This is a genomic window from Pseudomonas sp. FG1 (assembly GCF_034313875.1).
Lineage (GTDB): Bacteria > Pseudomonadota > Gammaproteobacteria > Pseudomonadales > Pseudomonadaceae > Aquipseudomonas > Aquipseudomonas veronii.
In genome coordinates, this window is sequence record NZ_JAVIWP010000001.1 from 6,286,340 (window position 1) to 6,343,436 (window position 57,097).

At 61.7% G+C, this 57,097-nt stretch carries 56 protein-coding genes (2 of these 56 cut by a window edge); 11 read left to right on the forward strand and 45 right to left on the reverse strand.

All coding sequences use genetic code 11. From position 1 onward, the window contains the following. From RGV59_RS28895 to RGV59_RS28905, 3 genes are all read right to left on the reverse strand, one after another. Window positions 1-95: the beginning of a substrate-binding domain-containing protein gene (locus RGV59_RS28895; RefSeq protein WP_104902625.1), read on the reverse strand. The gene continues 892 nt to the left of window position 1, outside the view; only the first 95 of its 987 coding nucleotides appear in the window; its start codon is at window positions 93-95; its stop codon lies off the left edge, out of view. A gap of 38 nt (window positions 96-133) precedes the next feature. Continuing rightward, entirely contained in the window at window positions 134-955 is an 822-nt protein-coding gene (locus tag RGV59_RS28900) for an SDR family oxidoreductase (protein ID WP_104902624.1), read from the reverse strand. Window positions 956-1,109: 154 nt separating this feature from the next. Further along, window positions 1,110-1,589 carry a GNAT family N-acetyltransferase gene (locus RGV59_RS28905; protein ID WP_057005494.1) on the reverse strand — a complete coding sequence of 160 codons (480 nt, stop codon included), beginning with the start codon at window positions 1,587-1,589 and terminating at the stop codon, window positions 1,110-1,112. 190 nt (window positions 1,590-1,779) lie between these two features. Between RGV59_RS28905 and RGV59_RS28910 the strand changes: the two genes are divergently transcribed. After that, on the forward strand, window positions 1,780-2,976 hold the full coding sequence (locus tag RGV59_RS28910) for an MFS transporter (RefSeq protein WP_126587145.1): 1,197 nt from the start codon (window positions 1,780-1,782) through the stop codon (window positions 2,974-2,976). An 86-nt stretch (window positions 2,977-3,062) separates the two neighbouring features. Next, complete coding sequence (locus RGV59_RS28915) at window positions 3,063-3,407, forward strand: hypothetical protein (RefSeq protein WP_126587147.1); 345 nt, start codon at window positions 3,063-3,065, stop codon at window positions 3,405-3,407. A gap of 69 nt (window positions 3,408-3,476) precedes the next feature. Here RGV59_RS28915 and RGV59_RS28920 read toward each other — a convergent pair whose 3' ends face one another. The 20 genes from RGV59_RS28920 to RGV59_RS29015 all read right to left on the reverse strand — a co-directional run bounded on the left by RGV59_RS28920 (window position 3,477) and on the right by RGV59_RS29015 (window position 21,101). Next, on the reverse strand, window positions 3,477-4,394 hold the full coding sequence (locus RGV59_RS28920; protein WP_126587149.1) for a PfkB family carbohydrate kinase: 918 nt from the start codon (window positions 4,392-4,394) through the stop codon (window positions 3,477-3,479). Then, on the reverse strand, window positions 4,387-5,853 hold the full coding sequence (locus RGV59_RS28925) for a purine-cytosine permease family protein (protein WP_126587151.1): 1,467 nt from the start codon (window positions 5,851-5,853) through the stop codon (window positions 4,387-4,389). Before RGV59_RS28925 ends, RGV59_RS28920 begins: the two co-directional genes overlap by 8 nt. Before the next feature lie 68 nt (window positions 5,854-5,921). After that, complete coding sequence (locus tag RGV59_RS28930) at window positions 5,922-6,953, reverse strand: ADP-ribosylglycohydrolase family protein (protein WP_104902621.1); 1,032 nt, start codon at window positions 6,951-6,953, stop codon at window positions 5,922-5,924. Continuing rightward, window positions 6,950-7,663 carry a GntR family transcriptional regulator gene (locus tag RGV59_RS28935; RefSeq protein WP_046382376.1) on the reverse strand — a complete coding sequence of 238 codons (714 nt, stop codon included), beginning with the start codon at window positions 7,661-7,663 and terminating at the stop codon, window positions 6,950-6,952. The genes RGV59_RS28930 and RGV59_RS28935 overlap by 4 nt, the downstream gene beginning before the upstream one ends. 69 nt (window positions 7,664-7,732) lie before the next feature. Beyond that, entirely contained in the window at window positions 7,733-8,293 is a 561-nt protein-coding gene (locus RGV59_RS28940; protein WP_126587153.1) for a DUF1285 domain-containing protein, read from the reverse strand. Between the two features lie 16 nt (window positions 8,294-8,309). After that, entirely contained in the window at window positions 8,310-8,915 is a 606-nt protein-coding gene (locus RGV59_RS28945) for a DUF4823 domain-containing protein (RefSeq protein WP_126587155.1), read from the reverse strand. Window positions 8,916-9,099: 184 nt separating this feature from the next. Beyond that, on the reverse strand, window positions 9,100-10,068 hold the full coding sequence (locus RGV59_RS28950; protein ID WP_102618412.1) for a GTP 3',8-cyclase MoaA: 969 nt from the start codon (window positions 10,066-10,068) through the stop codon (window positions 9,100-9,102). Window positions 10,069-10,182: 114 nt separating this feature from the next. Further along, a complete protein-coding gene (locus tag RGV59_RS28955) occupies window positions 10,183-10,851 on the reverse strand; it encodes a TetR/AcrR family transcriptional regulator (RefSeq protein WP_046382372.1) in 669 nt (222 codons plus the stop codon). A 445-nt stretch (window positions 10,852-11,296) separates the two neighbouring features. Further along, window positions 11,297-12,082: a TatD family hydrolase gene (locus RGV59_RS28960; protein WP_126587157.1), complete on the reverse strand. Its 786-nt coding sequence runs from the start codon at window positions 12,080-12,082 to the stop codon at window positions 11,297-11,299. 63 nt (window positions 12,083-12,145) lie between these two features. After that, complete coding sequence (locus RGV59_RS28965) at window positions 12,146-13,135, reverse strand: DNA polymerase III subunit delta' (protein WP_046489299.1); 990 nt, start codon at window positions 13,133-13,135, stop codon at window positions 12,146-12,148. Continuing rightward, on the reverse strand, window positions 13,128-13,760 hold the full coding sequence (gene tmk, locus RGV59_RS28970) for a dTMP kinase (RefSeq protein ID WP_126587158.1): 633 nt from the start codon (window positions 13,758-13,760) through the stop codon (window positions 13,128-13,130). Before tmk ends, RGV59_RS28965 begins: the two co-directional genes overlap by 8 nt. 19 nt (window positions 13,761-13,779) lie before the next feature. After that, window positions 13,780-14,910, reverse strand: coding sequence for an endolytic transglycosylase MltG (mltG, locus tag RGV59_RS28975; RefSeq protein WP_046382368.1), 1,131 nt, complete (start codon window positions 14,908-14,910; stop codon window positions 13,780-13,782). Between the two features lies 1 nt (window position 14,911). Then, window positions 14,912-15,727 carry an aminodeoxychorismate lyase gene (gene pabC / locus RGV59_RS28980; protein ID WP_126587159.1) on the reverse strand — a complete coding sequence of 272 codons (816 nt, stop codon included), beginning with the start codon at window positions 15,725-15,727 and terminating at the stop codon, window positions 14,912-14,914. Then, the gene (fabF, locus tag RGV59_RS28985) at window positions 15,727-16,971 is read right to left on the reverse strand and encodes a beta-ketoacyl-ACP synthase II (protein WP_046382366.1); all 1,245 of its coding nucleotides are present in this window, start codon (window positions 16,969-16,971) and stop codon (window positions 15,727-15,729) included. Before fabF ends, pabC begins: the two co-directional genes overlap by 1 nt. A gap of 126 nt (window positions 16,972-17,097) precedes the next feature. Beyond that, the gene (gene acpP, locus RGV59_RS28990; RefSeq protein ID WP_003175607.1) at window positions 17,098-17,334 is read right to left on the reverse strand and encodes an acyl carrier protein; all 237 of its coding nucleotides are present in this window, start codon (window positions 17,332-17,334) and stop codon (window positions 17,098-17,100) included. Window positions 17,335-17,526: 192 nt separating this feature from the next. After that, window positions 17,527-18,270 carry a 3-oxoacyl-ACP reductase FabG gene (gene fabG, locus RGV59_RS28995; protein ID WP_046382365.1) on the reverse strand — a complete coding sequence of 248 codons (744 nt, stop codon included), beginning with the start codon at window positions 18,268-18,270 and terminating at the stop codon, window positions 17,527-17,529. Window positions 18,271-18,294: 24 nt separating this feature from the next. Continuing rightward, window positions 18,295-19,233, reverse strand: a complete 939-nt coding sequence (fabD, locus tag RGV59_RS29000; protein WP_126587160.1) for an ACP S-malonyltransferase — start codon at window positions 19,231-19,233, stop codon at window positions 18,295-18,297. Window positions 19,234-19,359: 126 nt separating this feature from the next. Beyond that, complete coding sequence (gene plsX, locus RGV59_RS29005) at window positions 19,360-20,370, reverse strand: phosphate acyltransferase PlsX (protein WP_082118866.1); 1,011 nt, start codon at window positions 20,368-20,370, stop codon at window positions 19,360-19,362. Window positions 20,371-20,374: 4 nt separating this feature from the next. Then, the gene (gene rpmF / locus RGV59_RS29010) at window positions 20,375-20,557 is read right to left on the reverse strand and encodes a 50S ribosomal protein L32 (RefSeq protein ID WP_008152339.1); all 183 of its coding nucleotides are present in this window, start codon (window positions 20,555-20,557) and stop codon (window positions 20,375-20,377) included. A gap of 13 nt (window positions 20,558-20,570) precedes the next feature. Further along, window positions 20,571-21,101: a YceD family protein gene (locus tag RGV59_RS29015; RefSeq protein ID WP_027607804.1), complete on the reverse strand. Its 531-nt coding sequence runs from the start codon at window positions 21,099-21,101 to the stop codon at window positions 20,571-20,573. Window positions 21,102-21,206: 105 nt separating this feature from the next. Between RGV59_RS29015 and RGV59_RS29020 the strand changes: the two genes are divergently transcribed. Next, the gene (locus RGV59_RS29020; RefSeq protein ID WP_104902616.1) at window positions 21,207-21,785 is read left to right on the forward strand and encodes a Maf family protein; all 579 of its coding nucleotides are present in this window, start codon (window positions 21,207-21,209) and stop codon (window positions 21,783-21,785) included. 131 nt (window positions 21,786-21,916) lie between these two features. Here RGV59_RS29020 and sppA read toward each other — a convergent pair whose 3' ends face one another. From sppA to rluC, 3 genes are read right to left on the reverse strand one after another with little or no spacing between them, the layout of a single operon-like run. Further along, complete coding sequence (sppA, locus tag RGV59_RS29025; RefSeq protein WP_102618407.1) at window positions 21,917-22,900, reverse strand: signal peptide peptidase SppA; 984 nt, start codon at window positions 22,898-22,900, stop codon at window positions 21,917-21,919. Window positions 22,901-22,921: 21 nt separating this feature from the next. After that, entirely contained in the window at window positions 22,922-23,584 is a 663-nt protein-coding gene (locus tag RGV59_RS29030; protein ID WP_046382360.1) for an HAD-IA family hydrolase, read from the reverse strand. After that, the gene (gene rluC, locus RGV59_RS29035) at window positions 23,571-24,530 is read right to left on the reverse strand and encodes a 23S rRNA pseudouridine(955/2504/2580) synthase RluC (RefSeq protein ID WP_046382359.1); all 960 of its coding nucleotides are present in this window, start codon (window positions 24,528-24,530) and stop codon (window positions 23,571-23,573) included. Before rluC ends, RGV59_RS29030 begins: the two co-directional genes overlap by 14 nt. Before the next feature lie 768 nt (window positions 24,531-25,298). Here rluC and rne point away from each other — a divergent pair. Next, window positions 25,299-28,508, forward strand: coding sequence for a ribonuclease E (rne, locus tag RGV59_RS29040; RefSeq protein ID WP_126587161.1), 3,210 nt, complete (start codon window positions 25,299-25,301; stop codon window positions 28,506-28,508). 177 nt (window positions 28,509-28,685) lie between these two features. On the opposite strand, the gene RGV59_RS29045 is transcribed toward rne, so the two are convergent. From RGV59_RS29045 to RGV59_RS29065, 5 genes are all read right to left on the reverse strand, one after another. Next, a complete protein-coding gene (locus RGV59_RS29045; RefSeq protein WP_126587162.1) occupies window positions 28,686-29,270 on the reverse strand; it encodes a nucleotidyltransferase family protein in 585 nt (194 codons plus the stop codon). After that, entirely contained in the window at window positions 29,267-30,253 is a 987-nt protein-coding gene (locus RGV59_RS29050) for an XdhC family protein (RefSeq protein WP_057005502.1), read from the reverse strand. Before RGV59_RS29050 ends, RGV59_RS29045 begins: the two co-directional genes overlap by 4 nt. Continuing rightward, window positions 30,253-32,574 carry a xanthine dehydrogenase family protein molybdopterin-binding subunit gene (locus RGV59_RS29055; RefSeq protein ID WP_108526643.1) on the reverse strand — a complete coding sequence of 774 codons (2,322 nt, stop codon included), beginning with the start codon at window positions 32,572-32,574 and terminating at the stop codon, window positions 30,253-30,255. Before RGV59_RS29055 ends, RGV59_RS29050 begins: the two co-directional genes overlap by 1 nt. Beyond that, window positions 32,571-33,041 (reverse strand): (2Fe-2S)-binding protein, encoded by a 471-nt coding sequence (locus RGV59_RS29060; protein WP_046382354.1) that lies wholly within the window; start codon window positions 33,039-33,041, stop codon window positions 32,571-32,573. The genes RGV59_RS29055 and RGV59_RS29060 overlap by 4 nt, the downstream gene beginning before the upstream one ends. Window positions 33,042-33,295: 254 nt before the next feature. Next, window positions 33,296-34,627 carry a dicarboxylate/amino acid:cation symporter gene (locus RGV59_RS29065; protein WP_126587163.1) on the reverse strand — a complete coding sequence of 444 codons (1,332 nt, stop codon included), beginning with the start codon at window positions 34,625-34,627 and terminating at the stop codon, window positions 33,296-33,298. A gap of 339 nt (window positions 34,628-34,966) precedes the next feature. Between RGV59_RS29065 and RGV59_RS29070 the strand changes: the two genes are divergently transcribed. After that, on the forward strand, window positions 34,967-35,965 hold the full coding sequence (locus RGV59_RS29070) for an AraC family transcriptional regulator (protein WP_046382352.1): 999 nt from the start codon (window positions 34,967-34,969) through the stop codon (window positions 35,963-35,965). A gap of 21 nt (window positions 35,966-35,986) precedes the next feature. On the opposite strand, the gene RGV59_RS29075 is transcribed toward RGV59_RS29070, so the two are convergent. From RGV59_RS29075 to RGV59_RS29085, 3 genes are read right to left on the reverse strand one after another with little or no spacing between them, the layout of a single operon-like run. After that, window positions 35,987-37,333, reverse strand: coding sequence for an ATP-binding protein (locus RGV59_RS29075; protein WP_126587164.1), 1,347 nt, complete (start codon window positions 37,331-37,333; stop codon window positions 35,987-35,989). After that, entirely contained in the window at window positions 37,330-38,007 is a 678-nt protein-coding gene (locus RGV59_RS29080) for a response regulator (RefSeq protein WP_046382350.1), read from the reverse strand. The genes RGV59_RS29075 and RGV59_RS29080 overlap by 4 nt, the downstream gene beginning before the upstream one ends. Before the next feature lie 18 nt (window positions 38,008-38,025). Next, window positions 38,026-38,334, reverse strand: coding sequence for a hypothetical protein (locus RGV59_RS29085; protein WP_102618402.1), 309 nt, complete (start codon window positions 38,332-38,334; stop codon window positions 38,026-38,028). A 132-nt stretch (window positions 38,335-38,466) separates the two neighbouring features. Here RGV59_RS29085 and RGV59_RS29090 point away from each other — a divergent pair, with 132 nt between their 5' ends. Then, window positions 38,467-39,183, forward strand: a complete 717-nt coding sequence (locus RGV59_RS29090) for a 4'-phosphopantetheinyl transferase family protein (protein ID WP_126587165.1) — start codon at window positions 38,467-38,469, stop codon at window positions 39,181-39,183. A 90-nt stretch (window positions 39,184-39,273) separates the two neighbouring features. Here the strand turns inward: RGV59_RS29090 and RGV59_RS29095 are convergent, their stop codons facing one another. Both RGV59_RS29095 and RGV59_RS29100 read right to left on the reverse strand, forming a co-directional pair. Then, window positions 39,274-40,884 (reverse strand): ATP-binding protein, encoded by a 1,611-nt coding sequence (locus tag RGV59_RS29095; protein ID WP_046489255.1) that lies wholly within the window; start codon window positions 40,882-40,884, stop codon window positions 39,274-39,276. Then, window positions 40,881-41,606 carry a response regulator gene (locus RGV59_RS29100; RefSeq protein ID WP_102618400.1) on the reverse strand — a complete coding sequence of 242 codons (726 nt, stop codon included), beginning with the start codon at window positions 41,604-41,606 and terminating at the stop codon, window positions 40,881-40,883. The genes RGV59_RS29095 and RGV59_RS29100 overlap by 4 nt, the downstream gene beginning before the upstream one ends. Window positions 41,607-42,343: 737 nt before the next feature. Between RGV59_RS29100 and RGV59_RS29105 the strand changes: the two genes are divergently transcribed. Continuing rightward, on the forward strand, window positions 42,344-45,238 hold the full coding sequence (locus RGV59_RS29105) for a ribonucleoside-diphosphate reductase subunit alpha (RefSeq protein ID WP_046489252.1): 2,895 nt from the start codon (window positions 42,344-42,346) through the stop codon (window positions 45,236-45,238). A 104-nt stretch (window positions 45,239-45,342) separates the two neighbouring features. On the opposite strand, the gene RGV59_RS29110 is transcribed toward RGV59_RS29105, so the two are convergent. The 8 genes from RGV59_RS29110 to RGV59_RS29145 all read right to left on the reverse strand — a co-directional run bounded on the left by RGV59_RS29110 (window position 45,343) and on the right by RGV59_RS29145 (window position 52,996). Continuing rightward, window positions 45,343-46,440 (reverse strand): hypothetical protein, encoded by a 1,098-nt coding sequence (locus RGV59_RS29110; RefSeq protein WP_322247133.1) that lies wholly within the window; start codon window positions 46,438-46,440, stop codon window positions 45,343-45,345. Between the two features lie 157 nt (window positions 46,441-46,597). Beyond that, a complete protein-coding gene (locus RGV59_RS29115) occupies window positions 46,598-47,803 on the reverse strand; it encodes an ISL3 family transposase (RefSeq protein WP_126587417.1) in 1,206 nt (401 codons plus the stop codon). Window positions 47,804-47,946: 143 nt separating this feature from the next. Next, window positions 47,947-49,263, reverse strand: a complete 1,317-nt coding sequence (flgE, locus tag RGV59_RS29120; RefSeq protein WP_046482149.1) for a flagellar hook protein FlgE — start codon at window positions 49,261-49,263, stop codon at window positions 47,947-47,949. Window positions 49,264-49,294: 31 nt separating this feature from the next. After that, the gene (gene flgD, locus RGV59_RS29125; RefSeq protein ID WP_046482146.1) at window positions 49,295-50,020 is read right to left on the reverse strand and encodes a flagellar hook assembly protein FlgD; all 726 of its coding nucleotides are present in this window, start codon (window positions 50,018-50,020) and stop codon (window positions 49,295-49,297) included. 16 nt (window positions 50,021-50,036) lie between these two features. Further along, window positions 50,037-50,480, reverse strand: a complete 444-nt coding sequence (flgC, locus tag RGV59_RS29130; protein ID WP_046382341.1) for a flagellar basal body rod protein FlgC — start codon at window positions 50,478-50,480, stop codon at window positions 50,037-50,039. Between the two features lie 3 nt (window positions 50,481-50,483). Beyond that, window positions 50,484-50,891 (reverse strand): flagellar basal body rod protein FlgB, encoded by a 408-nt coding sequence (gene flgB / locus RGV59_RS29135; RefSeq protein WP_126587256.1) that lies wholly within the window; start codon window positions 50,889-50,891, stop codon window positions 50,484-50,486. 302 nt (window positions 50,892-51,193) lie between these two features. Continuing rightward, window positions 51,194-52,021: a protein-glutamate O-methyltransferase CheR gene (gene cheR, locus RGV59_RS29140; protein WP_026140309.1), complete on the reverse strand. Its 828-nt coding sequence runs from the start codon at window positions 52,019-52,021 to the stop codon at window positions 51,194-51,196. A 42-nt stretch (window positions 52,022-52,063) separates the two neighbouring features. Continuing rightward, window positions 52,064-52,996: a chemotaxis protein CheV gene (locus RGV59_RS29145; protein ID WP_026140310.1), complete on the reverse strand. Its 933-nt coding sequence runs from the start codon at window positions 52,994-52,996 to the stop codon at window positions 52,064-52,066. A gap of 81 nt (window positions 52,997-53,077) precedes the next feature. Here RGV59_RS29145 and flgA point away from each other — a divergent pair, with 81 nt between their 5' ends. From flgA to RGV59_RS29165, 4 genes are all read left to right on the forward strand, one after another. Then, window positions 53,078-53,842: a flagellar basal body P-ring formation chaperone FlgA gene (gene flgA, locus RGV59_RS29150; protein WP_032804943.1), complete on the forward strand. Its 765-nt coding sequence runs from the start codon at window positions 53,078-53,080 to the stop codon at window positions 53,840-53,842. Window positions 53,843-53,984: 142 nt separating this feature from the next. Then, window positions 53,985-54,308 carry a flagellar biosynthesis anti-sigma factor FlgM gene (gene flgM / locus RGV59_RS29155; protein WP_017849175.1) on the forward strand — a complete coding sequence of 108 codons (324 nt, stop codon included), beginning with the start codon at window positions 53,985-53,987 and terminating at the stop codon, window positions 54,306-54,308. Window positions 54,309-54,356: 48 nt separating this feature from the next. Next, window positions 54,357-54,827, forward strand: a complete 471-nt coding sequence (locus RGV59_RS29160; RefSeq protein ID WP_017849176.1) for a flagella synthesis protein FlgN — start codon at window positions 54,357-54,359, stop codon at window positions 54,825-54,827. Window positions 54,828-54,923: 96 nt separating this feature from the next. Further along, on the forward strand, window positions 54,924-55,673 hold the full coding sequence (locus RGV59_RS29165; RefSeq protein WP_017849177.1) for a flagellar brake protein: 750 nt from the start codon (window positions 54,924-54,926) through the stop codon (window positions 55,671-55,673). Window positions 55,674-55,731: 58 nt separating this feature from the next. On the opposite strand, the gene RGV59_RS29170 is transcribed toward RGV59_RS29165, so the two are convergent. After that, a protein-coding gene (locus tag RGV59_RS29170) for an MFS transporter (protein WP_126587257.1) crosses the window boundary here: on the reverse strand, window positions 55,732-57,097 show its 3' portion. Its footprint extends 20 nt past the window's final position; the window shows 1,366 of its 1,386 coding nt (coding positions 21-1,386); the start codon falls outside the window, past its right edge; its stop codon occupies window positions 55,732-55,734.

Sequence of the window (57,097 nt, forward strand, 5' to 3'; positions counted from 1 at the left end):
ACCAAAAAGCCGATCTTCACTTCTTCGGCAACGGCCAGGCTGCTGAAGCCGCTTAACGCAATGGCGGCGGCGAGTACGCGGAGTGTTTTTTTCATGAACGGCACCTCTTGTTGTTATTGGAGAGTGACAAGTTCTAGTCGTGGTACATCACCGACCGTCCGCCATCGATCATCAGGCAGGTGGCGTTGATAAAGGGCGCCTCATCGGTGGCCAGAAACAGCGCGCTCATCGCCACCTCCACAGGCTGGCCGATGCGCTTGGGCGGGTGCAGGTCGAGCGCGCGCTGGCGCTCGGCGTGGGGGTCGGGGAAAGTGTTCCAGTAGTCGACGTTGAGTTGGGTTTCGATATAACCCGGGGCGATGGCATTTACGCGGATGCCCTTGGGCGCGTATTCGATGCCGAGGGCGCGGGTCAGGCCGAGCAGGCCGTGTTTGGCGACGGGGTAGGGAAAACAGCCGGGAATGATGTGGCTGGAATGGGTCGAGGCGATGTTGATGATGTTGCCGATGCCCTGCTCGATCATGTGCGGCAACACCGTGCGGCAGCCATACCAGGCGCCGTCGAGGTCGATGGCGAAGCAGCGCCGCCAGTCTTCGTCGGTCATCTGCAACGGGTCGCGGAACACGTTGACCCCGGCGCAGTTGACCAGCACATCGACACGGCCGAAGCGCTCGATGGCCAGGTTGACCAGCGCCTGCCATTGCGCCTGGGACGTGATGTCGACCGGTTGCGCGTAGATCTCGGCGCCGCGTTCGCGCCAATGGGCGGCGACTTGCTCGACCTTTTCGCCCTGGATATCGGCGATCACCAAACGTGCCTGCTGCGCCTGGAAGCAGGCCACGATCGCCTCGCCAATGCCTTGGGCCGCGCCGGTGACGATCACCACCTTGTGCTTGAGCCGCTCGCCATAAGTCGGTTCGGGCACGGCGGGGAGTGACAGAGGTTGTGCCTGCATCGCTTCACCTGTTTTATTTTTGGTAGTGAGTGCTGATGCAGCCGACTATAAACCCAGACCTTGAAATATCTCAATATATAAATTTACATCCCATATAGTGAGAAAACATATAAAAAAACCGGCGTCGGGACGCCGGTTTTCACCGGGTACTTGATCAGCCCTGGGCGAAATCCCGCAGCGCATCGCCCTCCATGCGGTAGCGCACCCACTCTTCCTGGGGCTGGGCGCCGATGGATTTGTAGAAGGCAATCGCCGGTTCGTTCCAATCCAGCACGCTCCATTCGAACCGCCCGCAACCGTTGTCGCAGGCGATCTTCGCCAGGTGGCGCAGCAACTTCTTGCCGGCCCCGCCGCCGCGTTGCTCGGGGTTGATGTAGAGGTCTTCGAGGTACAGGCAGTTGCTGCCCAGCCAGGTGGAATAGCTGAAAAAGAACACCGCGAAGCCGATGGGCAAACCGTCGCGCAGGCAGATCAGCCCATGGGCGGTGGCGCCCTCGCTGAACAGGCTGCGCTCGATATCCGCCACACTGGCGATCACTTCATGACGGGCTTTTTCAAACTCGGCAAGCTCGGTGATGAAAGTCAGGATCTGCGCAGCATCGCTGGGCACGGCGGGGCGAATCTCGATGGTCATGGGCGCGCCTTGGGCAAATTCAAAGGCCACATACTAAGACGGTTTGATGACAGATTGCAGTGCAATTTCGGGATCGCCAGGCCACCTTACTCCGTTGCGGGCTAAAGCAAGCACCAGCAACCACAGAACAATCCGCCCTGACACGCATGGTAGAACGTGGCCATAACTCCAATGATTCCAAGGCGTGCTCATGAACTCCACATCTCCGGTGGGCGGAAAACTATTCGTCCTGTTTTGCCTTGCCAGCTTCCTGTTGTCCTTGTCCTACGGCTCGACGTTTCTGCTGTCGTTGCTGATTCACTCGCGCGGTGGGAATGAGCATGACGCCGGCAGTGTGATTTCCACGGCGATGCTCAGTACTTTCGTCGCGGTAGTGCTCTCCGGGCATTTGGCCGATGCATTGGGCGCGGCACGGGCGATTGCGGGAATGGGCGTGTTGCTGGTGGTGGCCTGCCTCGGTTTTGCCCTGACACCGGGGTTTGGCCAAGGCTTGATGCTGTTCGGGCTGGCCCTCGGCTTGGGTTGGGGCGTGTTCTACACGCTGGGCCCGATCATCGTGACCTTACTGGTCGAGCCCAGGCAGCGGGCCAAGTATTTTGCGCTGCTGTCGGGCAGCATGTTGAGCGGGATCGGTTCCGGGCCCTTGCTCGGACGAGCCACCAGTGCGCTGGACCTGCCCCTGACGACCGCCTTCTATATCGCTGGGACGGCCAGCCTCGTTGGGGTGCTGATGTTCTGGCGACTGGGCGCACAACTCAAGCACCATGCGAATGCACCGACGTCGAGGATTTCCCTGGCTGCCAGCCGCCGGGTGCTGTCGTCCAGGGCGGCGTTCGCCATCCTCATGGTCGGCCTGGGCGGTTGCGTGTTTGGCGGGCTTTCATCGTTCCAGACCAGCTACGCGGCCGCGCATGGGTTGGATTATTCGCTGTTCTTCGCGGGGTTCCTGAGCGCCGCGATCACCAGCCGTCTGTTGATCGCCGGCTTCGTGGTCAAGCGCGATGCCTACCGGGCCGCCTGTGTGTTGTCCGGGATCATGCTCGGCTCGATTGCACTGTTTGCTTTTGGTGTGAGCGGTAACCTCAGCTACCTGCTGGCGGCTGCCACGCTGGGGGTGGGTTACGGCCTGACGTACTCGGTGATCAATGGGCTGGTCGCCCACGAAGCGCCGTCCGGCACGACGTCCCAGGCGTTGCTGCTGTTCAGCCTGGCGTATTTTGTCGGCGTCTTCGGGTTTCCCTGGCTGGCGGGCAGGATCATCGTCGACTACGGCCTGTCGACATTGATGATGGGCGTACTGGCCATCGCTGCACTGAACTGGATGATCACCGTGGCACGCCTGCTAGCACGCCAGCTCTCGGCGCACAAAACCTTACAGGTGTCCTGATACCGCTCGTCGGCATCCAGGCACGAACCCCACATGTGGGCTGACCAATAAAGGGTAAGGACATTAACCCTAATGGAGACACCCTCATGAAGCAATCCAAGTGTGCTGTCCTCGCCTTCACGGCGCTGCTGTCCGCTGCGTCGCTGAGCGCTTTGGCCGCGTCCTCGTCCACCGGCAAGACCGATCCGGTCGGCACCCCCCCGAGCCCGGCGACCCAGGAATCCCAGGACTCGATGGGCACTGGCCTCGACACCAATGGTGGCGCGATCATCGACAACGGCGCCGACCCGCGCACCCGAGGCAACGACACCCAGCGCCAGACACCCGCCGCCGTCGGTAACGGCAAGATGGGCCCGGGGGTCAATCAGCCCGGTATCAACAAGGGCGACGACTCGAACATCCCTGGCGCACCGAAACAGCCTGCGCCGTGAAGCATCGAAATAGCGGGTTAGTCGGCGCCAGCCTATGAGTCAGGGCAAGCCCGAGCGCCTATGCGGGGCTTATCCAGCGAGGAATGCGTCGACTTCCGCGGCGCCGGGAGCAGTCGCCGGCCCCCAGCGCGTCACCGCCAGGGCTGCCGCCGCATTGGCACGGCGCGCCGCGTCGAGCGGTTTCAAACCGTTGGCCAAACCGGCGATGAACACGCCGGCGTGGGCGTCTCCGGCGCCATTGCTGTCGACCGCCTGCACCTTGAAGCCGGGCACAGGCTCAAGCACATTCGCCCGCCCGATCCAGCAACCGTTCGGCCCATCGCGCACCACCCGCAGTGTGTCGGCGGGCAGATACCGGTTGAGCTTGATCAGCGCCTCGGCCATATCCGCCGCGCCGGTGAACGCCAGGGCTTCCGGGCCGTTGCTGGTCCAGATATCGATACGCGGCAGCAGCGCGCGCATCAACGCCGAGTCGGGCGCCTTGACCAGCGGGCCCGGGTCGAACACCACCGTAATCGCCCGTGGCAGCGCCAGTAGCCAGTCGATCAGCGCCTGGGCCTTGCCGTCGAGAAGCAGGCTGTAGCCACTCACGTACACGTAGTCATCGGCACGTGGCGCAACGTTGGCCAAGTCCTCGGCGCTCAGCTCGCCCTCGGCGCCCAGATGGGAGATGAAGGTGCGCTCGCTGCTGGCTTCGGTCAGCGCCACGCACAGGCCGGTGTCCTTGCCGGCGCTGGCGGGCAGCGCGATGTCGATGCCTTCGGCGTGCATCGCCGCACGGGCCAGGTCGCCGAAACGGCCGTTGCCGTGGCGCCCCAGATAGACCACCGGCAAGCCGTTGCGCCGCGCCGCCGCCATCACATTAAAACCGCCGCCGGCTTCGAAACGGGCCGATTGCGCCAGCACGTCGCCGCCGCTCGCCGGCAATTGATCGAGGGCCATGACCAGGTCGACGATGACCTGGCCGGTGTGCAGCAACCTAGGCATTGGCACGCTCGACCAATGCCGGACGCCGGTCAGCCGCGCCGCCGAGCAATGCATATATCCCGCCGGCCACCACGAAAGTCACGATCCAGCCCAGGCCGTTGTGGCCCAACCAGGAATCGGACAACGGCCCGGCGAACCAGATGTTGTCGGCGGTGGTGCCGATGGTAGTGAAACTGAACCCCAGCCCGATCGCCACGACCCACGCCCCCAACGCGCGCCATTCCACGCCGCCGCGATACCAGTAGGCGCTGCTTGGACTGACGTTCAGCAGGTCGTCGGGGCTGTAGTAATGACGGTGAATCAGGTCAACCACGAAGATCCCCACCCACGCGGTGATCGGCACCGCCAGCAACGAGATGAAGGTGATGAACGGGCCGTAGAAACTGTCGGCGATCAGCATGAAGTAGATCGAACCGGCGAAGATCGCCACGATATCGACGATCACCGCGTACACGCGCTTGACCTTCAAACCGAGGGTCAAGGTAGTGAGGCCGGCCGAATACACCGACAGGTTATTCGACAGCAATAGCCCGCCAAACGCGGTGATCAGGTACGGCACGGCCATCCAGGTGGGCAGCATGTCGCGGATCGCGACGATCGGGTCGGTCGCCGCCGCCAGGTCGTTGTTGCCCACCGACAGCAGGCCGCCGAGGGTGATCAGCAGCACCAGTGGAATGCCCGCGCCAAACGCGGCAGACGCCACCAGGCGCACGGCCGTGACGCTGCGGTGTTGGTAGCGCGACATGTCGGCGCCGGCGTTGGCCCAGCCGATCCCGGTGCCGGCGGCCATGGTGCCGATGCCGATGAGCATCGCGCTCAAGGGCGCCGGGGTGGCGTTGAACACTGCGCTCCAGTCGATGGTGGCGCAGAGGAAGCCGCCGACCAGGAGATTCAAGGCGCCGAACACGTAGGTCGCCCACTTCTGGATCACCAGCAAAGTCGCATGGCCCAGGCCGGAAACGGCCAGGGTCAGCAGTACGAAAATGGCGATGAACAGCAGCGTCAGCAGCGGCGCACTTTTCGCCGCGACCGGGGTGTGGAACAGCAGCGTACACAACGACAGCAGCACGAACGCAGCGGTGGTGGTGTTGACGGTCTCCCAACCGAGCCGCGACATCAGCGACACCAACGTCGGCCCGATATTGCCGCGCACGCCGAAGATGGCGCGGGACAGCGTCAGGCTCGGCGCCCGCCCGCGCCGCCCGGCGATCGAGATAATGCCCACCACCGCGAAGGAGCCGGCGGCACCGAGGATGGCGACGATGACCGCCTGCCAGATGGCCAGGCCGCGAAACGCAACCAGGGTGGCACCCAGCGGCAACCCCAGGATGCTGATGTTCGCGGCGAACCACACCCAGAACAGTTGCAGCGGATGGCCGTGGCACTCGCCTTCGGGGACCGGTTCGATGCCGCGCGTTTCCAAGCGCCCGGCGCTTGGGCCGGAAGTGGACGTACTCATGTGCGGGTGCTCCTGGTGCCAGTATTGTTAGGGTTGTGGCAAATTCGCAAATCGCAATGTTGACTCGGTCAGTGCGCGAGCGCGCTGGCCGGTGGCGCCTGGCGCAAGCTGAGCAGGCCTTCAACCAACGGCTGCAGCGCCAGCCCGTTGACCCGCTGGACCTGTTCGATCATCGCCGCCGGCCAGCATTGCATCCCCAGGCACGCGCCCAGCATCGCGCCGAGGATCGCGGCGATGGTGTCGGTGTCGCCGCCAAGGCTGGCGGCCACGCACAAGGCCTCGAAGGCGTTCATCTCGCCCACCGCCACTTGCTGCGCGAGGGCGAACGAGACCACCACCGATTCCTGGGAAGCGACCGAGGTACCAATCAATTCATAGAGCAGGTCGGCGAACAGCGCCTTGTCGCCACTGGCGACGCTCAAGGTCCGCGCCCAACCGATGCGCGTGGCAATACGGCCGCCGGCCACCCAGTGTCCATGGCGTTCGGCCTGCTGGGCGATCTGGCTGCCGATGTTCAGCGCTGCGCCCAGGTCCGCGCCGTTGATCCCGGCCGAGACCACTGCCGCCACTGCCGCGGCGCTGGAGATGCCCAGGCTGGTGTTGTGGGTCACCTGGCACGCCTGGATCACCGCACGGATGAACGGCGCGGGGTCGCTGACATCGGCGGCAATCCCCACCGGCGCGATACGCATCGCCGCGCCGTTGGTGGTGCCGTAGCGCCCGGACTCTTCAGGCGTATGCCCGGCGAGGATCATGTCGATGGCGCGCTTGGTCGACGGGCCCAGCAGGTCCTGGGAGCCTTTGGCGCGCATTCGCGCTTCCCAGTCGATCAGGCGTCGCGCAAGTACGCTCGGCTCGATCGTGCCCTGGCCTTCCACCAGCAACTCGCCGACGAGGATCGCCTGCTCGGTGTCATCGGTGATGGAGCCGGCGGGCATGTTCGGTGCGATGGGTTGGTCGGCGTCGGCATCTTCCAGGCCGGTGATGGCACCGAAGCGCGCCCGGACCTGCTCGCGGCTCAAAGACTGGGTGGGCATGCCCAGGGCATCGCCCAACGCCAGACCGTAGAAGGCGCCGAGGGCACGATTGTGCGCGCTCATTTCGTCGCGCCAAACTGCAAGTGCAGACGAAAATGCAGCGGGTCGAGCAGACTTTCCACGTATTCCATGAAGCGTTCGCGCCGGTCGTAAGTGGTGCGCGACGCCTTGAGAAACACCGTGCCCACCGGGCGCTCGAGCAGCTCGGCGTCTTCATCGGTCAGAGGCTCGGCGCCGATCCATTGATCGCCTTCGGCGCCGACGTAACCGTAGGCGGCCAGGGTGATGGTCAGGGAGTTGTCGATCAGCCCGACCCGGGGCAAGCCTTCCAGGCCTCCGGAGGCCGGCATCAGCGAGCGCTCCAAAGACACGGCGCGGCCATCGGCGGCGCGGCGGCGACGGTCGAGGGCGATGAATTGGTCGCTGCCGAAGCGGCTGAACAGGTCCGGGCGGGTCACGGCTTCGAAGCGCAGGATGTCGGTGCTGACCAGGGCGCCGGTGTCGGCCAGGGCCTGGGCCCAGCCATTGCGTTGGTCGAGCACCATGCCGTCATAGGTGACGATGGAGCCGACGCCGCCCTGGGTGGCGATGTAGTTGCGGCGCTTGAGCTCGGCCAGGGCTTCGCGCAGCGTGCCGCGACTGACCGCAAACTCTTCGGCCAGTTGATGCTCACCCGGCAGCAGGAAACCGTCGGCCATCACCCCACCTTCGATACGGCGGATGAGTTCGTCGACGACGCGTTTTTTCTTATCGAATCGGACATGTCTAATCATGTACAAATTGATAACCGAAAGCAGCCGTTTGCAGCAAGCAAATTATTTCAGGGAGAGGAAAAAACCTCCTCAGGGCTCCAGGCCAATCGGGAAGAACGTCCCGCCGCTCCACACGCCGAGCCAGCTCTGACCGTCGATCGGACGGCTCACCGCCAGCTCGACCAATTGGTAGAACACATTGCGATGCACCAGGGCTTCGAGGTTGGCGCGCACGCGCAGATAGGGCGAAGGCTCCTCGGTGTCGGGGTCGATCACCACCCGCAGCGGGTGTTCAAGATCGGCCTCGACCTGCTCGTCGACTTGCGTGGTGAAGCGCAACCGCTGGCTTTCGCCCTGCCCTTCGACTTCCAGGGTGACCGCGACAAACGGCGCATCCTCGACGGTGATGCCGACCTTTTCCACGGGGGTGACCAGAAAGTACTCATCGCCATCGCGGCGGATGATGTTGGAGAACAACTTGACCATCGGCTTGCGCCCGATCGGCGTGCCCTGGTAATACCAGGTGCCGTCGCGGGCAATGTGCATGTCGATGTTGCCGCAGAAGTCCGGGTTCCACAGATGCACCGGCGCCGGCCCCTTGCCCTTGGGCAGTTGGGCCAATAGATCATTGGCCTTGGCGGAATCGGTCATGGGCTTCTCCTCTGGCTTACTGATCGCTCATGCCCAGCAGGCCTCGGGCGTACTGCGCCAGCGGGCGGGCGATCAGATCTTGGGGCGTATTGTCGTGGAACGTCAGTAAACCGCCACGACTGCGAATCCGTGCAGTATCAATCAAATACTGGGTGCTGGTCTCGATCAACATGATCTGGATAACGCCGCTGTCCAGGCCAACACGGTCGAGGGCCTGTTGATCGGTCCACTCATCGGCGTTGCCGATGAGGTCATCCGCCTTGGCGAAGCGGCAGTACAGCAAGTAGTGAGCGCCGGCCGCACGGGCTTCGGCCATGGCTTGTTCGAGGCTTTCGGGCTGGCGGGCGCGGCGCACCATGGGGAAGTATTCGACGAAGCCATTGAAAGCTTCTTCGGCGACCACGTTCGGGCGCGGATAGGCGCTGCCGGGCGGCACGAAGGCGCCCTGGGCGATGAAGACAAAGGAGTCCGGCTGCACGCGAATCGACGCGGAGCGCCGGGTGTCGCTGTGGTCCAGCAACCCGGCGTCGCTCATCTGATAACGGGTGCCTTCGGCCATATCGCTGACGGTCATGCAACCACTCAGCGCCAACGACGCCAGCAACAAAACCAGACTACGCATCCTAATCCTCCAGAAGCCGGTGACGGAAAACCGGCGAATGGGCATGAGATGCAGAATCCGCGCCATTTGGGGAGGGGGCTTGCTCCCGATTGCGGCGAGTCGGTCAGATTATCTGGGACTGACACATTGCAATCGGGGGCTAGCCCCCTCCCACACTGGATTGTGCGCAATCTTGAAAACCGGGTTAGCCGCCGATGATTTTCATGATGGTCGCACCACCGGAGAACGCCACTTCCTGTTTGTCGCCCAGGGCCTTGATCAGCAAGCCTTGCAAGGCCGGCAGCGCCTGGTGGCGCGGTTTATCCAGCAGGTCGCCGACATAGTGACGATTGCTCGACGACAGGCAGCCATGCAACCAACCGGTGGACGACAGCCGCAACCGTGAACAGGTGCGGCAGAACGGCACGCTTTCGTTGGCGATCACCCCAAAGAAACCCTTGCCCGGCACTTCGTAGCGCACCGCCGTGGCGTCCACGGGAGCGTTGGCTTGCAGGTATTCGTGGTGTTCGCCGATCAGGCTCAGCAGTTGCTGAAGGCTGACGAATTGCTGCAGGAAGGCATTGGAGTCCTTGGCCAGGTGGCCCATTCGCATCAGTTCGATAAAGCGCAGCTCGTAGCCCCGTTCCAGGCAATAGTCGAGCAGCGGCATCACCTGATCGAGGTTCTGGCCGCGCAACGGCACCATATTCACCTTGATCTTGATCCCGGCCGCGCGCGCCTGGTCCATGCCATCGAGCACCGTGGCCAGGTCGCCGCCACGGGCGATGCTGCGGAAGGCCTCGGCGTTCAGCGTGTCGAGGGATACGTTGATGCGCCGAATGCCGGCGTCCACCAGCAGCGGCAGTTTGCGCGCCAGCAGTTGGCCGTTGGTGGTCAGGCTGATCTCACTGAGGCCCATCCCGCCCACGGCGCCCATGAAGGCTTCCAGCTTGGGGCTGACCAACGGCTCACCACCGGTGATGCGCAGGCGCTCGATACCGGCGGCTTCGATCAGGTAAGCCACGCCACGGGCCATGGCCTCGGCCGAGAGTTCGTCCTGGGCAGCCACCAGCCGCTTGCCGTTAGGCACGCAATAGGTACACGCGTAATTGCAGGCTGAGGTCAGGCTGATCCGCAAATTGCGAAAACGCCTGCCTTGACGATCAACGATCATGGATCACTCCGGCAGAGGATAATTCAGACGCAGCAAAAGCTGACTCATAAATCAGCTTTTGGCAATAGCCTTACCTGAGTATATTCCTGGGTTACTGCACCTGGCAGCAAATCATTACGCGGCAGGTGTGCCAGCAGGTGCAGCGTCAACGGGTGGCAGCTCGCTGCTGTGCTTGCGCTTGTTGCCCATACGCACACCGATGTCCATCAGGAACTGGAAGAAACCTTCCTGATCTTCCAATACATTGCTCCAGAACGGCGAGTGGTACAGCGCCACCGCGCCATGCACCAACGCCCAGGCGGCGCAGTAGTGGAAATACGGCGGCACGTCTTCCAACTTGCCTTCGCTGATGCGGCCCTTGATCAGCAGGGTCAGGCGTTCGAAGTTCGAGGCGCGGATCTTGTGCAACTCCTCGACCATTTCCGGCACCTGATGGCCCTTGACCACCTTCTCTTCCAGGCGGTCGAACAGGCGGTAGCGCTGCGGGTCACGCATGCGGAACTCGAAGTAGGCCCGCGACAGGGCTTCCTTGTCCTTGTCCACATCGGCCGAATGCAGCAGCTCGTTCAGGTCGCGCTCGTAGTCGAGCATCAGGCGCAGGTAGATCTCGGCCTTGGACTTGAAGTGCTTGTAGATGGTGCCTTTGCCGATACCTACGGCATCCGCGATCATCTCGACGGTAACGCTGTCTTCACCTTGTTCGAGGAACAACTTGAGGGCGGTGTCGAGAATTTCCTGCTCGCGGCGGCGAAACTCACGGACCTTACGGGGTTCTTTTTGCATGAGGAAAAGGTCTGCAGAGGTCGGTATAGGGAGGGTTGCGCAGGGCCAAGGAGACGTGGCAATACGATTTACCCGGTACGAGGGATTATCCCGACTGAACGGTCGTTGGGCAACGCTTATGTGAACCGTTCACACACATTACTTTCAGCATGCCGACGAATTCATGGTGTTCAGTCAGAAATAATACGTGACGTCTACGCCTGTACATCCGCTCAATGAGAACTCAAGCGAAGCGCGCGTATTCCAAATCTGTTTAAAAAACGACCAGACGCGACTGGACTGAATCGGATACTGATCAATACTTCAACTGTCGGCGCGACATCTCCCCCAAGTGAAGCGTCGACCTGGGTACCGACGGACTGCGTGCCCTTGTTTTACTCCTAATGGTCTTAACCCGGATTCCCCCCCCAGAACCCGGGTTTTTTTTGCCTCGGATTTGGTCGCGTCAACCCGCGACGTGCGCCAGCGGGAACAGGCGCTTGAAGTTCTCGGTGGTCTGTTCGGCAAAGCGTTCGTAGGATTCACCGCGTAGCATCGCCAGGTAATCCGCCACGTCACGCACATACTCCGGCAGGTTCGGCTTGCCGCGATGGGGAATCGGCGCCAGGTACGGCGAGTCGGTTTCCACCAGCAGCCGGTCGGCCGGCACTTGTCGCGCCACGTCACGCAGGGCGTCGGCATTGCGAAAGGTGACGATGCCCGACAGGGAAATATAGAACCCCAGGTCGAGGGCCGCCTTGGCCATGTCCCAGTCTTCGGTGAAGCAATGCAGCACGCCGGCCTGGGGCAATGCGGCTTCGCGCAGCAGGCTCAGGGTGTCGGCGCGGGCGCCGCGGGTGTGGACGATGACCGGTTTGCCGGTCTGCTCGGCGGCGTGCAGGTGCAGGCGGAACGACGCTTGCTGCAATAGCGCGGCTTCGGGCTCGTAGTGATAGTCCAGGCCGGTTTCACCAATCGCCACCACCCGTGGGTGGTTGAGTTCGCCGAGCAACCAGTCGAGGGCCGGGGCTTCGTCGGGCTTGAGGTCCAGCGGGTGGATACCCACCGAGCAATCCACGTCCGCGTAGCGATCCGCGAGGGCTTTGACGTCGGCCGCATTGTCGGCGCTGACGCCGATGCACAGGAAGTGCCCGACCCCACGCTGGCGGGCCGCTTCCAGGGCGGCGTCGAGGGAACCGCCGTGTTGGGCGAGGTCGAGGCGATCAAGGTGGCAATGGGAATCTACGAGCATAGGAAATGACAACTTCAATCACGGGAAGGGTCTGGCCGACGATACACCCGTCGGCCACGGAAATTAACGCCGGCCGAGCAAACCGACCCACTGCACCAGCAGCGCTTCGAGCAACAGCACGCGGTTGAGGTTGGCCTTGCCGAGGACCTTCTGGCGCTGGGCGAGAATCCAGTCCTGGATATTCAGCACCTTGTCCTGTGCGCTTTTCTGCGCGAGGTATTGCACGACCTTGCGCATGTCCGGCAGGCCCAGGCCATTTTCATCCTGGGTCAACTGGTAGCGCAGGATCAGGCTCGACCAGTCGCAGAACCAGTCGAACAGCAGCAGCAAGGGGATGTCCTTCCAGGCGGTTTCCGCCAACTGGGTGGCGGACAACTCCTGCTTGAGCAGCTTTTTCACCCCGTCCACCACCAGCGCGCGTTGCTCACGCACGCCCTGGGCCTGCAGCTTCACGGCGGCCAGGGGGGAGCCGGCGGCCAGGGTCAGCAACTCGACGCGTTCGGCTTCGGAACAGTCCGGCAAAGCCTGTTCCAGCCATTGCAGGCTCATCGCCTCGCTGGGCAATGGGCACGCCTGCTGCACGCAACGGCTGCGAATGGTCGGCAACAAGCGGCTGGACTGATGGCTGACCAACAACAGCACGGTATCGCCGGAAGGTTCTTCGAGGCTTTTGAGCAAGGCGTTGGCCGCGTTGATGTTCATCGCCTCCACCGGCTCGATCAGTACGACCTTGCGCCCGCCCATCTGCGCGGTTTGCACCACGAAGCTGACGAGGTCACGCACCTGGTCGACCTTGATCGCCTTGTCCGCTTCCTCGGGTTCCAGCAGGTAGTTGTCCGGGTGGCTGCCGGCCTTGAGCAGCAGGCAGGACTTGCACACGCCGCAGGCTTCCAGGTTGACCGGACGTTGGCACAGCAGGCTGGCCATCAGGCGTTCGGCGAGTGCGCGCTTACCGATACCCGCCGGGCCGTGCAACAAGTAGGCATGAGCGTGCTGGGCACGCCCCGCCAATTGCTGCCAGAGACTGTCCTGCCAAGGGTAGGCTTCAGCCACGGGCGCGCTCCAGCAATGTGGGTAGCAGCGCATCGATGGCCTGCTGCACCTGGGCCAGCGGCTGGGCGGCGTCCAACAGGTAGTAACGCGCCGGCTCGGCCTTGGCCCGGGCGAGGAATGCGCTGCGCACGCCGTTGAAAAACGCCTGGCCTTCCAGTTCGAAGCGGTCCAGGCGGCCACGCGCACTGGCACGAGCCAGGCCGACTTCCACCGGCAGGTCGAACACCAGGGTCAGGTCGGGACGCAAATCGCCCTGGACGAAGGTCTCCAGGGTGGCGATGCGCGCCTGGGACAGGCCGCGGCCACCGCCTTGGTAGGCATAGGTGGAATCGGTGAAACGGTCACAAATCACCACGGCGCCGCGGGCCAGCGCCGGGCGAATCACTTCGGCCAGGTGCTGGGCGCGTGCGGCGAACACCAGCAGCAGCTCGGTGTCCGGGTTCATCTGTTCTTCACCTGGGGCCAGCAGCACTTCACGGATGCGCTCGGCCAATGGCGTACCGCCGGGCTCGCGGGTCAGCACCACCTCGACGCCCGCAGCGCGCAAACGCTCGGCCAGGTAATCGCGGTTGGTGCTTTTGCCGGCGCCTTCCGGGCCTTCCAGGGTAATAAACAAGCCAGTCACAGGCAGTCCTTAGTCAGAGTCATTGCGGGCTTTGCGGTGCGGCGGCGTCCGGCGCAGGCTCGGCGGGTGCGTCGGGGGCATCGTTCGTCGGCGCGGGGTCTTCCAACGGCTTCACCTGCGGCGCCGGGCTGGAACGGTAATCGGCGCGACGCTTGAGCTGGAACTCACGCACCGCGGCATTATGTGCATCCAGGTCGTCCGAGAAAATATGACTGCCATCACCCCGGGCAACGAAATACAGGCTGCTGCCCGGCACCGGGTTCAGCGCCGCATGAATCGCCTCGCGGCCGACCATCGCGATGGGTGTCGGCGGGAGCCCGGCAACCATGTAGGTGTTGTAGGGGTTGGCTTCCTTGAGATGGGCACGCGTCAGCTTACCGTTGTAGCGCTCGCCCAGGCCGTAGATCACCGTCGGATCGGTCTGCAGCAGCATGCCGATCTTCATGCGACGCACAAATACCCCGGCGATCTGCCCGCGCTCCTCCGGCACACCGGTCTCTTTCTCCACCAGGGAGGCCATGATCAGCGCTTGGTAGGGGTCGGTGTACGGCGCGTCGGCGGCGCGTTTGCTCCACTCCTGGGCGAGCACGTCGTCCAGGCGGTTGTAGGCTTTCTTGAGGAACTCGACATCCGTCATGCCGCGCACAAAGCGATAGGTATCGGGGAAGAACCGCCCCTCGGGGAAAACCCCTGGGTGGCCGAGCTTGTCCATCACTTCGCTGTCACTCAGGCCGGCAAGGCTCTGCACGATCTTTTCATGCTTGGCCAGCGCCGAGCGCACTTGGCGGAAATTCCAGCCCTCCACCAGGGTCAGGCTGTATTGCACCACTTCGCCACGCTGCCACAGGCCGATCAGGCCTTGGGCGGTGAGGCCGGGAGTGAGGCGGTATTCGCCGCTGTGCAATGGCTGGCCTTCGAGGTTGAAGCGCCAGTACAGACGCAACCAGAAGGCGCCGTCGAGCACACCGTCGGCTTCCAGGCGATTGAAAGTGCCGGTCGGCGTGGCTCCGGCGGGGACGTCGAGCAGTTGCTCCTCGGTCAGGTGCAAGGGCTGCTTGAGGGCTGAGTCGAGCTTCCAGGCCGAAAACCCCAACAGCAACGCCGCCGCGAACAGACCGATCAGCAGCAGTAACAACAGTTTTCGTATCAACTCAAATATCCAATAGCGCGCGAACAATGCCCTGCAGTTTACGGGTGAGCGGCCCAACCGACCAGCTCATCGCAGCACAGCCGCGCACCGGCCAAATGCCATAAACGCTGTTGCAGACAAAAACCTCGTCGGCCGACTGCAACTGCTCAAGGCTGATATCGGCCACGACCACCGGGGTGCCGAGCGCCTGCGCCTGGGCCAGTAGCTCGGCACGCATGACGCCGGCCACGCCGCAACGATTCAGATCAGCGGTCAACAACACGCCGTGACGCACCAGGAACAGGTTGCTGAACACGCCTTCGATGACGCGCCCGGACATATCCAGCATCAAACCTTCGGCATGCTCGATATCTTGCCACTCGGCGCGCGCGATCACTTGTTCGAGGCGATTGAGGTGCTTGAGACCAGCCAGCAGCGGCTGTTCGGACAAACGGGTGGCGCACGGAAACAGGCGGATACCGTCGTTGCCATGGGCCTGGGGATAAGCAGCAGGCGCACTGCCCTGCAGGATACGGCGCACCGGGGCGCCGGGGTTGATGCCATAACCGCGCAGGCTGTCGCCTCGGGTGAGGATCAATTTGAGTACGCCGTCGCCGAGGGCGCTGGCGTAAGCGAGCACTTCGCTGCGGACCAATGCCGGGTCCACAACCAATGCCAACCGCCTGCAACCCTCGGCCAGGCGTTGCAGGTGGCGGTCGAGCAACACGGGTTGCCCGGCCTTGACGGCGATGGTTTCGAACAGGCCATCGCCATACGCCAGGCCACGATCTTTCAGGGGCACGCTGTCCGCTGGCTGACCGTCGACCCAGCTGTGCATTACTCGGCGAACCGGCGGAACACCAGGGAGCCGTTGGTGCCACCGAAACCGAACGAGTTGGACAACACCACGTCGATCGGCATTTTCTGCGCTTCATGAGGCACGAAGTTCAGGTCGCAGCCTTCATCCGGCTCATCGAGGTTGATGGTCGGCGGAGCGACCTGATCCCTGATGGCCAGCACGCTGAAGATCGCTTCGACCGCGCCCGCCGCACCCAACAGGTGGCCGGTCATGGACTTGGTGGAGCTGACCGCCAGCTTGTAGGCGTGCTCGCCGAACACCGACTTGATCGCTTCGGCTTCCGCCAGGTCGCCGGTCGCTGTCGAAGTACCGTGGGCGTTGATGTACTGCACCAGGTCCGGGCTGATCTTCGCATCGCGCAGGGCGTTGGTGATGCAACGCGCAGCACCGGCGCCGTTGGCCGGTGGCGAAGTCATGTGGTAGGCGTCGCCACTCATACCAAAGCCGATCAGCTCGGCGTAGATCGTCGCGCCACGCGCCTTGGCGTGTTCCAGCTCTTCCAGCACCAGCGCACCGGCGCCGTCGGCCAGGACGAAACCGTCACGGCCCTTGTCCCACGGACGGCTGGCACGAGCCGGCTCGTCGTTGCGGGTCGACAGCGCACGCGACGCGCCGAAGCCGCCCATGCCCAGGCCGCAGGCCGCCATTTCAGCGCCGCCGGCAATCATCACGTCCGCTTCGTCATAGGCGATATTGCGCGCGGCCATGCCGATGCAATGCGTGCCTGTGGTGCAAGCCGTGGCAATGGCATAGTTAGGTCCCTGTGCTCCCAGATGGATGGACAGGAAACCGGAAATCATATTGATGATCGAACCCGGCACGAAGAACGGTGAAATTCGACGCGGACCGGACTCGTGCAACGTGCGACTGGTTTCTTCGATATTGGTCAAACCGCCAATACCCGAACCCATGGCCACACCGATGCGTTCACGGTTGGCGTCGGTGACTTCCAGACCAGCGTCACGCACTGCCTGAAAACCGGCTGCCAGGCCGTATTGAATGAACAGGTCGAGTTTGCGGGACTCTTTGATCGAGAGGTATTGCTCGACATTGAACCCCTTTACCGAGCCGCCAAAACGGGTGGAATAGGCAGAAAGGTCCGTGTGTTCGATCAGACCAATACCACTGCGGCCAGCCAGAATGCCCTGCCAACTGCTCGGCACATCCGTGCCCAGTGGCGACAACATACCCATACCGGTGACTACGACGCGTCTACGCGACACAGCACTCTCCTTTTTCTAATGACGACACTTTGCTTCAGAATCACTTTTCATCAGAGCTAAAGAAAAAACCGCACGCCGTTACAGCAGTGCGGTTTTTCCCTGACAGCAAGCGACGACTACAAACTATTACGCCTGGTGGCTGGTAACGTAGTCGATTGCAGCTTGAACGGTAGTGATTTTTTCAGCTTCTTCGTCCGGGATTTCGGTCTCGAATTCCTCTTCCAGAGCCATCACCAGCTCAACGGTGTCAAGGGAGTCGGCACCCAGGTCTTCAACGAAGGAAGCGGTGTTGACCACTTCTTCTTCTTTAACGCCCAGTTGCTCGGCAACGATTTTCTTGACGCGCTCTTCGATGGTGCTCATACCTTGTTTTCACTCCTAATGGACAAATTCAGGCAGCTGGCCAGTGGGTAAGTGTATAGAAAGCCATTTCAGCTTTTCAACTGAAAGGTTCACCCCGTACCCGGTCGGCCACCCGCGTATAAATTAAGTTGCAGCTTTATAACGGATTTTAGACAGCTCGTATGACATTTTTTTGAAGCGATCCGTCACAATTTAACTCATGTACATCCCGCCGTTAACCGGGATTGTAGCCCCAGTCACGTATGCCGCACCGTCGGATGCCAGGAAAGAGACCACATTCGCGATCTCTTGAGCCTGGCCCAGACGGCCCAGCGGAATCTGCGTCAGCAAGGCTTCACGCTGTGCTTCCGGCAGTTCGCGGGTCATATCGGTGTCGATGAACCCAGGGGCCACCGAGTTGACCGTAATCGACCGCGAGCCGACTTCACGCGCCAGTGCGCGGCTGAAACCTTCCAGACCGGCTTTCGCCGCGGCATAGTTTACTTGGCCTGCGTTGCCCATGGCACCCACTACGGAGCCAATATTGATAATTCGCCCCCAACGCGCCTTGGTCATGCCGCGCAAAACGCCCTTGGACAGGCGAAACAGACTGTTCAAGTTGGTGTCGACGACGTCATGCCACTCGTCGTCTTTCATCCGCATCATCAGATTATCGCGGGTGATACCGGCATTATTCACCAGAATCGCCGGCGCGCCGAACTGTGCGGTGATCTCGGCCAGTACGGCAGCCACGGACTCATCGCTGGTCACATTCAGCTCAAGGCCGGTGCCCTGCACGCCGTTTTCCTTCAAGGTCGCGGCGATACGCTCGGCGCCCGCGGCGGAAGTGGCGGTGCCGATCACGACGGCGCCCTGACGGCCCAGTTCCAGGGCGATCGCCTGGCCAATGCCACGGCTTGCGCCGGTAACCAGTGCAACTTTACCTTGCAGACTCATGCAGGCTTCTCCTAAGTTCGGGGTTCAGGCCAGTGCCGCGCGAGCGGCCGCAAAGGCATCCGGGGTATTGAGGTTGGAGGTCGACACGCCGTCGGCGCAGCGCTTGTTCAGGCCGGCCAGAACTTTGCCCGGGCCGCACTCGACCAACTCGGTGGCGCCGTTGGCGGCCAGGGTCTGTACCGATTCAACCCAACGCACCGGCTTGTAGAGTTGTTCCAGCAGGTCGCGCTTGAGGGTGTCGAGATCCGCGGCAACCGCCGCGCTGACGTTCTGCACCAGCGGGATCTGCGGCGCCTGCCAGTTGATGGCGGCGATGGACTCGGCAAAACGCTCGGCCGCCGGGCGCATCAGCTCGCAGTGCGACGGCACGCTCACCGGCAACGGCAAGGCACGCTTGGCGCCACGGGCCTTGCAGCCTTCGATGGCGCGCTCAACGGCGGTCTTGGCACCAGCAATCACCACCTGGCCCGGCGAGTTGAAGTTCACCGCGCTGACCACTTCGCCCTGGGCCGCCTCGGCACAGGCTGCGATCACCACCGCATCATCCAGGCCGAGAATGGCGGCCATGCCACCCTGCCCGGCCGGAACCGCTTCCTGCATCAACTGGCCACGACGCTCGACCAGCTTGACCGCTTCAGCGAGGGTCAGGCTGCCCGCGGCGACCAGGGCACTGTATTCGCCCAGGCTGTGACCGGCAACGAACGCCGGACGCGCGCCGCCTTCCGCCAGCCACAAGCGCCACAGGGCGATCGAAGCGGTGAGGATGGCCGGCTGGGTTTTATCGGTTTGATTGAGTTGCTCTTCCGGCCCCTGCTGGGTCAGCGCCCACAGGTCGTAACCCAGGGCATCGGAAGCTTCCTTGAAGGTTTCCAGGATCAGCGGATATTGCGCGCCCAGCTCGGCCAACATGCCGAGGGACTGCGAACCCTGCCCTGGAAAGACGAATGCGAGGGATGTAGACATGTAACAAGCCCCTAATGATCTGGTCGTCGGATATAGGCGCTCCTACGATGGGAGCGCACGAAACTGACAGATTGGATGGTCAATTGAACCGGCCGGTCACATTTAAGCATTCCCGGGCCGATTCGCCTAAGGCAACAGATCTTCCAGGCGGCCGTGCAAGCGTCGCGGCAGGTTTTCCTGGATCTCGATCAACGCCCGTGCAATCGCACTCTGAAAGCCTTCCACCCCCGCCGAGCCATGGCTTTTCACCACGATGCCCTGCAAGCCGAGAAAGCTTGCGCCATTATGCCGCGCCGGGGCCAGGTCCTCCTGCAGGCGGCGCATCAGCGGCAACGCCAGGGCGCCGACCAGGCGTGTGGCCAGGTTGCGCTTGAACAAGGCCTCGATCCGCGTGGCAATCATGGTCGCCAGACCTTCGCTGGATTTAAGCAGGATATTGCCGACAAACCCGTCGCACACCACCACATCCGCCTCGCCGCGATACAAACCGTCGCCTTCGACAAAGCCGATGTAGTTCAACCCCAGCGCACCTTGCAGCAAAGCGGCGGCGAGCTTGACCTGCTGGTTGCCCTTGATGTCTTCGATGCCGATATTCAGCAAGGCCACGCGCGGACGGGCCACACCCAGCGCCTCGGCAGCCACCGAGCCCATCACGGCGAACTGGAACAGATGCTCGGCACTGCAATCGACATTCGCGCCCAGGTCGAGCAACTGGCAATAGCCTGTCTGCGTCGGTATCGCCGCGACTATCGCCGGCCGGTCGATCCCCGGCAAGGTCTTGAGCACATGCCGCGACAACGCCATCAGCGCGCCCGTATTGCCGGCACTGACACAGGCTTGCACCTTGCCATCACGCAACAACTCAAGGGCGACCCGCATTGAAGAGTCGGGCTTGCCACGCAGGGCGACCGCCGGTTTTTCATCCATGCCGATGGCTTCGCTGGCGGGCGTAATCGTCAGGCGCGCGCGATCCACCGCCGGATGGCTGGCAATCAATTCTTCAAGAAGGGAAGGTTGACCGACGAGGGTCAGGTGCAGCGAGGGCGTAGCAGACAGACTGGCAATACAAGCCTGAACAATGCTGCGGGGACCGAAGTCCCCGCCCATTGCGTCAATCGCGATGACTTGAGCAGACAAGTGATTACTCGTCAGCGCCCTTGTCGATCACTTTACGGCCACGGTATACGCCTTCTGGCGATACGTGGTGACGCAGGTGAATTTCACCGGTGGTTTTTTCTACAGACAGAGTGCTTGCCGTCAGGGCGTCGTGCGAACGACGCATGTCACGGGCAGAGCGGGATTTTTTGTTCTGCTGAACAGCCATAATTGATTAACTCCTAAACGTTTGGGTCACGCTTTAACTGCGCCAATACACTGAACGGGTTGGACCGCGTTACCTCGTCCTCGCTCGGTTCGGACTCGTCATCGAGGCCCGCCGGCTGCTGGCATTCTTCCGGATGATGAGCAGGCACAATGGGCAAGGCGAGCAAAAGCTCCTCCTCGATCAGTGCATGCAGATCCAAAGGATCTTCGCCCAGTTCCAGCACGTCATAACCTTTCGGCAACGACTGGGTATTCGCACCCTCCTTTACCACAGCGTAACTGCATTCGCTGTGAATCGGCAGGGTGACCAGCTCAAGACAACGCTGGCAAACCATTTTGACCTCGGTGTCGATAAAGCTGTGAATAACCACAGATTTACGTTCATCTCGTTCAAAAACGAATTTGGCCTGCACCGTACCGACAGTGTCGGAAAGCGGGTCGCAGAGTCTCTCCAAATCGGCCAGCAGCAATTCACCTTGAAGGGAAGTGCCACGATCAGCCAATTTGCGCGGGTCAACGTGAGGTGGAATCGGGTCATTCAACATAGGCGCAGCATTATAGGGATGCCCCCAGCCATGTCAAAGGAAATTCAGCCCTGTGCGTCAGCCGGTCGTCCCGCTAGAATCCCCGGTCGCCCTGAGGAGACGCCCATGCTGCCTTTATTACTCGCATCCAGCTCGGTCTATCGCCGGGAATTGCTGAGCCGCCTGCACTTACCGTTCATCTGCAGCTCACCGGATATCGATGAAAGCCACCGCGCAAATGAGTCAGCCGTCGAACTGGTCAAGCGCCTGGCCGAAGAGAAAGCCCGCGCCCTCGCCGCCCGCCATCCAGGGCACCTGATCATCGGCTCCGATCAGGTCGCCACACTCGAAGGCCGAATCATCGGCAAGCCCCACACCTTCGAGAACGCCCGCGAGCAACTGCTGGCGGCCAGCGGCAAGCGTGTCAGCTTCCTCACCGGGCTGGCGCTGCTGAACAGCGAGACCGGGCATTGCCAGGTCGACTGCGTGCCGTTCACCGTACACATGCGCGTGCTGGACGCGGAGCGGGTCGAGCGCTACCTGCGGATCGAGCAACCCTATGACTGCGCGGGCAGCTTCAAGGCCGAAGGGCTGGGCGTGAGCCTGTTCCAAAGCACCGAAGGCCCGGATGCGACCAGCCTTGTCGGCTTACCGCTGATTCGCCTGGTGGATATGCTGCTGGCCGAGGGCGTGCAAATCCCTTAAAACCAGCGCAAAACCAAATGTGGGAGGGAGCTTGCTCCCGATTGCGGTGGGTCAGCTACAGATAAGCTGGCTGATCCACTGCTATCGGGAGCAAGCTCCCTCCCACATTTATCTACGCAGACCTTGGGATCTCAGCGCAGGGTCGGGCCCTGGAAGCCCATATACAAGGCCAACTTCTCCGCCACGCTGGCGCCGAGCTTCTTGGAGAAACGGTCAAACGGCGACTCCTGAACGGTGAAGTCCACCAGTTCCTTTTCACCAATCACGTCCCGCGCCACCGAACTGGCACTGCCCAGGCCATCGATCAAGCCCAGCGGCAAGGCCTGCTCGCCAGACCAGACCAGCCCGGAGAACAGCTCCGGATGGTCCTTGTCCTTCAGACGATCACCGCGCCCTTGCTTGACGCTGGCAATGAACTGGCGATGAGTGGTGTCGAGCACGCTCTGCCAGAACTGGGTTTCATCGGCCTTTTGCGGCTGGAACGGGTCGAGGAACGCCTTATGCTCGCCCGAGGTGTAGGTGCGACGCTCCACACCGAGCTTCTCCATGGTGCCGACAAAGCCGTAACCGGCCGCCGTGACGCCAATGGACCCCACCAGGCTGGCCTTGTCGGCGTAGATCTGGTCAGCGGCACTGGCGATGTAATACGCACCCGAGGCGCCCAGGTCGGAGATCACCGCGTACAGCTTGATCTGCGGATGCAGTGCGCGCAGGCGGCGAATCTCGTCATACACGTAGCCCGACTGCACCGGGCTGCCGCCCGGGCTGTTGATGCGCAGGATCACGCCCTTGACCTTGGGGTCTTCGAACGCGGTGCGCAGACTGGTGACGATATTGTCGGCGCTGGCGGACTCCTTGTCGGCAATCACCCCGCGCACTTCGATCAAGGCGGTATAGCTGGAGCCACGGGTCGCGGTTTTTTCCATGTCCACCAGCGGGCTGAACAGCACCAGCATGCCGACCAGGTAAACAAAGGTCAGCAGCTTGAAGAAAATCCCCCAGCGCCGCGAACGACGCTGCTCTTGCACGCTGGCCAGAAGGGTCTTCTCCAGCAGCTTCCAACTCTTGTCGTCACTGCTGTCGGCCTTTTCGGGCGCTTTCCACTCATCACTCATGCCATCTACCCCAGCAAAGACTCAGTGGGCCCGGCTGAGCCAGGCCTGCAATTCAGAAAAATGATCGATCGTCAGCCTGGGCTCGTATGCCTGCAGCGCCTCGGCAGCCTGCGCACCGTAGCTGACCGCCACGCTGTCCATGCCGGCGTTGCGCGCCATCATCAGGTCGAAAGACGCGTCGCCGACCATCAACGCCTGGCGTGGCGACACGCCGCAATGGGCGAGGATCTGCTCAAGCATCAGCGGATGGGGCTTGCTGGCGGTTTCGTCCGCGGCGCGGGTAACGTCGAAATAGTCTTCCCAGCCGTGGGCCTTGAGCACCCGGTCCAGGCCGCGGCGGGCCTTGCCAGTGGCGACCGCCAGCTGATAACCCTCGGCGCGGAACGCTTCCAGGGACTGCACCACGCCATCAAACAGCGGCGAAGGCTCGGCCTCCAGCGCAATGTAGTGATCGGCATAATGCTCGCGGAACGCGACCAATTCAGCGTCAGCGATGTGCGGGTACAAAGTGCGAATCGCCTCAGGCAACCCCAGGCCGATAATGCCCTTGACCGCCAGATCGCTGCACAGCTCGAAGCCAGAACGCGTCGAGGCCATGTGCATGGCCTCGACGATACGGCCAATGGAGTTGGCCAGCGTGCCGTCCCAATCGAAAATCAGCAGTTTGTAGTCAAGGTGCGGCACTCAAACGCTCCACGGTCTTGGCCCACATCTCATCGACCGGCGCCTGCAATTTCAATTCGCCACCATCGGGCAGCGGTACGGTGAGCATGTAGGCGTGCAGGAACAGGCGTTTGCCGCCCAGGTCGCGAATCTCCTTGGAGAACGCCTCGTCGCCGTACTTGGTATCACCGGCAATGCAGTGGCCCGCATGCAGGGTGTGCACGCGAATCTGGTGAGTGCGCCCGGTGACCGGCTTGGCCTCGACCAGGGTGGCGAAGTCGCCGAAGCGGCGCAGCACCTTGAACAGGGTCAGGGCTTCTTTGCCCTCCTCGTCCACTTCGACCATGCGCTCGCCGGAGCGCAGGTTGCTCTTCTGCAACGGCGCGCGCACGCTCTTGATCGAGCTGGCCCAGTTGCCGCGCACCAGCGCCATGTAGCGCTTGTCCACGCCATCGCCGCGCAGGGCGGTGTGCAGGTGGCGCAACATGCTGCGCTTCTTGGCGATCATGAGCAGGCCGGAGGTGTCGCGGTCGAGGCGATGGACCAGCTCCAGCTCCTTGGCATCCGGACGCAACTGACGAAAGGCTTCGATCACGCCGAAACTCAGGCCGCTGCCGCCGTGAACCGCAATGCCGCAGGGTTTGTTGATCACGATCAGCTTGCTGTCTTCGTAGACAATCGACGCTTCAAGGCGCTGCAACAGGCCCTGAGCCAGCGGCACAGGTTCGTCGCGCTCAGGCACGCGCACCGGCGGCACCCGGACGATATCGCCCGCCTGCAGCTTGTACTCGGGCTTGATGCGCCCCTTGTTCACGCGCACTTCGCCTTTACGCAAAATGCGGTAGATCAAGGTCTTGGGCACGCCTTTGAGCCTGGCCAGGAGAAAATTGTCGATGCGTTGGCCGGCATATTCCGGCGAGACCTCGAGCAGCTGGACGCTGGGGGTCTGGGGGGCGGTAGTCGTCATGTCGGCGATGATAACAATTTTTTATGGAATTGAAGCACTTAATCATTACTGCTATAGTCGCGAACGCCGCCAAAAGCGGCCTGGACAGAGGACTTGCGGCAAATTGCCGGCCCTGACCTTCGCAATTCATCAGGACGCGAGGCCGTCCTACGGGGCTTTCGTTACCTTGGAAAGCCCGAGATTGTAACAAGCGCAGGTGACATGAGGCCTGAAGCGAGTGCAGAAAGCAGAGTGAATACTCGCATTTTGCGCCGATATTTACGGCCAGTTCACAAAGTGCAGTCAGTCTTGGGACACACCATGGCGAATGCTTCGGAAACAACGCCTGTTAAGAGCCGAGTGAGAGCGCAATCGCCCACACTTGGTCTTGTTTAGCCATGAGCGTGGACTCCCCATTGGAGAACACGGTAAATGCCAACCCGCTGCGGATTCTGCGCGCGGCAGCACCCGAATTATCAGGGATACGTGTAGGGTGGAGATGCACAACCGTCGGACCGTGTAGCACTAGGCTTATATATAGACGCTTCATCTCGTCCACAGTCGCCGGTTGATTCCTCCTCCTGACCTTAGCTTTTGTTGAAGTGGTGCCTTTGTCACCACCGCTAACAAGCAGGACGCGTCCGTCGCGATACCAGCCCAATTCGCCGGTTATTGCTGGACACTGGAGTGGCCAACCACTCTTGACGCACCTGACACCGACCGTGAGAAGTCGTGTGTGCCGAACGCCGTTTCCGGCAGCCCGGAAACCGACGGTACAACATGAAAAGAATGCTGATTAACGCAACTCAACCCGAAGAGTTGCGTGTTGCGCTGGTAGATGGCCAACGCCTTTACGACCTGGACATCGAGTCCGGCGCACGCGAGCAGAAGAAGGCCAACATCTATAAAGGCCGTATTACTCGCATCGAACCAAGCCTTGAGGCTGCCTTTGTCGATTTCGGCTCCGAGCGCCACGGCTTCCTGCCCCTCAAAGAAATCTCCCGCGAATACTTCAAGAAAGCCCCCGAAGGCCGCGTGAACATCAAGGACGTCCTGAGCGAAGGCCAGGAAGTCATCGTCCAGGTCGAAAAAGAAGAACGTGGCAACAAGGGCGCCGCCCTGACCACCTTCATCAGCCTGGCCGGTCGTTACCTCGTACTGATGCCGAACAACCCGCGTGCCGGCGGCATTTCCCGTCGCATCGAAGGCGAAGAACGCAACGAACTGCGTGAAGCGCTGAACGGCCTGGTCGCTCCAGCCGACATGGGCCTGATCGTCCGCACTGCCGGCCTGGGCCGCAGCAGCGAAGAAATGCAGTGGGACCTCGACTACCTGCTGCAACTGTGGACCGCCATCAAAGAAGCGTCCCTGGATCGTTCCGCGCCGTTCCTGATCTACCAGGAAAGTAACGTGATCATCCGCGCCATCCGCGATTACCTGCGCCAGGACATCGGCGAAGTGCTGATCGACAGCGTCGAAGCCCAGGACGAAGCCCTGACCTTCATCCGCCAGGTGATGCCGCAGTACGCCAGCAAGATCAAGCTGTACGAAGACAGCGTTCCGCTGTTCAACCGTTTCCAGATCGAAAGCCAGATCGAGACCGCCTTCCAGCGCGTGGTCGAACTGCCTTCCGGCGGCTCCATCGTGATCGACCCGACCGAAGCCCTGGTGTCCATCGACATCAACTCGGCGCGCGCCACGAAAGGTAGCGACATCGAAGAAACCGCCCTGCAGACCAACCTGGAAGCGGCTGAAGAAATCGCCCGCCAGCTGCGCCTGCGTGATATCGGCGGCCTGATCGTGATCGACTTCATCGACATGACCCCCGCCAAGAACCAGCGCGCCGTGGAAGAGAAAGTCCGCGAATGCCTGGAAGCTGACCGTGCCCGCGTGCAAGTCGGCCGCATCTCGCGCTTCGGCCTGCTGGAAATGTCCCGTCAGCGCCTGCGTCCGTCCCTGGGCGAGAGCAGCGGCATTGTCTGCCCACGTTGCAACGGCACCGGCATCATCCGTGACGTTGAATCGCTGTCCCTGGCGATCCTGCGCCTGATCGAAGAAGAAGCCCTGAAAGACCGCACCGCCGAAGTCCGCGCACAAGTGCCGATCCCGGTTGCCGCGTTCCTGCTCAACGAAAAACGCAACTCGATCACCAAGATCGAACTGCGCACCCGTGCCCGTATCGTCATCCTGCCGAACGATCACCTCGAAACGCCGCACTTCGAAGTGCAGCGCCTGCGTGATGACAGCCCGGAAGCCCACAGCGGCCAGTCCAGCTACGAAATCGCCGCTGCCGCTGCCGAAGTGGAAGAAGTCCAGCCAGCCGCCGCGACCCGCACCCTGGTTCGCCAGGAAGCCGCCGTGAAGACCGCTCCGGCGCGTGCCAACGCACCGGTTCCGGTTGAAGTGGCTGCCCCGGTCGCAGCCCCGGCCGCCTTGCCTGAGCCAAGCCTGTTCAAGGGCCTGGTGAAATCGCTGGTCAGCCTGTTCGCCAGCAAGGAAGAGCCTGCGGCACCGGTGGTGGTCGAAAAACCTGCCACCGAGCGTCCGGCGCGTAACGAAGAGCGTCGCAACGGTCGCCAGCAGAGCCGTAACCGCAACGGTCGCCGTGACGAAGAGCGCAAGCCGCGCGAAGAACGGGCCCCGCGTGAAGAGCGCGCGCCTCGTGAAGAGCGTGCGCCTCGCGAAGCCCGTGAAGCCCGTGAAGAGACCCCGGTCGTAGCCCGCGAAGAACGCGCACCGCGCGAAGAGCGCGCACCACGTCCACCACGCGCACCGCGTGAAGATCGCAAGCCGCGTGGCGAGCGTGAAGAACGTGTGCGTGAACTGCGCGAGCCGCTGGACGCTGCGCCAGCTGTTGCCGTTGCCGCCGCTGCTGTTGCCGCCACTACCGAGGAAGAACGCCCGGCTCGCCCGCCGCGTGAAGAGCGTGCGCCACGTGAAGAGCGTCAACCGCGCCCACCGCGTGAAGAACGTCAACCACGCACCGAGCAGGCGGCTGCCGCCAGCGAAGAAGAAGTGCTGACCGGCGAAGAGCAACTGCAGGAAGACGGCCAGGACAACGCCGAAGGCGATCGTCCGCGCCGCCGCTCCCGTGGCCAGCGTCGTCGCAGCAACCGTCGCGAGCGTCAACGTGACGCCAACGGCAATGTGATCGAAGGTTCGGAAGAAGCCGGCGAGAACGCAGAAGCCGCTACCAGCGAACCGACCAGCACCGAACTGGCTGCCGGCCTGGCCGTTACCGCCGCTGTTGCCAGCTCGGTCATCAGCGCACCTGCCGAAGCCCAGGCTCACGAGCAGGCTGAACGCGCCACTGCCGCTGTCGAAGAAACCGTTGCGGTAGAAGCGCCAGTCGCCGAGACCCCAGTGGTTGAAGCACCGGTCGTAGAAGCAACCACCCCGATCGAAGCCCCCGCGGCTCCGGAAGTGGAAGTTGCGCCGGTTCGCGAAGCCCAGCCGCAAGAAGAAGTGACTGCCGCCGAGCCTGCCCCGGTGGTTGAGCCACAGCCAGTGGTTGAAGCTGTCGTGGAAGCTCCGATTGTCGAAGCCGCAGCCCCGGCCGTGCGTGAAGTTCGCGAAGAACAGACCGCCTTCCAGTGGACTGCCGAACCTGCCGCCCCGGTTGAAGCGCCTGCCCCCGTGGTAGAAGCCGCACCGGCCCCGGTCGCCGAAGTGGTTGAAGCCGCTCCGGTAGTGGTTGCCGAGCCTGCGCCAGTGGTTGAAGCGCCCGTGGTTGCCGAAGCCGCCGCCCCGGTGGTTGAAGCCGCACCGGCCAGCGCCCTGACCGAAAACGGCCGTGCGCCGAACGACCCACGTGAAGTGCGCCGTCGTCGCAAGGAAGCCGAAGCGGCCGCCGCTGCTGCCGCTGCCGCACCGGCTGTCGCCGAAGTGGTCGAGCACGCTGCCCATATCGTCGACGAGACCCCGCGTTCCGTTGAAGAAGTGGCAGAGCACCACCCAAAGGCCCTGGAAGAAGAGCACGAGCCTAAACCCCTCGTCTGATTCCATCAGCCACTGAAAAGCCCCGCCTGATCACTCAGGCGGGGCTTTTTTATGCCAAACAGATTCTGAAAACACCGAAGATTCAATGTGGGAGGGGGCTTGCCCCCGATGGCGGAGGGACAGGCACAGGTGTTGAACCTGTCACTCCGCATTCGGGGGCAAGCCCCCTCCCACATTTCAGAGCGGTTTGAAATCCAACAGATGCGGCAGATCCACATCCCAGAGTACGCCAGGGTCGTTTACCTGGATCTCGCGCACCTGCCCCTGGGCAAACAGCGGCTTGGCCCCGCGATCGCCCGTCAACGCCATCAACGCCGGGCCGAACGCCCGCCCAAACGCAACCGGATGCCCATATTGGCCGGCATGCACCGGCACGCTGATACCATCTATGCGCTCCAACACCCGTTCAATACTGGACGGCAGAATGAACGGCATATCACCCAGCACCACCAGCCAGCCATCACTGGAACCACTGGCCGCGACCGCTGCCGCAATGCTGTCGCCGATTCCGGCCGAGCACAGCTGCACTACCTCGCAGCCATGGACCTGCGCCAGACGAATGACTTCAAGCCGCTCGGGCGACGTCACCAGCACGCGCTTTAGCACCCACGCCGGCAAATTCACCAGCACCTGCTCGATCACCGGCCGCACCACCCCGTCCCGGCCGACGCACTCAGCCAGCAATTTATCCCGATCTGCCCCGGCTTCAGCGCGAAAACGACTGCCCTGCCCCGCCGCCAGCACAATCACCGTGACGGTCATTCAACCTGCACCGACAGCGGCTTTTTCTGCAGTGGCGCCACGCCATTCTTGATCGCGACAATTTCCGCCAGCAACGACAGCGCGATCTCCGCCGGTGTATGGCTGCCGATATGCAAACCGATCGGCCCATGCAACCGCGCGATCGCCTGCGCAGACAACCCCAGCGCCGCCAGGTTTTCCCGGCGTTTACGCGTATTGACCCGCGAACCCAGCGCGCCGATATAGAACGCATTGGAGTTCAGTGCCGTCAGCAACGCCATATCGTCCAGACGCGGATCGTGGGTCAGGCAGACGATGGCCGTGCGTTCGTCGGTCTGGATGTTCAGCACCGCTTCATCAGGCATGCCGGGCACAAAGCGGCCGTGCGGTTCTTCCCAGCCATACGCGAACTCTTCACGCGGGTCGCAGATCAGCACTTCAAAATCCAGCAACCGCGCCATCTGCGCCACGTAGCGTGACAACTGCCCGGCGCCGATCAACAGCAGGCGCCAGCGCGGGCCATAAATGGCGCGCAGGCGCTCGCCGTCGAAGCTCACCACGTCGGTCTTGCTCGCGGGGCTCAAGCTCACGTCGCCGGTGGCCAGGTCCAGCTCCCGAGCGACGATTTCATGGGCGTCACAGCGCGCCAGCAACTCGGCCACCCACTGCCACTCCGTCACGCGCTCTTCGGTCAGGCGCAGGGTGCCGCCGCACGGCAGGCCGAAACGCGCCGCTTCATCGCGTGTCACGCCATAGGTCACCAACTGCACCGCGGGCCCGTCGTCCGCCAACCGACCATCCTGCAGACGCGCAATCAAGTCGTCTTCAATGCAACCGCCGGACACCGAGCCGATCACCACCCCGTCGCCGCGCAAGGCCAGCATGGCCCCGGGCGGACGCGGCGCGCTGCCCCAGGTCTGGACCACGCTGTACAACACCACCCGCTGCCCCGCGCGGCGCCATTCGAGCACGCTGCGCAGGACATTCAGATCCACGCTGTCCATCAAGCCTTCGCCTCCTGCCAGCCTTGCAACTGATAACGCACGGGCAGGTTGCGAATACGCTTGCCGGTGGCGGCAAAGATCGCGTTGCACAGCGCCGGCGCAATCGGCGGCACGCCGGGCTCACCGACACCGCCCAACGGCACCTCGCCCTGTGGCGTGACCAGGTGGACCGCGACAACCTTGGGCGCCAGGGACATGCGCGCCACTTCATACATATGGAAGTTGTCCTGCTGGACCTTGCCGTCCTTGAAGCTGATCTCGCCCAATACCGCGTTGCCCAGGCCCATCACGCAGGCGCCTTCGAATTGCGAGCGAATGCGTTCCGGGTTGATCTGCGGGCCGCAGTCCACAGCGATATCCGCCTTGTGGACGATCAGCGTGCCGTCGTCTTTGACTTCCACCTCGATCACCGCCGCCACATAGGTGACGAAACTGTAATGCACCGCCAGCCCCAGGCCTCGCCCCTTGGGTAGCGTGCGCCCCCAGCCGGCGGCTTTGGCGGCGGTTTCGAGGACGCCGCGCAGGCGGGCGGTATCGATCGGGTAGCGCTCCGGGGATTCGCCGTAGTTCCACTCATCGCTCAGGGTTTTCGGATCGATCTGACGGTCCGGCCCAAGCAGTTTGAGTTGGTACTGCAACGGGTCCTGGCCGGCCTTGTGCGCCAGCTCATCGACAAAGCTCTGAATCGCAAAGCCATGCGGGATGTTCGATACCGAGCGGTACCAGCCAACCCGGGTGTGGGCGGCGGCTTCGGGGTTTTCCAGGCGCACGTTGGGAATCGCGTAGGCCATGTTGGTAAAGCCCATGCCCAGCTCGAACGCCGCCTCGTGGTTCATCCCCGGTGCAAACAACGCGGTGATGCTCGGCGCGACGGTGCGGTGCAGCCAGGCGGAAGGCAGGCCGTCCTTGTTCAGGCCAGCCTTGAGGTACTCGGCGGAAACCGTGTGGAAGTAGGAGTTGTGGATGTCATCTTCACGAGTCCACTGCACGCGCACGGCCTTGCCGGGGAATTCCTTGGCGAGGATGGCCGCCTCGACCACGAAGTCCGGCTTGGACTTGCGACCGAAACCGCCGCCCAGCAGCGTGACATTGATCGTCACGTTATCGAAAGGCAGGCCCAGGCGCTCGGCGACGCGCTCACGGGTCACCTGGGGCGCCTGGCTGGGGGCCCAGGCTTCGCACTGGCCCTTGTCGAAACGGGCAACGGCAACCATCGGTTCCATCGGTGACTGGGCCAGATGCGGCAAATAATAAGCGGCGTCCAAAGTGCTGTCGGCCTCGTTCATCGCCTGCTCAAGGGTGCCGGTGTTGCGCACCACTTTGCCCGGTTGCCGCGCGGCCGCTTCCAGCTCCTTGCGGTAATCGATCGAGTTGTAGCCGGCGTTGACGCCGTCATCCCAGACAATCGCCAGCGCTTCGCGGCCCTTGATCGCCGCCCATGTGTTGCTGGCCACCACGGCCACGCCGCCCAGCGGCTGGAACTCCGAGGGCAGAGGCCGGCTTTCGATTTCGAGGACCCTGATCACCCCCGGCACCTTCAACGCCGCACTGGCATCGAAGGATTTGACCTTGCCGCCATACACCGCCGGCCGTGCAATGGTGGCGTAGAGCATGCCGTCGAAATGCACGTCCGCGCCGTACACCGCGCGACCGTTGACGATATCGGCGCCGTCGATGGCCTTGACGCCCTCTTTGCCGATGTAGCGGAACTCCGACGGCTGCTTGAGGCGCAGCGTGTCGCGCGCCGGCACCGCCAATGCACCGGCAGCGGCGGCCAGCTCGCCATAGCCCAAGGTGCGACCGCTGGGCTGGTGAACCACCTTATGCAGCTGCGCACGGCACTCGCCCAGCGGCACCTTCCACTGTTCGGCAGCCGCCTGTTCCAGCATCGCGCGCACACTCGCGCCGCAACGCCGCATCGGTTCGAACCAGTGGCGCATGCTGCGCGAGCCATCGGTGTCCTGGTTGCCGTAACGCACTTCGTCAGCCGGCGCCTGCTGGACGCGCACGTGGGCCCAATCGGCGTCCAACTCATCGGCGACTACCAGGCTCAGGCTGGTACGCACGCCCTGGCCCATTTCCGAACGGTTGCAGATCACGGTCACGGTGCCGTCGGTGGCAATGCTGACGTAGACCTTGGGGTCATCGATCAGCCCATGGGGCATGGCATCGCCGCCATACTTCTTGGCGGCATCGGCGGCAAACGCTGCGGGCAGGCCCCAACTGGCGGCGATCACCAGCGCGCCGGTGGCGCCGACGCCCTTGAGGAAACCGCGGCGGCTGAGGTTATCGAGGACGAAATCAGCGGGTAAGCGGTTCATGCCTTGGCCCCCTGCAGGTGCGTCGAGGCCTGGCGGATCGCGGTCTTGATGCGGTTGTAGGTGCCGCAGCGGCAGATATTGCCGACCATCGCCTCCTCGATCTGCTCGTCGCTGGGGTTGGGGTTGGTTTTCAGCAGCGCGGTGGCCGACATGATTTGCCCGCCCTGGCAGTAACCGCACTGGGCCACGGCACTGTCCAGCCAGGCTTGCTGCACGACCTGGCCGATGGGGTCGGTGTGCAGGTTGTCGATGGTGCTCACGGCCTGGCCCTTGACCGCGCCGATCGGGGTGATGCAACTGCGCGCCGGGGCGCCGTCGATATGAATGGTGCACGCGCCGCACAGGCCCATGCCGCAGCCGAATTTGGTGCCGTTATAACCCGCCACATCGCGAATCGCCCACAACAGCGGCATATCCTCGGTGACGTCCAGTTGATGGTCTTGACCATTGAGTTTCAGGGTAATCATTGGGCACGCCCGCCTATTTTTTGCATTTAGGGGCGAGCCATCTGCCGCGAAAGGTATCGCTGGTTCGGGTGCGCGCAGATGGGCTCAGGCTGAGGAGGCTCTCTTGCGAAGACGGATCTTCACCGGGCCTTTGATGGAGCATTGACTAACTGTAAACCAAAAAAATCGAATTTGGCCGCGCAGAAACGCAAACGCCCCGAACCAGTCGGGGCGTTTGCGGATTGCTGTGGGCGTCAGTTCACGCCATCAGCGGGTTACTTGATCGCCGGCGCAGGGCCTTCGGCCACGCCCAGGTCATCTTCTTCACGGGTGTCGGAGATCCCACGACCACCGGAAGCCAGCTCGACTTGCAGCGTGTCTTCGTCCAGCTCCTTGACCCACTTGGCGACAACCAGGGTCGCCACGGCGTTACCGACCAGGTTGGTCAGCGCGCGGGCTTCGGACATGAAGCGGTCGATACCGAGGATCAGCGCCAGGCCGGCAACCGGCAGGTGGCCCACGGCCGACAGGGTCGCGGCCAGCACGATGAAACCACTGCCGGTCACGCCTGCAGCGCCCTTGGAGGACAGCAACAGCACCAGCAACAGGGTGATCTGGTGGGTGATGTCCATGTGGGTGTCAGTCGCCTGGGCGATGAACACGGCAGCCATGGTCAGGTAGATCGAGGTACCGTCGAGGTTGAACGAGTAGCCGGTCGGGATCACCAGGCCAACCACGGATTTCTTCGCGCCCAGACGCTCCATCTTGATCAGCATGCGTGGCAGTGCCGATTCAGACGAGGACGTACCCAGAACGATCAGCAGCTCTTCACGGATGTAGCGGATCAGTTTCAGCACGCTGAAACCGTGCGCGCGGCAGATGGCGCCGAGCACCACGACCACGAACAGGACGCAGGTGATGTAGAAGCAGATCATCAACTGGCCCAGTTGCACCAGCGAGCCGACACCGTAGGCACCGATGGTGAACGCCATGGCGCCGAGGGCACCGATTGGCGCGAGCTTCATGATCATGTTGATGATGTTGAACATCACGTGGGCGAAGCGATCGATGAAGTCCAGCACCGGCTTGCCGTAGGCACCCAGGCGATGCAGGGCGAAACCGAAGATCACCGAGAACATCAGCACTTGCAGGATGTCACCGTTGGCGAATGCGCCGACGATGGTGTTCGGGATCACGTTGAGCAGGAAGCCAACGATGCTCTGGTTCGCACCGGCCGTGGCATAGGCCGCGATTTTCGAAGCGTCCAGGGTGGCCACGTCGATGTGCATGCCAGCGCCCGGCTGCACGACGTTCACCACGAACAGGCCGATCAGCAGGGCGATGGAGGACACGACTTCGAAGTACAGCAGCGCGTAGCCGCCGGTTTTGCCGACCGATTTCATGCTCTGCATGCCAGCGATGCCGCTGACAACGGTGCAGAAGATGATCGGGGCGATGACCATTTTGATCAGTTTGATGAACCCGTCACCCAGCGGCTTGAGCTCCACACCAGTCTGCGGGTAGAAGTGACCGAGCAAAATACCGATAACGATGGCAACGATCACCTGGAAATACAGGGATTTGTACAGTGGCTGACGAGTCGTCATTGCAAAGTTCCTCAATCGTCCCGTGTGGCAAATATCCGCCATTGCCCACGGCACTTGAATTGCGAACCCTCCTGCACTGGAGGGATTTGTTGTTTGCGAGACCTGTAGGACCAAGCCTGCGCTGTAATCCTTATCGCAAACGTCGTGCCACTTTGCTGAAACGGCCTGAAGCCCCCTAGACATCAGGGCTGGAGGGATCAAGGCGCGTCTGAGCGCCGTCCATTGCATGGCGGGTTTCCGCCAACTCGCCGTATCTCGTCCTACAATTTGGCGGATATCCGCCTTGTCGCTGTAGCGGGTGATGGCTACCATCCGCCCTTCCATGGACGAGGCCCTTGCATGCGCGAACGTACCATCGCCAGTCACTACGCCCGAGCGGCCCTCGGCGGTGCGCGCCGGGCCGGCTACGACTACTCGGGCCTGTTGCAGCAGGTGGGCATCACCCCGGAACTGCTGAACGAACCCCGCGCCCGCATCGCCCCGGAACAATTTACCCGGCTGTTGCAAATGCTCTGGCTCGCGCTGGACGACGAATACCTGGGCTTTGCCGAAGGTCCGAGCAAGCGCGGCACGTTCGCCATGATGTGCCACGCGCTGATCCATTGCCGCACCCTGGAGAAGGCACTCGAACGCGGCCTGTTGTTTTACAGCCTATTCCCACAAGGTCCGCGTTGGCAGCTGACACGGGAAGGCGAAATGGCCCGCTTGAGCCTGGACGACTCCCAGCTCGGGGACCCGGATCACTTTCTCAGCGAATCCCTGCTGCTGATCTGGCATCGCCTCGGCAGTTGGTTGATCGGCCAGCGCATCCGCCTGCAGCAGGCCACGTTCAGCTACCCGATGCCGGCCCACGCCAGCGAATACGACCTGTTGTTTCCCTGCCCGCAGGTGTTCGACGCACCGAACAGCAGCCTGGTGTTTCCTGCGCGTTACTTGAGCCTGCCGCTGCTGCAGGACGAGCGCACCCTCAAGCATTTCCTGCAGCGCTCCCCCGCCGACTTGTTGTCGCGGCCCGATGAGGGCGACAGTTTGAGCAGCCAGATCCGCCGCCTGCTCAGCCGTGACCGCACACCCTGGCCGGACCTGGACGCCGTTGCCCAGCACCTGCACATCAGCCCGCAGACCCTGCGCCGACATCTGCGTGAAGAAGGCAGCAGTTTTCAAGCGCTCAAGGATGAGCTGCGGCGGGACATCGCCATTTACCACCTGGGACGCGCGGATCTGTCATTGCAGGAAATTGCCGAGCAGCTCGGGTTCTCCGAGCCGTCGGCGTTTCATCGGGCGTTCAAGAAGTGGACGGGATTGACGCCGGGGGCTTATCGGGCACAGGAGAGTTAGGCAGGCGCCGCTCAAGGAAGGTCAAACGGTCGGAAAGTGGATCTTGAACGCCGCGCCCCCCAAAGGCGAGTCGCCCAGGGTCAGGCGCGCGCCGTAGCTTTCAATGATGTCCTTGACCACCGCCAGGCCGATCCCCTGCCCCGGGTGCTGGCGGTCCAGCCGCTCGCCCCGTTGCAGAATCCGCGCGCGCTGGTCGGGCGGCACACCGGGGCCGTCATCTTCGATGCACAGTTCGATGCCATCCAGACTTTCCACCAGGCTGATACGCACTTCGCTCAGGCACAGGCGGTAGGCGTTTTCCAGCAGGTTGCCGAGCAGTTCCAGCAAAGCGCCTTTTTCGATGGGCACATCGCACGCGTCCGGCAACGCGAAGCTCACTTTGACGTGCTTGTCGCGGTAGACCTTGTCCAGCGTGTCGCACAGGCTTTGCAGTACCGGCTGCAGGCGTACCTGATGGCGTACCAGGCCGCTTTTACGCAGGCTGGCGCGCTGCAACTGGTAGCTGATCTGCTGGCTCATGCGTTCGATCTGCGATTGCAGCACCCAGGCCTGGTCGCGGTCTTCGGGGCGCTGGGCCATGTCTTCGCTCACGCCCTGCAACACCGCCAGCGGGGTTTTCAGGCTGTGGGCCAAGTCGTCGAGGGAATCGCGGTAGCGGGTACGCTGCTCGCGTTCACTGTGCAGCAAGCGGTTGAGAGACCCGGTGAGGCGCAGCAGTTCGCGCGGGTGTTCTTCGCTGAGGCTTTCGCGGGTGCCGCCTTCGATCTGGTCCAGCTCCTGGCTCAGGCGCCGCAACGCTTGCAGGCCCCAGGTCAGGCCCAGCCAGAGCAACGTCAGCAACACCAGCAACGCCGCGCCGAAGCCCAGGTAGAGGTTTTCGCGCAGGCCTTCGAGGGTCAACTGGTATTCGCGCACCGGTTGCAGCGCGACGATGCTGAACGCCGCACTCTTGCCGCCGAGCAGCTTGACCTCGACGTCATACACGAAGAATTCCTGGCCATTGCCCTCGCGAATCCGCGCAAACTCATTACCGCGCCCGTCATAGCGCGGCCTGTAGTTGATGTTTTCTTCCTGGGTTGCCCGCGAGCGCCACACCAGATGGCCTTCGCGGTCGTAGATATAACCGAGCAACCGGCTATCGGTGAGGTTGAAGCGTTCGTCCGGCAACTGCGCCGGCATCTGCAGGCGGTTGTTTTCGACCCGCGCCGCCGAAATCAAGGTGGTGACGTCCGACGCCAGGCGCTGCTCGATCGAGTCCTGCAGGGCCAGGCTGAACGCGCCCTGCATGGCCGGCAACAAACCCAGCATAAACAGCACGGCCAGGGTGGCGGCCGCCAGCATCAAGCGCACACGTAACGAGCGAATCAACGACAGCGCTCATTGAACAGATAGCCCAGGCCGCGCACGGTGTCGATCGGCTTGAACCCGCCCGGGCCTTCCAGTTTACGGCGCAGGCGGCCGACCAGCACTTCGATGACATTCGGGTCGCGCTCGTCGTCATCGGGGTAGAGCTGCTCCATCAAGCGGTCCTTGGGCACTACCTGCTGATGGTGACGCATCAGGTACTCGAGAATCCGGTACTCGTAGGCGGTCAGCGCCAGGGGCTGCTCGTCCAACGAGGCCTGCTTGCGGTTGAGGTCCAGCAGCAAGGGGCCGGCGACGATGGTCGATTGGGTAAAGCCGCTGGAACGACGCAGCAACGCGTTCATCCGCGCTTCCAGTTCTTCGAACTGGAACGGCTTGACCACGTAGTCGTCGGCGCCGGCGGCCAGGCCTTCGACCTTGTCCTGCCAGTTGCCGCGAGCGGTGAGGATCAGGATCGGGAAGGTCTTGTCCTGGGCGCGCAGTTGGCGGATCAGATCAAGACCGCCCATGCCGGGCAGGCCGAGGTCGATGATCGCCAGGTCATGGTTGAATTGGCCAGTCTGGTACAAGGCCTCCTCCGCGTTGGCCACGGCTTCGACCACGTGCCCGCTGTCGGTCAGGCGGGTATACAGGTGATGACGCAACAGAGCCTCATCTTCCACGACCAGCAATTTCATAAGGCTCTCCAAAGCAAATCAACTGTCCGACAGAGGGATATCATAGCGGCCCTGCAGGTCTTGCGGGCGCAGTTTAATGCCATTGTATTGGCCACCAAGATGCTCATAACCGGCACGATAAGTCGCCTGCGGGCTGCTCGAGCCCAGCGACTGGCCCCAAGGCGCGGCCTGGCTGCGCACCGCCTCGAAGCTCACACGCTGCATCAGCGTGCTGGATTTCTTGGTTCTCTCGCTACCGAATGCCGCAAAGGCGCCATCGCTGGCCTGCGCCCCGGCGGTGGCAGTGAACATGGTCAACGCCAACATCAGCTTCTTGATTGCAGTCATGGTACTTACCTCCACGTAGGCTGTAGGCCCACATTACGCAAGCGCCCCTGAACTCCCCCTGAACAGGCTCTGAACCTGGCCTGAACCGCTACGGACTATCCACTGGCGCGCCAACTCGGCAAAATACCGCCCATGACGCCCCTACCCGCTTGCTGCACCCCACTCGACGCCCATTGGCCACTGCCCGATCCCTTGCCGGGCACGGTGTTGCTCAGTACGCGCTTTGATCCGGCCCTGTTGATCGCCGGTGATTTCCAACGCAGCGCGGTGCCGCCGCCGGCGAGCATCCAGCGTTCGGTGGCCAAGCGCCAGGCGGAGTTTCTCGCCGGGCGGTTATGCGCCCGCGCCGCCTTGCAACAACTCGATAACCTGGACTGCGTGCCGGCAATCGGCGAAGACCGGGCGCCGGTGTGGCCGCCGCACATCAGCGGCTCCATCACTCACAGCAGCGGGCACGCGGCGGCGATCGTCGGGCACAAGGCGCAATGGCGCGGGCTGGGGATGGACCTGGAAAATGTCCTGAGCCTGGAGCGCGCGGAACGCCTGGCGGGGGAAATTCTCACCGCCGATGAGTTGCAGCGCATGGCCAGGTTGCCGCGTGAGCAACATGCGCGGCTGGTGACGCTGACGTTTTCGGCCAAGGAGAGCCTGTTCAAGGCGCTCTACCCGATCGTGCAGAAGCGCTTCTACTTTGAGCATGCCGAAGTGGTGGAATGGTCCGAGCACGGCCAGATGCGGTTGCGGCTGCTGACGGAGTTGTCCGGCGAGTGGTGCCACGGCAAGGAGTTGGTTGGGCAATTTGCGGTGGATGGGGAACAGTTGTTGAGCCTTGTAGCAATCGGCGTCTGATCTAGCGTCATCGGGGGCAAGCCCCCTCCCACACTGGAATGCATTCCAAGAGGGGCGGTGCGAGGGTTCGGCTTGCTCCCGATAGCAGTATCAGGATTTATCCTGGTCCCGCGGCCAACTCAGGCTGAAGCACGCCCCTCCCAGGTTGTTGCTCTTGCTGATCAATGCCCGCCCGCCATGCCAATGGATAATCCGCCGCACAATCGACAAGCCCAGGCCATGCCCGCCCGAAGCGCGGGTGCGGCTGTCGTCCAGGCGCAGGAACGGCGTGAAGATGCGTTCCCAGGCGCTTTCCGGTACGCCGGGGCCATCGTCTTCCACATCGATGCGGCAGCGCACCTGGCCGACCTGGTAACTGATCAGCACCCGGCCCTGGGCATGGCGCATGGCGTTGCTCACCAGGTTCTGCAGGGCGCGGTGCAGGTAGCGCGGTTCGGCATCGACCCAGGCATCGTCCCAATGCACCGATGACAGGCAGATACCACGGCTCACGCTGACCTGCGGGCGCAGTGGCGATAATTCGCCGATCACCTGGTCGAGCAACGCATTGAGGTCGACCCGCTGGAAATTCAGCTCCGGCGCGCCCTGCTCCAGGCGCGCGTAGGTGAGCATTTCGTCGACCAGGCCGTCGAGGTCCTGAATATCGCTGTCCATGCCTTCGAGGTATTTGCGCCGGGCCTGCGGAGTGGCGGCCTCGCCGATCATCTCCAGGCCGAAACGCAGGCGCGCCACCGGGGTGCGCAACTCGTGGGACACCGCGCGCACCAGTTCGCGCTGGATCGCGAGCAACTGCTGCAGGTGCTCGGCCATGCCATTGAAGGCGGCGGCCAGGCGCCCCACCGAGTCGGCGCCGCGCGCGGGCACGCGCACTTCCAGGTTGCCTTTGGCAATGCGCGTGGCAGCGGCCTCCAGACCTCTGAGCCGGCGCTCGAGCTGACGCACCAACAGATAGACGATCAGGCCAATCAGGGTCAGGCCGATCAATGCGATCAGGATCAACCATTGCGCCGGGTACGGGTTCATTTGATACAACGGGCCGATTTCAAGCACCCAGGGCGTGCCGACCATGCCGGCAAACACCCGAATCGAGTCGCCGCCCTTGCCCAGCGCCATCACCGTATCGCCCTCCGACACGCGGCGGCGCTGGTCGTCGTCCATATCGGCCTGATCGAGGGCCATCAGGTGCATCTCGAAGCCAAACCCTTTGGCTTCCTTTATATCCGCCAGGCGTTGCGGTTGCTCAGCCACCGGAAAACGCACCAACTCGTCGGCCAACAGGTAGATCGTCGCCCGCGCCAATTGCTCGCTGATCTGTTGCACTTCACCTTCCAGCACCAACTGATCCTGCTCGCTGACCAAACGCAGGACCCGCGCCGCATGGGGGCCGGTCTGTTGCACCAGCACCTGGCCATGCTGCAGGCGGGTGCGTTGGCCGAGGTCCAGTTGGGCATCGGTGTACGTGCGCAGCATCAGGGGAATGCCCAACAGGCGCTCCCACACCGCCAGTGCGCGCTGGCGCTCGATCGCGCTCATGGGTTGCAGGTTGTCGCCCATCAAGGCAAAGGTGCCGTGGGCCAGACGCTCGCGGTACTGCCCGCTGCGCACGTCGTTGAGCAGGTGCAACGCCAGCACGCCCAGCAGCGCCACCAGGATCAGCGCCGCGCACATGCCGCCGTAGATGCGCAGGAAGATCGAGTTCACAGCGGTATGTCGGCAGCGGCTTCGGGGACGAACAGATAGCCTTTGCTGCGCACGGTCTTGATCAGGCGCGGGTGGATCGGATCGTCGCCGATCTTCGGACGGATGCGCGAGATACGCACGTCGATCGAGCGGTCCTGGCCGTCGTAGCCGATGCCGCGCAGGGCGATGAAGATTTCTTCGCGCGACAGGATGCGCCCGGCATTCGCCACCAGCAGCCACAACAGGTCGAACTCGGCGCTGGTCAGCTCGATGCCCTCGCCCTGCAGCCAGGCTTCGCGCAGGGCGTTATCCACGAGCAGCGGGCCGAATTGCAGGCGGCGCTGGTTTTGCGCGACGGCCGGTTCCGCCGGCTCGCTGCGGCGCAACAGGGCCTGGATACGCGCCAGCAGCAGGCGCGGGCGCACGGGTTTGCACACGTAGTCGTCGGCGCCCATGTCCAGGCCCAATACCTGGTCCATGTCGTCGGTACGCGCGGTGAGCATGAGGATCACCCCGTCGTAGCGCTCGCGCACCTTGCGGCAGATGCTCAAGCCATCTTCGCCGGGCAGCATCAGGTCGAGGATCACCAGGTCCGGCTGTTCGGCGATGATCCGCGCCGCAGCCTGGGCGCCGTCGCTTTCCACCGACACGCGCAGGCCGTTGCTCTCCAGGTAATCACGGGTCAACTCGGCCAATCGCTCGTCATCCTCGACGATCAGGATTTGCCAGGCTTCATGCTCCACAGGTAATCCTCGTTGTTATTAGGGGATTGGTTGATCTTCGCCAGCCACACCTTATTTGTAATGTTGTGAGGGCATAACAATGATCGATTGTAGCCATGCCCCAACCCTCGAACACAAGCCAGGAAATGCATTCGGTGATGCGGTTTTTTTGTGATAGGGTTCGCGCCCTCAAAAATCCAAAGAGCCGTTTTTTTCTTGGAATATTCAGTGACAAACGGCGCGGTCCCGCAGTACTGCGGCCTACACGGGCATTCTACGTTTCATACACATTTTACTCACAGCGTTATCCACAACCCCTGGATTGCTAAGCCTCCAAAAACGCATTATCTTGTACCTCGGCGCCAAAAAAACCCTACATGTAGGGTTTTGAACTAAAAGACCAAACACAAATCAGACAAGAAACTCAAGCCCTTTCTTGCTCCTGTTTGGTCCAACTCCAGCATTTTTTGAAAGCCCAAACCGCTCATGCGGATGGCAACCGTTTTAGCGCTCCAACAGCGCAAAACGGTACGGGTGTTGCAGTGCTTGAACCGGGCAACTGTCACCCACCAGGAATACGGCGAGGCGCTTTTGAGCACCAAACCGAAGACTTCGGCATGGAAGCGGCGCGATAAGCCCCCCTTCCTCCTGTCCCGAAGTTGTTATGCCAGGCCAAGGCCTGCTGTAAGTGCTTCAGGACGGAACGGTGGGCACCGTGATGGTGCCCAAATAAATATAGAATGTGGAGACAACCCCCCATGCAAACCGACACAACTCGCGAGAACCCGCAGGGCTCCGTGCCGCAGGCCGCTGATTCGAATATGGATCTGTCCGCCACTGCACCCGGCCAACTGCGCGTGATCAAGCGTAACGGCACTGTCGTTCCTTACACCGATGACAAAATCACCGTCGCCATCACCAAAGCGTTTCTTGCAGTTGAAGGCGGCAACGCTGCCGCCTCGTCGCGCATCCACGACACCGTTGCTCGCCTGACCGAACAAGTCACCGCGACCTTCAAGCGTCGCATGCCTTCGGGCGGCACCATCCACATCGAAGAAATCCAGGACCAGGTCGAACTGGCCCTGATGCGTGCCGGCGAGCAGAAAGTCGCCCGCGACTACGTGATCTACCGTGATTCGCGCGCCAAGGAACGTGCCGTTCGCTCCCCGGCCGACGAAGCCGCCATACAGGCGCACCCATCGATCCGCATCACCCTGGCCGACGGCACCTTCGCGCCGCTGGACCTGGGCCGCCTGAACACCATCATCACCGAGGCCTGCGAAGGCCTGGAAGAAGTCGACGGCGACCTGATCCAGCGCGAAACCCTGAAGAACCTGTACGACGGCGTGGCCCTGACCGACGTCAACACCGCCCTGGTGATGACCGCCCGTACCCTGGTTGAACGCGAGCCGAACTACTCGTTCGTCACCGCGCGCCTGTTGATGGACACCCTGCGTGCCGAAGGCCTGGGCTTCCTTGGCGTGGCCGACAGCGCCACCCACCACGAGATGGCCGACCTGTACGCCAAGGCCCTGCCGGCCTACATCGCCAAGGGTATCGAATACGAATTGCTGAACCCGGTCCTGGCCACCTTCGACCTGGAAAAACTCGGCAAGGCGATCAACCACGAGCGCGACCAGCAGTTCACCTACCTGGGCCTGCAAACCCTGTACGACCGTTACTTCATCCACAAGGACGGTATCCGCTTCGAACTGCCGCAAGTGTTCTTCATGCGCGTGGCCATGGGCCTGGCGATTGAAGAGAAGCACAAAGAAGACCGCGCCATCGAGTTCTACAACCTGTTGTCGTCCTTCGACTACATGTCGTCCACGCCGACCCTGTTCAACGCCGGTACCCTGCGTCCACAGCTGTCGAGCTGCTACCTGACCACCGTGCCGGACGACCTGTCGGGCATCTACCACGCGATCCACGACAACGCCATGTTGTCCAAATTCGCCGGCGGCCTGGGCAACGACTGGACGCCGGTGCGCGCACTGGGTTCGTACATCAAGGGCACCAACGGCAAGTCCCAGGGCGTCGTACCGTTCCTGAAAGTCGTCAACGACACTGCCGTAGCGGTCAACCAGGGTGGCAAGCGCAAAGGCGCTGTGTGTGCCTACCTGGAAACCTGGCACATGGACATTGAAGAGTTCATCGAGCTGCGCAAGAACACCGGCGATGACCGTCGTCGTACCCACGACATGAACACCGCCAACTGGATTCCTGACCTGTTCATGAAGCGTGTCTTCGACGACGGCAAGTGGACCCTGTTCTCGCCATCCGAAGTGCCGGACCTGCACGACCTGACCGGCAAGGCCTTCGAAGAGCGCTACGAGTACTACGAAGCCCTCACCGAGTACCCAGGCAAGGTCAAGCTGTTCAAGACCATCCAGGCCAAAGACCTGTGGCGTAAAATGCTGTCCATGCTGTTTGAAACCGGCCACCCATGGCTGACCTTCAAAGACCCGTGCAACCTGCGCAGCCCGCAGCAGCACGTAGGCGTGGTCCACAGCTCGAACCTGTGCACCGAGATCACCTTGAACACCAACAAGGACGAGATCGCCGTTTGCAACCTGGGCTCGATCAACCTGCCGAACCACATCGTCAACGGCAAGCTGGACACCGCCAAGCTGGAGCGCACTGTCAACACCGCTGTTCGCATGCTCGATAACGTGATCGACATCAACTACTACTCGGTGCCACAAGCGCAGAACTCCAACTTCAAGCACCGTCCAGTCGGCCTGGGGATCATGGGCTTCCAGGACGCTTTGTACCTGCAGCACATTCCTTACGGTTCGGACGCCGCGGTCGAGTTCGCCGACAAGTCCATGGAAGCGGTCAGCTACTACGCGATCCAGGCTTCCTGCGACCTGGCCGACGAGCGCGGCGCCTACGAGACGTTCCAGGGCTCGCTGTGGTCCAAAGGCATCCTGCCGCTGGATTCGCAACAGATCCTGATTGCGCAACGTGGCCAGAAGTACATCGACGTTGACCTGAACGAATCCCTGGACTGGGCGCCGGTGCGTGCCCGTGTGCAGAAAGGTATCCGTAACTCCAACATCATGGCCATCGCACCGACCGCGACCATCGCCAACATCACTGGCGTGTCGCAGTCGATCGAACCGACCTACCAGAACCTGTATGTGAAATCGAACCTGTCGGGCGAATTCACCGTGATCAACCCGTACCTGGTTCGCGACCTGAAAGCCCGCGGCCTGTGGGACTCGGTCATGATCAACGACCTGAAGTACTACGACGGTTCGGTGCAGCAGATCGAGCGCATCCCGCAAGAACTCAAAGAGCTCTACGCGACTGCCTTCGAAGTGGACACCAAATGGATCGTTGACGCCGCCAGCCGTCGCCAGAAGTGGATCGACCAGGCGCAGTCGCTGAACCTGTACATCGCCGGCGCTTCGGGCAAGAAGCTCGACGTGACCTACCGCATGGCTTGGTACCGTGGCCTGAAAACCACTTACTACCTCCGTGCCCTGGCCGCGACCAGCACCGAGAAGTCGACCATCAACACCGGCAAGCTGAACGCGGTTTCCAGCGGCAACCACGGTGATGACTCGGTGCTCGCCGCACCGGCCGGCCCGGCCCCCGTGCCGAAAGCCTGCGCGATCGACGAGCCGGATTGCGAAGCCTGCCAATAAGCTGAGCACGTTCCGGGCTTGATGGCCCGGGATTTGAAAAGCCCCGATAACCCCTTGCTGCAGTTGGGTTTATCGGGGTTTTCTTTTGCCTGGGCAAAGGCTCGTCAGTCGTCGAACAATATGGTCGCAATCCCCGCCCGGGGCACCCCGCCCCGCTTGCCCCACAGTTCAATCCGACCATCGATCACCGCCATCGAATGACCGCCATACTCCACCGTCCCCACCTTGCTGCTTCGCAAGTCGGCATCCGTGGCCTGCCGGTAATTTTTGCGCAAGCCCAGACGGTCCAACCCTTCCCGAGTGTACTCGCCATCATTGAGGGTACGTATGCCATCCAGAAAGCTGCGCCCGGCAGTGCCATCGTTGTTTTCCAATTGCGCCCGTTTTGCGCTGACGGCAAACATGAAATTGGCGTTGGTCATCATTTTCGGGTCATCGCCCTGGAAACGTGCATGGGTGGCAGCCAGCCGCACTTCATCCTTGGTCAGGTCAACCTTGACACCATCGCGCATGGTCACAGAGTAGCCATTACCCGTTTCCTTGACCTCTTTGAAGACGTCGGTGGGCTTCTCGCCAAATTGCATCATGGCGGCTTTAATCGCCGAAACCGTCACGCAATTGCCGTCCGGCCCCTGTCTGAAGCCGCTCCAGATATTCTCCGGTTTTTTCCCCGGCTCGCTGTCATCGGGCTTGTAGTCGAAATGCTTCGCGCCTTCGGTAATCGGCTTGTTGCTCATGGACTCGCTGGGGCCGAAACCACCGCCACCGCCACCGCCACCGCCACCGCCTCCACCGCCGCCACCCCCGCCCCCACCGCCGTCCGGAGAGGGGGATGGAGACGGTGCTGGTGACGGCGGCGCATCCGGGCCATCCGGAAACTCCTCCGGGAAGGCTCTCTTCATGAACGCCTGAAAGCCCTCAGGCGCGTCTTTCTTCACCTCTTCGAGGATCTCCTTGAACTTCTCTTCGCCGAGCTCCTTTCGCTTTTCATTCAGCTTGTCCCGCAGCTCCTGGGCCGTCTGGTTCTTGGAGGTTTTTTCGGCATCTTCAAGCTCCTTGATCAGCTTCGTGATACTGTCCTTGACGGCCCCCTTGTCGTCCTTGGTGCCATCAGACTGGTTGACCCCCTTCTGGTACTGTCCTCCCCACCCCCCTCGTAACGCATCCCCCCAGCCCCTTGGCCGGATATCGATGAATTCCACATACCGCCTCTCCCAGGTAATGAAACAACCCAACGCTTCTCGGCTTGATAGGTGGAAAGACAGGTGTGGTGCGTTCCAACAAAGGCGTGTCACCTCGTAACCGCATCGGGGGTGGGAAAAGGTCCTGATGCCAAATAAAACGCAAAAAAAAGGTTCTTCACGGATTGCCGGGAAAGACGCTCTTGATCTTCATGAAAAAGAATTCGCTGTCCCGGTAACCGTACGCCATTCGTTTGATGACCTTTATTCGATTGTTTATTCCTTCCAACTGACCAGTGTGCATTGGCCAGCGTACCCGGCTCACGATGCCCCGCCAGTAGCCCTTTAGTCGCTTTGCGAACTGGATCAGTGCGGGTATTTCGCTTTCTTGAGCGTGACGCAGCCACTGCTTCCAGGCTGATCTCCAGTCCCAGGCATCGCTCGGCGCCCAGAGCATTTTGAGCTCGGCCTTCATCAAGTAGACCGTCATTAACGATTGGTTAGCGGCCAGCAGATCCTGTAAATGAACCTGCTGTTCCGGCTTTTTCAGGTTCTCCGGGTTACGCAATAGCAACCATCGCGCTTGCTTTATGACCTTTCGAGCGGGCTTGTCATGGCGCAGTCGGTTCGCCTCGTCAACGCGAACACGATCAATCACTTCTCGGCCATATTTGGCGACCACATGGAAAAGGTCATAAATCACCCGTGCTTTTGGGCAGTGTTGGCGAACCTCCAGGTCATAAGCCGTGTTCATGTCCATCGCTACCGCTTCAATTCGGGCGCACCCTTCTGGCCCCAGCTCTTCGAAAAACGGTCTGACTGCCGCTCGGCTACGGCCTTCGCCGATCCAAAGCACTCGCCGAGTATCAGCGTCCAACACCACGCTGGCGTAGCGATGACCTTTGAATAACGCGAACTCGTCCATTATCAGGCGCCGTGGCTGGGCCTTGGGTAAGGCACTCAACGCCGCTTGCAGAGCGCGCCGCTCCAGCAACCGAACGGTGTCCCAGTGCAGCCCGAACATTTGCGCAACATGCAGTGTAGGAAGGCGTTCGCAGGCTTGAATAACGGCCTCTGCCAGCCGGCGCGTCATGCGGGCATAGCGATCCAGCCAACTGACGACCTCCATGCGCTTGCCACAATCACGGCAACTAACACGCCTGAGCTGCACGTTGAGGCGGACTGCGCGACCGAGAATCGGCAAGTCACGCACGACTCGATCGCAGTACTCATGAGTTGTTGAACAGAGCTTTTGGCAGCCACCACAGGTGGGAAATCGCGTGGCCTGGGGGATCAGATCGATTTGAAGGGCATCACCGTCAGGTTTGATCGCGACGACAGAAAAGCCCTCCCAAAAAGGAAGGAAAGTATTAATATCGCGCATAAGAACGCCGGTTTTTTAGATGTGTTTGCTCGCACGAACATCATCCATCAAATCGGCGTTCTTGTTTCTGTGTTTCCCGGGATTCCGTGAAGAACCAAAAAAAAGCCCCTCGATCGAGGGGCTTCTTGTGCAGCGTTAGCGCATCAGGTCATCTGGATGATGGTCTGCATGATGGTGCTCTGGGTGGAGATGGTCTTGGCGTTCGCCTGGTAGTTGCTCTGGGCCTTGATCAGGTCCACCAGCTCGTTGGTCAGGTTGACGTTGGAGTTCTCCAGGGAGTTGGCCACGATCGAACCGAGGGTGCCGGCTTGAGGGGTGTCGTATCCCGGTTGGCCCGAGGCAAACGTCTCTCTCCAGGCCGTGCCGCCTGCCGGTTGCAGGCCTTGTTCGTTGTTGAAGCTGGCCAGGGAGATCTGGCCAATGGCCTTGCTCTGCTGGTTGCTGAAGGTGGCGAACAGTACACCGCTGCCGTCGATTTTCAGCCCGGTGATCTGGCCGGTGGCATAGCCATCGGTGACCGGCGGGTTGCGATAGCTGGCCGAATTGTACTGGGTGATATTCGCCATGTTGACCGCAATACCGCCGGTGTTGGCCGCGGCGCCGTTAGCCGTCCATACACCGTCGGTCACGGTGCCCGGTTTCCAGTTGGAAATGGTCAGGGTGGTGTTGGAGACTGCGCTGGGCGGGGTGACCACGCCAGCGAGCTTACCAGCCGTGTCGAACGTCAAGGTCGACGCGACAGGTGCCACCGCGCCTGCGCCACTGATCGGGGTACCGTCAGGGTTACGCCCGTCGATCAAGGTGTAGGACTTCCATTGGTTGGAGTCCGTCTTCACCAGGTACTGCACCATCGGGTGAGCGTTGCCTTGGGTGTCGTACAAGGTGGTGCTGTACTGGGTGGTGAAGGTCTTGGTGTCGGTTGGGTTGAATGGCTTGGCCACCTGGTCGATCACCGGCTCCGAGGAGTTCAGGTTACTGCTGGAATCGACGGTGCTGGAGGCTTTTGGCGGCAGGTTCGACAAGTTGAGTTGCAGGTCGACCAAGCCGCCCTTGACGATCTTGCCGTTGTCATCCGCCGCGTAGCCTTGCAGGCGCGAAGTACCGGTGTTGTTGGTGATGTAGCCGTCTTTGTCCGCACGGAAAGCACCGCTACGGGTGTATTCCAGCGAACCGTCGCTGCCCTTCTGTACGAAGAAGCCACCGCCCTGGATCGCCATGTCCAGGATACCGCCACTGTTGTTGACGTCGCCCTGGGTGAATTGCTGGGACACGGCCGCCAGGTTCACACCGTTACCGATGCTGTTCTGGCCGGTGCCCAGCTTGGACGCCGCGTAGATGTCCGCGAATTCCGCACGAGACGATTTGAAGCCAGTGGTCGCGACGTTGGCGATGTTGTTGCCGGTCACGTCCAGTTGTTTGTTGGCTGCATAGAGGCCGCTCAGGCCGATGTTAAAAGACATGTTTCTCTCCCTCTGCCGTATCTAGCCGGCTCTATGTACCGATAGTCTGAATTTGCGACAGCTTGACGCTGCCCATGCCGCCCGCAAGGTTGAGCAGCATTTCGCCGCCGGTCTTGCTCAGGGTCACGCTGGTGACCGTCGCCGGCAGCGAAGTGGCCAGAGCCACTGCGTCGCCCGCGTCATTCTTGGTGGTGGCCGTAAAGGTGTAAGTACCTGCCGGGGCGACCTCACCGTTGGCGTTCTTGCCATCCCAGATGAAGTCGGAACTGCCCGCGCTCTGTGCGCCCATATCGAGGGTACGCACCACGACACCGTCTTTGTCGGTAATCTTGACCGAGACGTTGCCCGTTGCCGCCGTCACTGCGACCGAGCCGGTCATGCTCTTGCTGGTGTCCACCAGCGCCTTGTCGGTCTGGGTAATGATCGAGCGACCGACCAGCGACGAAGCCTGCAATGCTTGCGACGAGCTGAAGTTGCTGGAGATGCTGTTTACCGAGTCGTTCAGGGTGTTGATGCCTTCCAGGCTACTGAACTGCGCCAACTGAGCCACGAACGCACCGTTGTCCTGAGGCGACAGCGGGTTCTGGTTCTTCAGTTGGGTCACCAACAGTTGCAGGAACGCATCCTTGCCCAGCGACTGGTTGCCCGTTGCCGTCTTGGTGGCGGTGCTGAGGCTGCTGTTGTCCGTCGCAGTCTTGACCTTGCTGTTGAACAGGTCCTGGACTGCCGAGTTGTTCGTCGTATCAACAATGGCCATTGTTTGGCGCCCCTTATCACTGACCCAGGGTCAGGACCTTCTGCATCATGGTTTTGGCGGTGTTCATCATTTCCGCGTTGGTCTGGAACGAGCGACTGGCAGAGATCATGTCAGCCATTTCCTCGACCACGTTGACGTTCGGGTAGTACACGTAGCCTTTTTCGTTCGCCGCAGGGTGATTAGGCTCATAGCGCGCTTCCAGATTGCTCTGGTCTTCAACCACGCCGAGTACCTGCACGCCTTGCCCGGCAGCGTCCTGATTCTGGAACAGCGAATCGCCGCCGCTGCTCTGGCCGCCCTGAAACATGGTGGCGAACACCGGGTGACGGGCGCGGTAGGTCTGGTCAATGCTCGAAGACACCGTCTCGGCGTTGGCGATGTTACTGGCGACGGTATTCAGGCGCGTGGTCTGCGCGCTCATACCACTACCGGCAATATTGAAAACACTGGCTAAGGACATGGCTTACTCTCCACGCAGGGCTGACATCAGCCCTTTGAATTTGCTGTTGAGCAGGGTGAAGCTGGCCTGGAAGTTCACCGAGTTCTCGGCGTAGGCCGATTGCTCCAACTGCGCGTCGACGGTGTTCTGGTCGATCGACGGCTGCATCGGCGTGCGATACAGCAGCGATTCGTCGCCACTGCTCAGGCCTTGCGCTTCGATATGACGGCTGTTGGTCATGCTCAAGGCGAAGGTGCCGTTCTTGGTCTTGTCCTGCTGTGCGGCGAGCACGGCGGAGAAGTCCAGGTCCCGAGCCTTGTAGTTCGGGGTGTCGGCGTTGGCAATGTTGTTGGCCAGGACTTCGGCACGCTGGGCGCGAAAGCCGAGGGCTTGTTCGTGGATACCGAGCGCTTTATCGAAGCTGATGCTCATGGCGGAAACCTTTAGGCTGACCTGCTGTTCGTTAACAGGGTTATAGCAAGGTGCATGCCAATCTGGCTAAAGCCCATATATCAAGGGGTTACGCAGAGATTGCCGGCGGCAATGCCAGAAAAGCGGCAAGCGGCTTCCGCGTGGCGCCAGTAAAGCGGCAATCGGGAGTTGCCGCTTTTACCTTGCCGCAAAACAAATGTGGGAGGGGGCTTGCCCCCGATAGCGGTGGTTCAGTCATAGATGCTGAGACTGACACACCGCTATCGGGGCAAGCCCCCTCCCACACTTTGACTGCGTGCGACTTACTTGGCCTGGTAAATGATCCCAGGACTGCACTGCACCATCTGGAAATGATCCGGCAGGCCGTTCAGCGCCTCGGATGCACCGAGGAACAGATACCCCCCGCGCTTGAGCGTGCCGTGGATGCGCAGCAGGATGTCTTTCTTCACTTCGGCCGAGAAGTAGATCAGCACATTACGGCAGAACACCATGTCGAACTTGCCCAGGCTGGCGTAGCTGTCGAGCAGGTTGAACGAGCGAAACTCCACCCGGTTCTTGATCGGCGCCTTGACCGCCCAACGCCCCGCCCCTTTCGGGTCGAAGTAACGCTGCAGGCGTTCCGGGGACAAACCGCGGCCCAGGGCCAGGCTGTCGTACTCGCCGGTCTTGCAGTTAGTGAGCATGGTGCCCGACAGATCGGTGGCGACAATTTGCGCGCCGGCCTTCAACTGGCCCATGTTCGTCCGCTCGAACTCGTCGATCGCCATCGAAATCGAGTACGGTTCCTGCCCCGAGGAACAGGCTGCCGACCAGATCCGCAAACGCTGACCCGGGCTGGCCTTGATGGCCTCGGGCAGCACTTTGCTCTTGAGTACCTCAAAGGGGTAGGTGTCGCGAAACCATAGGGTTTCGTTGGTGGTCATGGCATCGACCACCATTTCCTTGAGCCCGCTGCGCGGCTGGCTCTGAATCCGCTGGACCAACTCACCGAGGGACTTGATGCCCTGCTGTTCCATCAGTTTGTTGAGACGGCTGGATACCAGATACTGCTTGTTTTCACCGAGCAATATGCCACAGGCTTTTTCCAGGAAGACCCGGAACTGTTCGAAATCCAAATTACCCGTAGACAATGATACCGCCTCTTAAATCGTGTGACCGCCAGGGAAATTCCCCTAGCCGTGATCTGCTGCCTTGATCCGGTCGACTACCCGGGATGCCAGGTCATCAGGGCGGAACTTAGCCAGGAAGTCGTCAGCACCGACCTTCTTGACCATCGCCTGATTGAATACGCCCGACAACGAAGTATGCAGGATGATATGCAATTTTTGCATGCGTGGATCGTTGCGTATTTCAGCCGTGAGGGTATAGCCGTCCATTTCCGGCATCTCGATGTCGGAAATCATCATCAAGAATTCTTCTTCCGGCTTCTTGCCTTCATCCACCAGTTTGCGCAGGTAATCCAGCGCCTGGCGGCCATCGTTGAGCGCCACCACCTCAACGCCGATGGTTTGCAGGCAACGGGTCACCTGTTTACGCGCCACCGAGGAGTCGTCCACCGTCAGCACCCGCAGCGAAACCGCCTTGTGCGCCGTTTCGGCATCGACGACGCCAACCGAAATCGCTTCGGAAGTCGGTGCGACTTCGGCGAGGATTTTCTCCACGTCGATGATTTCGACCAACTGGTTGTCTACCCGCGTCACCGCCGTGAGGTAGTGATCGCGACCGGTGCCCTTGGGCGGCGGATGGATCTCTTCCCAGTTCATGTTGACGATACGTTCCACCGAGCGCACCAGGAAACCCTGGGTCTTGGTGTTGTATTCGGTAATGATCACAAACGGGTTCTCGCGGTCTTGCAGGCCGGCCGAACTCGTGGCCAATGCCAGGTCGAGAATCGGGATGGTCGCGCCACGGATGTTGGCTACGCCACACACCACCGGGCTCGACTTGGGCATGATCGTCAGCTTGGGACACTGCAGCACTTCCCGCACTTTGAACACGTTGATGCCATAGAGCTGCTTGCCGTCCAGGCGAAAAAGCAACAACTCCAGGCGATTCTGCCCTACCAGCTGTGTACGCTGGTTTACTGAATCCATTACACCTGCCATGCCCAGACTCCTACGCTAAAACCTTTGGGGGTACGACGCGCACCCAACACTAAACGGCACGAGCTTTGCTTTTTATTGGCTATGGATATGAAAACGACAGTTTCCCGACGCACCCGCCACTCACGGTATCGCAGATTGCTCTGCGCCTGGATGGCGTTGTTTGCCGTGGGCGCAGGCATCACTGCCCGCGCCGCCGACGTCACCTTGCCTGATCTACTTATCGGCGTCACCCAAGGCTTTCTTGAATTCACTGTAGAAGATTATCTGGCAACCACCCAGACGCCAGGACGCTATGAAATCCAGGTCAACCAATTGGATCCGCGCCTGCGCATGCCGATGTGCGACAAGGAATTGACAGCCAGCCTGGAAAGCCCGGCCCAGCCCATTGGTCGCGTGACGGTCAAGGTGCGCTGTGAAGGGACCTCGCCCTGGACCGTGTTCGTGCCCGCCCAGGTCAAACTGTTCCGCGATGTCGTCGTGGTGTCGCGGCCGCTCAAACGCAGCGGAATCATCGGCTATGAGGATGTCATCTTGCGCGAGCGGGACATCAGCCTGATCAACCAGGGTTACCTGACGTCAGTGGACCAGGCTGTCGGGCAACGATTGACCCGACCAATGGTCGCCGACCAGGTCATCACCCTGGTCCATCTTGAACAGGCAGAAGTCATTCGCAAGGGCGACCAGGTCATCATTTCCGCCAGCAGCGGCGGGCTGAATGTGAAGATGCCGGGCGAAGCGCTGTCCAACGGCGGCATGAGCGAACAGATCCGGGTCAAGAACCTCAATTCCAACCGCGTCATCAAGGCACGGGTCACCGCGCCGGGCCAAGTCGAGGTGGCTTTATAGATCACTGGAATAGGACGCCAGCTTTTCCTACACTGTACGCCTGACGTTCGTGCATGCAGGTTTATTGTCAATCGCGCCTAAAGTTTGTCCGGGTATGGCCGAAACCATGGCAAGCGTCCAAATACCCAGAGGTTTTTTTATCATGGTCATCGATTTCAGCCGTTTGAATAACGCCCCGGCTTTGCCAGGCACTACGCGCACCAGCGGCACCAAGGACAGCGTAGACGCCAAGGCCCAGCCTCTGCCCGCCAAAGCGGAACAGGCCGGCGCCAGCCAAAGCGGGGAATCCGTACACCTGAGCAATGAGGCTCAACAGTTGCAGAAGGTCACTGACTCGCTGCGCGATCAACCCGTCGTCAATCAAGCCCGTGTGGCCGAATTGAAACAGGCAATCGCCGATGGCAGCTATAAAGTCGACAGCAACCGTGTAGCCAGCAAGCTGCTTAACTTCGAAGCCGAGCGCTAGGCAAAGGCCTGCGCCAGGCTTTTGGACGCTTAAAACCCAAGGCCAGCCATGCACCACGACGAAAATCTGCTTCAACTGATCATTGATGATCTGGCGCCGACGCAACAATTGCTCGAGCTGCTCAAAGAAGAATCCTTGGCCCTCTATGGCCGGGATATGCCGCTGCTGGAAGAAATCCTGGCGCGTAAGCAGTCGCTGATTGTCCTGCTGGAACAGCACGGCAAGAAGCGTAGCCAGATTCTCGTCAGCCTCGGCCTACCGGCAGATCAAGACGGCCTCGCTCAGTTGGCCAGTCATTCCTCGGTCGGCGATCGGTTGCTGGCCCAAAGCAAAGAACTCAATCAATTACTCACCCAGTGTCAGGAAGCCAACCTGCTCAACGGTCAGTCGATCCAGCTTCAGCAAGCCACGACCGCCAATCAGTTGCGCATACTCCATGGCGGCGAACCTCCGGCCCTGTATAACGCCCAAGGCTCTACCTCGCGCCTGGTCAAGCCAAGCACCCGCAGCCAAGCCTGACGTCGGTTTAACGTGCGCCCTATCCAAGGCGTGCGACATACTGGCAAAATGATGGTTCTTGCGTGTAGTCGTATTTTGTCAGGAGATGGAAGAACCGTGTTCAACGCCCTTAATGCGGAAGAAGCTCCGCAGCCACCCAAGGTGTTCACCACGCCTCTGGAAATCGCTGGCACCTTGCGCATGCTGCAAGAAAGCCATGACCCGCTGATCATCACCTTCCATGAACGCAGCCAGCGCTTTCAAAGCTACCTGGTCGACGTCGACCGGGACAGCAAGACCCTGGCCCTGGACGAAATGATCCCCCGCGATGGCGAACGCTACCTTGAGAATGGCGAACCCTTCCGCATCGAAGGCTTTCACGACGGCGTGCGCGTTGCCTGGGAAAGCAACGGCACCCTGAGCATCAGCGAAAAAGGCGGCCACCGTATCTACAGCGGCAACATGCCGGACGAAGTGGTCTACCATCAGCGCCGCAATGCGTTCCGCGCCGCGCTGAAACTCGCGCAATTGGTGAATATCGAGTTGGGCGGCGAGAAACTCAAGGCGCCGGTCAGCGGCAAGCTGCTGGATATCTCCGCCACCGGCTGCAAATTGCGCTTTGAAGGCGATATTTCCGAGCGCCTGCAGTTGGGCCAGGTCTACGACCGTTTTATCGCCGCACTGCCCTTTGGCAGCATGACCACCTCGGTCGAACTGCGTTACCTGCACTTCGAAGAGAAGATCAACACCACCTTCGCCGGCGTGCGCTTTCACAACATGAGCGGCCTGGTACAGCGCCAGGTCGAGCGTTTTGTGTACCAGTTGCAACGCGAAGCACGACGTTTCGATAAAGACGACGATTTTTAAGCATTCAGATCGCGATAAAAAACGGGCAGACCCTTTGGGGATCTGCCCGTTTTTGCATTCAGGGGCGCGCCCTGCTCAGGCCGTGGGGATGCTCATCCGGGCCCGGTGGTTCCGGCGGCCCTTCGAAGAGCGGCTCATCCGCCGGTGATTCCGCGTCGGTTTCAGGCTCGGGCTCGACAACCGCCGTCTGCATCTGCTCCTGCACCATCTGCTCATCGACCCGCGGATCGAGGGCCGCCACCAGCGGCGAGCTGGACATGCTGTCAGGCATTGCCACGTGCTGCAGCGGTGCATCGTCGACCTGATGCAGGTTGGTCACCGCTTTAGGCCGGATACGCCACACCAGGATCAGCGCGCACAGGCTGAAAAACGCGTACAGCATCTGGCTGCCAAACAGCTTCATCACCACACCGGCCAGCAACGGCCCGATACTGGCGCCCACGCCATAGGTCACCAGCAGCATGGCCGTCAGCGATACCCGACGATCACCTTCGACGTGGTCGTTGGAAAACGCCACGGCCAGCGGGTACAGGCAGAACTGCACCAGCGAACACAGGAACCCGGCCACGAACAGCACTTCCAGCGGCACCTTGCTCAGGATCGCCAACGGCAATGCCGCCACCGCCAGGCACAGGGCGAAGCAGCGAATCAACAGTGCGCGATCGTAACGGTCCGACAGCCAGCCCAACGGCCACTGCACCACCAACCCGGCAAAAATGCAGCTACCCATGAAGAGACCGACCTGCTCGGTGCTCAGCCCCTGCTGGGACGCATAGAGCGGCGCCAAACCGTAGAACGAACCAACGATCAACCCCGCCCCCAGCACCGTGCTCAACGACTGCGGCACCCGCTGGATAAAGAAACGCGGCTCCATCGGCGCCGGACGCAGGGGCGCCGGGTGAATGCGCCGGGTCATCGCCACCGGCACCAGGCACAGGGCGAAGCACAGCGCGACCAGCATCAGCAACTCGGGGCCGAGCTGGGGATGCATCACCAGGATCAACTGCCCCAGCACGAGGCCAAGGTAGGACGCAATCATATAGCCGCTGAACACTACGCCACGCTGCTTGGCATCCGCCTGCTCGTTAAGCCAGCTTTCGATGACCATGTACTGGCACATCATCCCCAGGCCCACGATGATCCGAAGCACGATCCAGGCCGGCAGCCAGTCGATCAGGCCATGGCCCAACACCGCCGCGCCGACGATCCCGGCACAGGTGGCATACGCGCGGATATGCCCGACCCGGGCGATCAGGCGGTGGCCGATCTTGCCGCCCAGTACCAGGCCGGAATAGTTGGCCGCCATCAGCGCGCCGACCCACAGGCTGTCGACGTTGTCGGCCGCCAGGCGCAAGGCCAGGTACGTACTGAGCAGGCCGGAGCCGATCAGCATCATCAAGGAGGCGAAATAAAGGGCTCGAAAA

Bases quoted from the DNA above. Each gene is read 5' to 3' on its own strand.
- RGV59_RS28920 (WP_126587149.1), bottom strand. From the start codon at position 4,394: ATGCCTAGGTTGCTGCACACCGGCCAGGTCATCGTCGACCTGGTCATG.
- RGV59_RS29045 (WP_126587162.1), bottom strand. From the start codon at position 29,270: ATGACCGTCACGGTGATTGTGCTGGCGGCGGGGCAGGGCAGTCGTTTT.
- rpmF (WP_008152339.1), bottom strand. From the start codon at position 20,557: ATGGCTGTTCAGCAGAACAAAAAATCCCGCTCTGCCCGTGACATGCGT.
- RGV59_RS29145 (WP_026140310.1), bottom strand. From the start codon at position 52,996: ATGGCAGGTGTAATGGATTCAGTAAACCAGCGTACACAGCTGGTAGGG.
- pabC (WP_126587159.1), bottom strand. From the start codon at position 15,727: ATGCACAGCTGGGTCGACGGTCAGCCAGCGGACAGCGTGCCCCTGAAA.
- fabD (WP_126587160.1), bottom strand. From the start codon at position 19,233: ATGTCTACATCCCTCGCATTCGTCTTTCCAGGGCAGGGTTCGCAGTCC.
- RGV59_RS29060 (WP_046382354.1), bottom strand. From the start codon at position 33,041: ATGATTACCCTGAAACTCAATGGTCAAGACCATCAACTGGACGTCACC.
- RGV59_RS28900 (WP_104902624.1), bottom strand. From the start codon at position 955: ATGCAGGCACAACCTCTGTCACTCCCCGCCGTGCCCGAACCGACTTAT.
- RGV59_RS29105 (WP_046489252.1), top strand. From the start codon at position 42,344: ATGCAAACCGACACAACTCGCGAGAACCCGCAGGGCTCCGTGCCGCAG.
- sppA (WP_102618407.1), bottom strand. From the start codon at position 22,900: ATGAGTGATGAGTGGAAAGCGCCCGAAAAGGCCGACAGCAGTGACGAC.
- RGV59_RS28915 (WP_126587147.1), top strand. From the start codon at position 3,063: ATGAAGCAATCCAAGTGTGCTGTCCTCGCCTTCACGGCGCTGCTGTCC.
- RGV59_RS29015 (WP_027607804.1), bottom strand. From the start codon at position 21,101: ATGTTGAATGACCCGATTCCACCTCACGTTGACCCGCGCAAATTGGCT.
- flgA (WP_032804943.1), top strand. From the start codon at position 53,078: ATGGATATGAAAACGACAGTTTCCCGACGCACCCGCCACTCACGGTAT.
- RGV59_RS28905 (WP_057005494.1), bottom strand. From the start codon at position 1,589: ATGACCATCGAGATTCGCCCCGCCGTGCCCAGCGATGCTGCGCAGATC.
- RGV59_RS29050 (WP_057005502.1), bottom strand. From the start codon at position 30,253: ATGGACAGCGTGGATCTGAATGTCCTGCGCAGCGTGCTCGAATGGCGC.
- RGV59_RS29160 (WP_017849176.1), top strand. From the start codon at position 54,357: ATGCACCACGACGAAAATCTGCTTCAACTGATCATTGATGATCTGGCG.
- RGV59_RS29070 (WP_046382352.1), top strand. From the start codon at position 34,967: ATGCGCGAACGTACCATCGCCAGTCACTACGCCCGAGCGGCCCTCGGC.
- RGV59_RS28945 (WP_126587155.1), bottom strand. From the start codon at position 8,915: ATGCGTAGTCTGGTTTTGTTGCTGGCGTCGTTGGCGCTGAGTGGTTGC.
- acpP (WP_003175607.1), bottom strand. From the start codon at position 17,334: ATGAGCACCATCGAAGAGCGCGTCAAGAAAATCGTTGCCGAGCAACTG.
- flgC (WP_046382341.1), bottom strand. From the start codon at position 50,480: ATGTCCTTAGCCAGTGTTTTCAATATTGCCGGTAGTGGTATGAGCGCG.
- RGV59_RS28925 (WP_126587151.1), bottom strand. From the start codon at position 5,853: ATGAGTACGTCCACTTCCGGCCCAAGCGCCGGGCGCTTGGAAACGCGC.
- rne (WP_126587161.1), top strand. From the start codon at position 25,299: ATGCTGATTAACGCAACTCAACCCGAAGAGTTGCGTGTTGCGCTGGTA.
- RGV59_RS29055 (WP_108526643.1), bottom strand. From the start codon at position 32,574: ATGAACCGCTTACCCGCTGATTTCGTCCTCGATAACCTCAGCCGCCGC.
- flgB (WP_126587256.1), bottom strand. From the start codon at position 50,891: ATGAGCATCAGCTTCGATAAAGCGCTCGGTATCCACGAACAAGCCCTC.
- RGV59_RS29080 (WP_046382350.1), bottom strand. From the start codon at position 38,007: ATGAAATTGCTGGTCGTGGAAGATGAGGCTCTGTTGCGTCATCACCTG.
- flgM (WP_017849175.1), top strand. From the start codon at position 53,985: ATGGTCATCGATTTCAGCCGTTTGAATAACGCCCCGGCTTTGCCAGGC.
- RGV59_RS28910 (WP_126587145.1), top strand. From the start codon at position 1,780: ATGAACTCCACATCTCCGGTGGGCGGAAAACTATTCGTCCTGTTTTGC.
- RGV59_RS29115 (WP_126587417.1), bottom strand. From the start codon at position 47,803: ATGCGCGATATTAATACTTTCCTTCCTTTTTGGGAGGGCTTTTCTGTC.
- flgE (WP_046482149.1), bottom strand. From the start codon at position 49,263: ATGTCTTTTAACATCGGCCTGAGCGGCCTCTATGCAGCCAACAAACAA.
- RGV59_RS28935 (WP_046382376.1), bottom strand. From the start codon at position 7,663: ATGATTAGACATGTCCGATTCGATAAGAAAAAACGCGTCGTCGACGAA.
- flgD (WP_046482146.1), bottom strand. From the start codon at position 50,020: ATGGCCATTGTTGATACGACGAACAACTCGGCAGTCCAGGACCTGTTC.
- RGV59_RS29085 (WP_102618402.1), bottom strand. From the start codon at position 38,334: ATGACTGCAATCAAGAAGCTGATGTTGGCGTTGACCATGTTCACTGCC.
- RGV59_RS29020 (WP_104902616.1), top strand. From the start codon at position 21,207: ATGCTGCCTTTATTACTCGCATCCAGCTCGGTCTATCGCCGGGAATTG.
- RGV59_RS28940 (WP_126587153.1), bottom strand. From the start codon at position 8,293: ATGACCGATTCCGCCAAGGCCAATGATCTATTGGCCCAACTGCCCAAG.
- RGV59_RS29065 (WP_126587163.1), bottom strand. From the start codon at position 34,627: ATGACGACTCGTCAGCCACTGTACAAATCCCTGTATTTCCAGGTGATC.
- RGV59_RS28950 (WP_102618412.1), bottom strand. From the start codon at position 10,068: ATGATCGTTGATCGTCAAGGCAGGCGTTTTCGCAATTTGCGGATCAGC.
- RGV59_RS28955 (WP_046382372.1), bottom strand. From the start codon at position 10,851: ATGCAAAAAGAACCCCGTAAGGTCCGTGAGTTTCGCCGCCGCGAGCAG.
- RGV59_RS28930 (WP_104902621.1), bottom strand. From the start codon at position 6,953: ATGAGCGCGCACAATCGTGCCCTCGGCGCCTTCTACGGTCTGGCGTTG.
- RGV59_RS28960 (WP_126587157.1), bottom strand. From the start codon at position 12,082: ATGCTCGTAGATTCCCATTGCCACCTTGATCGCCTCGACCTCGCCCAA.
- rluC (WP_046382359.1), bottom strand. From the start codon at position 24,530: ATGACGACTACCGCCCCCCAGACCCCCAGCGTCCAGCTGCTCGAGGTC.
- RGV59_RS29090 (WP_126587165.1), top strand. From the start codon at position 38,467: ATGACGCCCCTACCCGCTTGCTGCACCCCACTCGACGCCCATTGGCCA.
- fabG (WP_046382365.1), bottom strand. From the start codon at position 18,270: ATGAGTCTGCAAGGTAAAGTTGCACTGGTTACCGGCGCAAGCCGTGGC.